This window comes from Pseudomonas shirazensis, from assembly GCF_050496565.1.
GTDB classification, from domain to species: domain Bacteria; phylum Pseudomonadota; class Gammaproteobacteria; order Pseudomonadales; family Pseudomonadaceae; genus Aquipseudomonas; species Aquipseudomonas shirazensis_A.
In genome coordinates this window covers 168,263-224,240 of the sequence record NZ_JBNWAE010000007.1, presented here as the reverse complement: position 1 = coordinate 224,240, position 55,978 = coordinate 168,263, and the positions used below count along the sequence as shown (strand labels likewise).

At 61.9% G+C, this 55,978-nt stretch carries 51 protein-coding genes, 4 tRNA genes and 1 pseudogene (2 of these 56 cut by a window edge); 22 read left to right on the top strand and 34 right to left on the bottom strand.

Annotation, left to right across the window (positions count from 1 at the left end; all coding sequences use genetic code 11):
• The 4 genes from acnD to ACQZ2L_RS12840 form a co-directional block, all read right to left on the bottom strand.
• Window positions 1-185, bottom strand: partial view of a Fe/S-dependent 2-methylisocitrate dehydratase AcnD gene (gene acnD / locus ACQZ2L_RS12855; RefSeq protein ID WP_430326351.1) — the start only. Its footprint begins 2,404 nt before the window's first position; 185 of the gene's 2,589 nt are visible here — the first part of the coding sequence; its start codon is at window positions 183-185; its stop codon lies off the left edge, out of view.
• A gap of 158 nt (window positions 186-343) precedes the next feature.
• Window positions 344-1,471, bottom strand: a complete 1,128-nt coding sequence (gene prpC / locus ACQZ2L_RS12850; RefSeq protein WP_430326349.1) for a bifunctional 2-methylcitrate synthase/citrate synthase — start codon at window positions 1,469-1,471, stop codon at window positions 344-346.
• A gap of 62 nt (window positions 1,472-1,533) precedes the next feature.
• Complete coding sequence (gene prpB, locus ACQZ2L_RS12845) at window positions 1,534-2,424, bottom strand: methylisocitrate lyase (RefSeq protein WP_181087580.1); 891 nt, start codon at window positions 2,422-2,424, stop codon at window positions 1,534-1,536.
• Complete coding sequence (locus ACQZ2L_RS12840; RefSeq protein WP_430326347.1) at window positions 2,421-3,137, bottom strand: GntR family transcriptional regulator; 717 nt, start codon at window positions 3,135-3,137, stop codon at window positions 2,421-2,423. Before ACQZ2L_RS12840 ends, prpB begins: the two co-directional genes overlap by 4 nt.
• Before the next feature lie 306 nt (window positions 3,138-3,443).
• Here ACQZ2L_RS12840 and ACQZ2L_RS12835 point away from each other — a divergent pair, with 306 nt between their 5' ends.
• From ACQZ2L_RS12835 to ACQZ2L_RS12815, 5 genes are all read left to right on the top strand, one after another.
• A complete protein-coding gene (locus tag ACQZ2L_RS12835) occupies window positions 3,444-3,980 on the top strand; it encodes an ATP-dependent zinc protease family protein (RefSeq protein ID WP_103437951.1) in 537 nt (178 codons plus the stop codon).
• A 5-nt stretch (window positions 3,981-3,985) separates the two neighbouring features.
• Complete coding sequence (locus ACQZ2L_RS12830; protein ID WP_430326345.1) at window positions 3,986-5,521, top strand: inactive transglutaminase family protein; 1,536 nt, start codon at window positions 3,986-3,988, stop codon at window positions 5,519-5,521.
• Complete coding sequence (locus ACQZ2L_RS12825) at window positions 5,521-6,504, top strand: alpha-L-glutamate ligase-like protein (protein WP_430326343.1); 984 nt, start codon at window positions 5,521-5,523, stop codon at window positions 6,502-6,504. Before ACQZ2L_RS12830 ends, ACQZ2L_RS12825 begins: the two co-directional genes overlap by 1 nt.
• A gap of 132 nt (window positions 6,505-6,636) precedes the next feature.
• On the top strand, window positions 6,637-7,980 hold the full coding sequence (gene pabB, locus ACQZ2L_RS12820) for an aminodeoxychorismate synthase component I (protein WP_430326463.1): 1,344 nt from the start codon (window positions 6,637-6,639) through the stop codon (window positions 7,978-7,980).
• A 100-nt stretch (window positions 7,981-8,080) separates the two neighbouring features.
• On the top strand, window positions 8,081-8,815 hold the full coding sequence (locus tag ACQZ2L_RS12815; protein WP_430326341.1) for a phosphoadenylyl-sulfate reductase: 735 nt from the start codon (window positions 8,081-8,083) through the stop codon (window positions 8,813-8,815).
• A 105-nt stretch (window positions 8,816-8,920) separates the two neighbouring features.
• Here ACQZ2L_RS12815 and cysB read toward each other — a convergent pair whose 3' ends face one another.
• Together cysB and ACQZ2L_RS12805 are read right to left on the bottom strand one after the other, a co-directional pair.
• Window positions 8,921-9,895 (bottom strand): HTH-type transcriptional regulator CysB, encoded by a 975-nt coding sequence (gene cysB, locus ACQZ2L_RS12810; RefSeq protein ID WP_101321031.1) that lies wholly within the window; start codon window positions 9,893-9,895, stop codon window positions 8,921-8,923.
• Window positions 9,896-10,022: 127 nt separating this feature from the next.
• Window positions 10,023-10,520: a universal stress protein gene (locus ACQZ2L_RS12805; protein ID WP_103437954.1), complete on the bottom strand. Its 498-nt coding sequence runs from the start codon at window positions 10,518-10,520 to the stop codon at window positions 10,023-10,025.
• 374 nt (window positions 10,521-10,894) lie between these two features.
• On the opposite strand from ACQZ2L_RS12805, the gene ACQZ2L_RS12800 reads away from it, so the two are divergent.
• Window positions 10,895-11,971, top strand: coding sequence for a 3-deoxy-7-phosphoheptulonate synthase (locus tag ACQZ2L_RS12800; protein ID WP_150569846.1), 1,077 nt, complete (start codon window positions 10,895-10,897; stop codon window positions 11,969-11,971).
• A gap of 57 nt (window positions 11,972-12,028) precedes the next feature.
• Here ACQZ2L_RS12800 and ACQZ2L_RS12795 read toward each other — a convergent pair whose 3' ends face one another.
• Window positions 12,029-12,310, bottom strand: coding sequence for a GNAT family N-acetyltransferase (locus ACQZ2L_RS12795; protein WP_101321037.1), 282 nt, complete (start codon window positions 12,308-12,310; stop codon window positions 12,029-12,031).
• 508 nt (window positions 12,311-12,818) lie between these two features.
• On the opposite strand from ACQZ2L_RS12795, the gene oprI reads away from it, so the two are divergent.
• On the top strand, window positions 12,819-13,070 hold the full coding sequence (oprI, locus tag ACQZ2L_RS12790) for an outer membrane lipoprotei OprI (protein WP_003259780.1): 252 nt from the start codon (window positions 12,819-12,821) through the stop codon (window positions 13,068-13,070).
• 137 nt (window positions 13,071-13,207) lie between these two features.
• Here the strand turns inward: oprI and ACQZ2L_RS12785 are convergent, their stop codons facing one another.
• The 3 genes from ACQZ2L_RS12785 to ACQZ2L_RS12775 form a co-directional block, all read right to left on the bottom strand.
• The gene (locus tag ACQZ2L_RS12785) at window positions 13,208-14,185 is read right to left on the bottom strand and encodes a L,D-transpeptidase family protein (RefSeq protein ID WP_101321039.1); all 978 of its coding nucleotides are present in this window, start codon (window positions 14,183-14,185) and stop codon (window positions 13,208-13,210) included.
• Window positions 14,186-14,310: 125 nt separating this feature from the next.
• Window positions 14,311-14,592 carry a hypothetical protein gene (locus tag ACQZ2L_RS12780; RefSeq protein WP_101321041.1) on the bottom strand — a complete coding sequence of 94 codons (282 nt, stop codon included), beginning with the start codon at window positions 14,590-14,592 and terminating at the stop codon, window positions 14,311-14,313.
• Window positions 14,593-14,650: 58 nt separating this feature from the next.
• Window positions 14,651-15,256, bottom strand: a complete 606-nt coding sequence (locus ACQZ2L_RS12775) for an arylesterase (RefSeq protein ID WP_430326337.1) — start codon at window positions 15,254-15,256, stop codon at window positions 14,651-14,653.
• A 10-nt stretch (window positions 15,257-15,266) separates the two neighbouring features.
• Between ACQZ2L_RS12775 and ACQZ2L_RS12770 the strand changes: the two genes are divergently transcribed.
• From ACQZ2L_RS12770 to greB, 3 genes are all read left to right on the top strand, one after another.
• Window positions 15,267-15,950 carry an ABC transporter ATP-binding protein gene (locus ACQZ2L_RS12770; RefSeq protein ID WP_103437957.1) on the top strand — a complete coding sequence of 228 codons (684 nt, stop codon included), beginning with the start codon at window positions 15,267-15,269 and terminating at the stop codon, window positions 15,948-15,950.
• Entirely contained in the window at window positions 15,950-18,457 is a 2,508-nt protein-coding gene (locus tag ACQZ2L_RS12765) for an ABC transporter permease (protein WP_430326335.1), read from the top strand. Before ACQZ2L_RS12770 ends, ACQZ2L_RS12765 begins: the two co-directional genes overlap by 1 nt.
• Before the next feature lie 107 nt (window positions 18,458-18,564).
• Window positions 18,565-19,041 (top strand): transcription elongation factor GreB, encoded by a 477-nt coding sequence (greB, locus tag ACQZ2L_RS12760; RefSeq protein ID WP_101321050.1) that lies wholly within the window; start codon window positions 18,565-18,567, stop codon window positions 19,039-19,041.
• 132 nt (window positions 19,042-19,173) lie between these two features.
• Here greB and ACQZ2L_RS12755 read toward each other — a convergent pair whose 3' ends face one another.
• Both ACQZ2L_RS12755 and ACQZ2L_RS12750 read right to left on the bottom strand, forming a co-directional pair.
• Window positions 19,174-19,482 carry a hypothetical protein gene (locus tag ACQZ2L_RS12755; protein WP_101321052.1) on the bottom strand — a complete coding sequence of 103 codons (309 nt, stop codon included), beginning with the start codon at window positions 19,480-19,482 and terminating at the stop codon, window positions 19,174-19,176.
• A 206-nt stretch (window positions 19,483-19,688) separates the two neighbouring features.
• Complete coding sequence (locus ACQZ2L_RS12750) at window positions 19,689-21,098, bottom strand: transglycosylase SLT domain-containing protein (protein ID WP_430326332.1); 1,410 nt, start codon at window positions 21,096-21,098, stop codon at window positions 19,689-19,691.
• Window positions 21,099-21,246: 148 nt separating this feature from the next.
• Between ACQZ2L_RS12750 and ACQZ2L_RS12745 the strand changes: the two genes are divergently transcribed.
• From ACQZ2L_RS12745 to ACQZ2L_RS12735, 3 genes and pseudogenes are all read left to right on the top strand, one after another.
• On the top strand, window positions 21,247-22,056 hold the full coding sequence (locus ACQZ2L_RS12745; RefSeq protein ID WP_430326330.1) for a TatD family hydrolase: 810 nt from the start codon (window positions 21,247-21,249) through the stop codon (window positions 22,054-22,056).
• 108 nt (window positions 22,057-22,164) lie between these two features.
• Complete coding sequence (locus ACQZ2L_RS12740) at window positions 22,165-23,643, top strand: methyl-accepting chemotaxis protein (protein ID WP_430326329.1); 1,479 nt, start codon at window positions 22,165-22,167, stop codon at window positions 23,641-23,643.
• Between the two features lie 75 nt (window positions 23,644-23,718).
• Window positions 23,719-23,940: pseudogene (locus ACQZ2L_RS12735) on the top strand (terminase); the annotation flags it as partial.
• 2 nt (window positions 23,941-23,942) lie between these two features.
• On the opposite strand, the gene ACQZ2L_RS12730 reads toward ACQZ2L_RS12735, so the two are convergent.
• The 3 genes from ACQZ2L_RS12730 to ACQZ2L_RS12720 form a co-directional block, all read right to left on the bottom strand.
• The gene (locus ACQZ2L_RS12730) at window positions 23,943-24,740 is read right to left on the bottom strand and encodes an acyl-CoA thioesterase (protein WP_430326328.1); all 798 of its coding nucleotides are present in this window, start codon (window positions 24,738-24,740) and stop codon (window positions 23,943-23,945) included.
• 111 nt (window positions 24,741-24,851) lie between these two features.
• A complete protein-coding gene (locus ACQZ2L_RS12725; protein WP_430326326.1) occupies window positions 24,852-25,619 on the bottom strand; it encodes a CHAD domain-containing protein in 768 nt (255 codons plus the stop codon).
• 14 nt (window positions 25,620-25,633) lie between these two features.
• Window positions 25,634-25,912 (bottom strand): hypothetical protein, encoded by a 279-nt coding sequence (locus ACQZ2L_RS12720; protein WP_101321064.1) that lies wholly within the window; start codon window positions 25,910-25,912, stop codon window positions 25,634-25,636.
• A 154-nt stretch (window positions 25,913-26,066) separates the two neighbouring features.
• Between ACQZ2L_RS12720 and ACQZ2L_RS12715 the strand changes: the two genes are divergently transcribed.
• On the top strand, window positions 26,067-27,107 hold the full coding sequence (locus ACQZ2L_RS12715) for a patatin-like phospholipase family protein (RefSeq protein WP_430326325.1): 1,041 nt from the start codon (window positions 26,067-26,069) through the stop codon (window positions 27,105-27,107).
• Between the two features lie 73 nt (window positions 27,108-27,180).
• Here the strand turns inward: ACQZ2L_RS12715 and ACQZ2L_RS12710 are convergent, their stop codons facing one another.
• The 11 genes from ACQZ2L_RS12710 to ACQZ2L_RS12660 form a co-directional block, all read right to left on the bottom strand.
• On the bottom strand, window positions 27,181-29,052 hold the full coding sequence (locus tag ACQZ2L_RS12710; protein ID WP_430326324.1) for a SurA N-terminal domain-containing protein: 1,872 nt from the start codon (window positions 29,050-29,052) through the stop codon (window positions 27,181-27,183).
• Window positions 29,053-29,232: 180 nt separating this feature from the next.
• Window positions 29,233-29,505, bottom strand: a complete 273-nt coding sequence (locus ACQZ2L_RS12705) for an HU family DNA-binding protein (protein WP_101321070.1) — start codon at window positions 29,503-29,505, stop codon at window positions 29,233-29,235.
• A gap of 170 nt (window positions 29,506-29,675) precedes the next feature.
• Window positions 29,676-32,072: an endopeptidase La gene (gene lon, locus ACQZ2L_RS12700; RefSeq protein ID WP_101321072.1), complete on the bottom strand. Its 2,397-nt coding sequence runs from the start codon at window positions 32,070-32,072 to the stop codon at window positions 29,676-29,678.
• Window positions 32,073-32,225: 153 nt separating this feature from the next.
• Complete coding sequence (clpX, locus tag ACQZ2L_RS12695) at window positions 32,226-33,509, bottom strand: ATP-dependent Clp protease ATP-binding subunit ClpX (protein ID WP_101321075.1); 1,284 nt, start codon at window positions 33,507-33,509, stop codon at window positions 32,226-32,228.
• A gap of 108 nt (window positions 33,510-33,617) precedes the next feature.
• The gene (gene clpP / locus ACQZ2L_RS12690) at window positions 33,618-34,259 is read right to left on the bottom strand and encodes an ATP-dependent Clp endopeptidase proteolytic subunit ClpP (RefSeq protein WP_101321077.1); all 642 of its coding nucleotides are present in this window, start codon (window positions 34,257-34,259) and stop codon (window positions 33,618-33,620) included.
• A 91-nt stretch (window positions 34,260-34,350) separates the two neighbouring features.
• Window positions 34,351-35,664, bottom strand: a complete 1,314-nt coding sequence (tig, locus tag ACQZ2L_RS12685; protein ID WP_430326323.1) for a trigger factor — start codon at window positions 35,662-35,664, stop codon at window positions 34,351-34,353.
• Window positions 35,665-35,898: 234 nt separating this feature from the next.
• Window positions 35,899-36,204: a DUF6388 family protein gene (locus ACQZ2L_RS12680; RefSeq protein ID WP_430326322.1), complete on the bottom strand. Its 306-nt coding sequence runs from the start codon at window positions 36,202-36,204 to the stop codon at window positions 35,899-35,901.
• Window positions 36,205-36,365: 161 nt separating this feature from the next.
• Window positions 36,366-36,441: transfer RNA gene (locus ACQZ2L_RS12675), tRNA-His, on the bottom strand.
• 33 nt (window positions 36,442-36,474) lie between these two features.
• Window positions 36,475-36,559, bottom strand: a tRNA-Leu gene (locus tag ACQZ2L_RS12670).
• A 57-nt stretch (window positions 36,560-36,616) separates the two neighbouring features.
• Window positions 36,617-36,692: transfer RNA gene (locus ACQZ2L_RS12665), tRNA-His, on the bottom strand.
• A 50-nt stretch (window positions 36,693-36,742) separates the two neighbouring features.
• A tRNA-Arg gene (locus tag ACQZ2L_RS12660) sits at window positions 36,743-36,819 on the bottom strand.
• 269 nt (window positions 36,820-37,088) lie between these two features.
• Between ACQZ2L_RS12660 and folD the strand changes: the two genes are divergently transcribed.
• Window positions 37,089-37,943 (top strand): bifunctional methylenetetrahydrofolate dehydrogenase/methenyltetrahydrofolate cyclohydrolase FolD, encoded by an 855-nt coding sequence (folD, locus tag ACQZ2L_RS12655; RefSeq protein ID WP_101321083.1) that lies wholly within the window; start codon window positions 37,089-37,091, stop codon window positions 37,941-37,943.
• A gap of 141 nt (window positions 37,944-38,084) precedes the next feature.
• On the opposite strand, the gene ACQZ2L_RS12650 is transcribed toward folD, so the two are convergent.
• The gene (locus ACQZ2L_RS12650) at window positions 38,085-39,785 is read right to left on the bottom strand and encodes a putative bifunctional diguanylate cyclase/phosphodiesterase (protein ID WP_430326321.1); all 1,701 of its coding nucleotides are present in this window, start codon (window positions 39,783-39,785) and stop codon (window positions 38,085-38,087) included.
• A gap of 403 nt (window positions 39,786-40,188) precedes the next feature.
• Here ACQZ2L_RS12650 and ACQZ2L_RS12645 point away from each other — a divergent pair, with 403 nt between their 5' ends.
• The 6 genes from ACQZ2L_RS12645 to ACQZ2L_RS12620 all read left to right on the top strand — a co-directional run bounded on the left by ACQZ2L_RS12645 (window position 40,189) and on the right by ACQZ2L_RS12620 (window position 47,046).
• Window positions 40,189-41,499, top strand: a complete 1,311-nt coding sequence (locus ACQZ2L_RS12645; protein ID WP_430326320.1) for a C4-dicarboxylate transporter DctA — start codon at window positions 40,189-40,191, stop codon at window positions 41,497-41,499.
• 69 nt (window positions 41,500-41,568) lie between these two features.
• Window positions 41,569-42,273 carry a FadR/GntR family transcriptional regulator gene (locus ACQZ2L_RS12640; protein WP_430326319.1) on the top strand — a complete coding sequence of 235 codons (705 nt, stop codon included), beginning with the start codon at window positions 41,569-41,571 and terminating at the stop codon, window positions 42,271-42,273.
• Between the two features lie 16 nt (window positions 42,274-42,289).
• Window positions 42,290-42,985, top strand: coding sequence for a GntR family transcriptional regulator (locus ACQZ2L_RS12635; protein ID WP_430326318.1), 696 nt, complete (start codon window positions 42,290-42,292; stop codon window positions 42,983-42,985).
• Window positions 42,986-43,060: 75 nt separating this feature from the next.
• Window positions 43,061-44,050 (top strand): hypothetical protein, encoded by a 990-nt coding sequence (locus ACQZ2L_RS12630; RefSeq protein ID WP_430326317.1) that lies wholly within the window; start codon window positions 43,061-43,063, stop codon window positions 44,048-44,050.
• Between the two features lie 155 nt (window positions 44,051-44,205).
• Window positions 44,206-46,092 (top strand): methyl-accepting chemotaxis protein McpA, encoded by a 1,887-nt coding sequence (mcpA, locus tag ACQZ2L_RS12625; RefSeq protein ID WP_430326316.1) that lies wholly within the window; start codon window positions 44,206-44,208, stop codon window positions 46,090-46,092.
• A 168-nt stretch (window positions 46,093-46,260) separates the two neighbouring features.
• Entirely contained in the window at window positions 46,261-47,046 is a 786-nt protein-coding gene (locus tag ACQZ2L_RS12620) for a sulfite exporter TauE/SafE family protein (protein WP_101321097.1), read from the top strand.
• Window positions 47,047-47,079: 33 nt separating this feature from the next.
• Here ACQZ2L_RS12620 and ACQZ2L_RS12615 read toward each other — a convergent pair whose 3' ends face one another.
• Complete coding sequence (locus tag ACQZ2L_RS12615) at window positions 47,080-48,126, bottom strand: DUF1176 domain-containing protein (RefSeq protein WP_430326315.1); 1,047 nt, start codon at window positions 48,124-48,126, stop codon at window positions 47,080-47,082.
• A gap of 100 nt (window positions 48,127-48,226) precedes the next feature.
• Window positions 48,227-48,766 carry a histidine phosphatase family protein gene (locus ACQZ2L_RS12610; protein WP_430326314.1) on the bottom strand — a complete coding sequence of 180 codons (540 nt, stop codon included), beginning with the start codon at window positions 48,764-48,766 and terminating at the stop codon, window positions 48,227-48,229.
• Window positions 48,767-48,855: 89 nt separating this feature from the next.
• Here ACQZ2L_RS12610 and ACQZ2L_RS12605 point away from each other — a divergent pair, with 89 nt between their 5' ends.
• Complete coding sequence (locus ACQZ2L_RS12605) at window positions 48,856-49,440, top strand: biliverdin-producing heme oxygenase (protein WP_430326461.1); 585 nt, start codon at window positions 48,856-48,858, stop codon at window positions 49,438-49,440.
• Here the strand turns inward: ACQZ2L_RS12605 and ACQZ2L_RS12600 are convergent, their stop codons facing one another.
• The 5 genes from ACQZ2L_RS12600 to ACQZ2L_RS12580 form a co-directional block, all read right to left on the bottom strand.
• Window positions 49,441-49,773 carry a DUF3325 domain-containing protein gene (locus tag ACQZ2L_RS12600; RefSeq protein ID WP_430326313.1) on the bottom strand — a complete coding sequence of 111 codons (333 nt, stop codon included), beginning with the start codon at window positions 49,771-49,773 and terminating at the stop codon, window positions 49,441-49,443.
• Complete coding sequence (locus tag ACQZ2L_RS12595) at window positions 49,770-51,305, bottom strand: PepSY-associated TM helix domain-containing protein (RefSeq protein ID WP_430326312.1); 1,536 nt, start codon at window positions 51,303-51,305, stop codon at window positions 49,770-49,772. Before ACQZ2L_RS12595 ends, ACQZ2L_RS12600 begins: the two co-directional genes overlap by 4 nt.
• Window positions 51,302-51,589: an iron transporter gene (locus ACQZ2L_RS12590; RefSeq protein WP_430326311.1), complete on the bottom strand. Its 288-nt coding sequence runs from the start codon at window positions 51,587-51,589 to the stop codon at window positions 51,302-51,304. Before ACQZ2L_RS12590 ends, ACQZ2L_RS12595 begins: the two co-directional genes overlap by 4 nt.
• 20 nt (window positions 51,590-51,609) lie before the next feature.
• Window positions 51,610-53,850, bottom strand: coding sequence for a TonB-dependent siderophore receptor (locus ACQZ2L_RS12585; protein ID WP_430326310.1), 2,241 nt, complete (start codon window positions 53,848-53,850; stop codon window positions 51,610-51,612).
• 323 nt (window positions 53,851-54,173) lie between these two features.
• Window positions 54,174-55,978 carry the 3' portion of a methyl-accepting chemotaxis protein gene (locus tag ACQZ2L_RS12580; RefSeq protein ID WP_430326309.1) on the bottom strand. Its footprint extends 136 nt past the window's final position, so 1,805 of the gene's 1,941 nt are visible here — the last part of the coding sequence; the start codon falls outside the window, past its right edge — the gene reads right to left on this strand; its stop codon occupies window positions 54,174-54,176.

Below are 55,978 nucleotides of genomic sequence, written 5' to 3'. Positions count from 1 at the left end.
ATCAACTGCTCCAGGGAGGCGTTGAGGGTGGCCGGGTCACAGCGGCGCACCAGGTTCTCGGCGAGTACGCGGGAGGTGTACGGCAGGCCTGCGTAGGCGCTGGGCTTGATCGCCTCGACCGCTGCGCGGGCATCGAAATAGTCCAGGCCGGAGCCTGGCAGGGCCTTGCGGAAGGTGCTGTTCATATAGTTATCAGGCTCACGGTATTGGTTTGGTACGGCTGGGGGCTGCTTTGCAGCCCTTTCGCGACACAAGGCCGCTCCTACAAAAAGCATCGCAGTCCCCTGTAGGAGCGGCCTTGTGTCGCGATAGGGGCGCGAAGCGCCCCCAAACACCCGCAGCCTCAACGCTGCTCTATCGGCACATACTCACGCTGCTCAACCCCGACATACTCCGCACTCGGGCGAATGATCCGGTTGTTGGCACGCTGCTCGAACACATGCGCCGCCCAGCCAGTCAGCCGCGAGCAGACGAAAATCGGCGTGAACAGCTCGGTCGGAATGCCCATGAAGTGATACGCCGAGGCATGGTAGAAGTCGGCGTTGGGGAACAGCTTCTTCTGCTCCCACATGGTCTTGTCGATCGCTTCGGAAACCGGATACAGCACGGTGTCGCCGGCTTCATCAGCGAGCTGCTTGGCCCAGCCCTTGATCACTTCGTTGCGCGGGTCGGACTCTTTGTAGATCGCGTGACCAAAGCCCATGATCTTGTCCTTGCGCTCGAGCATCTGCAGCAGCTCGGCGGTGGCTTCCTGCGGGCTCTGGAAGCGCTCGATCAAGGCCATCGCCGCTTCGTTGGCGCCACCATGCAGCGGGCCACGCAGCGAGCCGATCGCGGCGGTGACGCAGGAGTACAGGTCAGACAAGGTCGAAGCGCAGACCCGAGCGGTAAAGGTCGAGGCGTTGAACTCATGCTCGGCGTACAGAATGAGCGAGACGTTCATCACCTTGACATGCAGCTCGCTCGGCTTCTTGCCGTGCAGCAGTTGCAGGAAGTGCCCGCCGAGGGTGTCTTCATCGCTGTTGCAGTCGATGCGCACGCCATGGTGGCTGAAGCGATACCAGTAACACATGATCGCCGGGAACAGCGCCAGCAGGCGGTCAGTCTTGTCGCGCTGGGTGTCGAAGGTCAGCTCCGGCTCAAGCGTGCCGAGCATCGAGCAGCCAGTGCGCATGACGTCCATCGGGTGGGTATCGCGGGGGATGCGCTCCAGCACCTCCTTGAGCGCCTGTGGCAGATCACGCAGGCCCTTGAGCTTGCGTTTGTAGTCGCTGACCTCGGCCTGGCTGGGCAGCTCGCCGTACAGCAACAGGTAAGCAACCTCTTCAAATTCGGCATGCTTTGCCAGGTCACGCACGTCGTAACCACGGTAGGTCAGGCCGGCACCGGCCTGGCCAACGGTCGACAGCGCGGTCTGGCCGGCCACCTGGCCACGCAGGCCTGCGCCACTGAGTACTTTTGCTTCGGCCATGGGGCTTCTCCTTTATTGAACTTGTTATGGAATTGCTGGCTAATCCGGGTGGCTGCTAAGTCTCAGCCTTTTTTCTGGGCAAACAGCGCATCGAGGCTCTGCTCGAAGGCGTGGTAGCCAATGGCATCGTAGAGCTCCATGCGAGTCTGCATGGTGTCGATGACGTTTTGCTGAGTGCCATCGCGGCGCAGTGCGGTGTAGACATTTTCCGCTGCCTTGTTCATGGCGCGGAACGCCGACAGCGGATACAACACCAGCGACACGTCGACGGCTGCCAGTTGTTCGGTGGTGTACAGCGGAGTCGCGCCGAACTCGGTGATGTTGGCCAGGATCGGTGCCCGCACGCGCTCGGCAAAGGTCTTGTACATCGCCAGTTCCGTGATCGCCTCGGGGAAGATCATGTCGGCACCCGCTTCGACACAGGCGGCGGCGCGGTCCAGTGCCGCGTTGAGGCCTTCAACTGCCAGCGCGTCGGTGCGCGCCATGATCACGAAGCTGTCGTCCAGGCGCGCATCGACGGCGGCCTTGATCCGGTCGACCATCTCCTGCTGGGTGACGATTTCCTTGTTCGGCCGGTGGCCGCAACGCTTGGCCCCGACCTGATCTTCGATATGAATGGCCGCGGCGCCAAACTTGTTCATCGAGCGCACGGTGCGCGCCACGTTGAATGCCGAAGCGCCAAAGCCGGTGTCGACATCCACCAGCAACGGCAGGTCGCAGACGTCGGTGATCCGGCGCACGTCGGTGAGTACATCATCCAGGCCGGTAATGCCCAGGTCTGGCAGGCCGAGCGAGCCGGCGGCGACGCCGCCACCGGAGAGGTAGATGGCCTTGAACCCGGCGCGTTTGGCCAGCAACGCGTGGTTGGCGTTGATCGCGCCGACCACCTGCAAAGGATGTTCAGCGGCAACCGCGTCGCGGAAACGTTGGCCTGGCGTGCTCTTCACAGTCATGACTCACCTCGTGGGCTGTTGTTGTCTGCGCCTTCATAGTGGCGCGCGATATTGCGTTTGGAGGCGCCGATATGGCGGCGCATCAGCAGTTCGGCCAGCTCGCCGTCGCGGTCGGCAATCGCATCGAGGATGCGGTGATGCTCGGCGAAGGCCTGGTGCGGGCGGTTGGGCGTGGCGGAAAACTGGATGCGGTACATGCGCACCAGCTGGTACAGCTCGCCGCAGAGCATCTGCACCAGGGTCTGGTTGCCGCTGCCCTGAATGATGCGGTAGTGAAAGTCGTAGTCGCCTTCCTGCTGGTAGTAGCCCACCCCAGCCTGGAACGCGGCATCGCGCTCGTGGGTGTCGAGCACCCGACGCAGCTCGTCGAGCTCGGCCGCACTCATGCGCTCGGCGGCCAGCCGACAGGCCATGCCCTCGAGCGATTCGCGGATCTCGTACAGTTCGATCAGTTCGGCGTGGCTCAGCGATACCACGCGAGCGCCGACATGCGGCACCCGCACCAGCAAGCGCTGGCCTTCGAGGCGGTGGATGGCTTCGCGCAATGGGCCCCGGCTGATGCCGTAGGTGCGCGCCAGCTCTGGCTCGGAGATCTTGCTGCCTGGGGCGATTTCGCCTTTGACGATGGCCGCCTGGATCCGCCGGAAGACGTTTTCCGAAAGCGTCTCGCTTTCTTCCACAATGGTCGGCGGGGCTTGGCTGAGGTCCAGCATATTGTCGACACCTTGAACGTCAATAGCCATAAAACTAGCTAAACCAACCCCATTAGTCAAAGCAAAAATGCACATTGTCGACAATCGTCTAACGGCGAACTTAAAGCGCGCCAGCACTGTCAGATTGCGACGCGCTGGCGTCAAGACGTCGCCGTGATAGAATGCCGCGCTTCCCTTAGGGGGCATCAACAGTCCGCCTGTCGTCGTATGTCATTTGTGTAGTCATTTGTATAAGTGTCGACAGATCAAAAGGATGCTTGGCCAGTCGCCTTGCCCTGAACCCAGCACAGCATCGCGCCAGGATTTATGAGACTTACACCCGTTTTATTGTTGTTCTGCCTTGCCCTGCTGCCGACCTTCGGCCACGCAGCCGAGAAGACCGTGTACGGCCTGAACGAGTACGCCCACTTGAATGACCTCGACCTCGAGGTTGCGGCCAAGCTCGACACCGGCGCCAAGACAGCCTCGCTGAGTGCCCGTGACATCAAGCGCTTCAAGCGCAACGGCGAAAGCTGGGTGCGCTTCTACCTGGCCATCGATACCGCTCATTCGCACCCGATCGAACGGCCGCTGGCCCGGGTCAGCAAGATCAAGCGGCGTGCCGGTGATTACAATGCCGACGAAGGCAAGGCCTACACCGCCCGCCCAGTCATCGAATTGAACATTTGCATGGGCCGAGCCCTGCGCACCATCGAAGTCAACCTCACCGATCGCAGCACGTTCCAGTTCCCGCTGCTGATCGGCTCCGAGGCCTTGAAAGACTTCGACGCGCTGGTCGACCCCAGCCTCAAATACGCGGCCGGCAAACCTGCCTGTGCCACCGACGCTCCCAAAGCAGAGTAATCCCGATGCGCTCTCTCACCCTTCACCTCAAAGTCCTCATCACCGTGCTGGTGTTGCTGGGCGTGGCGGTCACGGCCTATCAGATCTTCTTCCTCGGCATTCCGATGACCGAAGACGAAACCGACGACTTGTGGAACATCGACGCCAAGGTCGAGTTCGTCGCCAGTGCCAAGGATCCAGTCAAGGTGCAGATGTTCGTGCCGCCGCTGAGCCGCGATTACGTCAGCCTCAACGAGAGCTTCATCTCCAACAACTATGGCGTCAGCGTCAACCGCGCCGATGGCAACCGCAAGGTGACCTGGTCGGCGCGCCGCGCCAATGGCAATCAGACCCTGTACTACCGTCTGGTGCTGACCAAGCGCTACAGCAACGAAAAGATCGCCATCAAAGGCCCGACCTTCCGTGACAGCAAGGCTGTCGAGGGGCCTGAGAAGATTGCTGCCGAAGCGCTGATGGCGCCCATTCGCCAGCACTCGGCCGACGTCGAGACATTCGTTGGCGAGACCATCAAGCGGGTCAACAACCTCAACGACGACAACGTCAAGCTGCTGTTGGCCGGCGACACCTCGGCCATGAACAAGGCCAAGGTCATCGACCTGCTGCTGTCCATCGCCCACGTGCCGATGGAAAAGGTCCACACCATTCGCCTGGTTGCCGACACCCCGCAATCGCCTGAACTGTGGCTGCGCAGCTTCAACGGCAACGATTGGCTGTACTTCAACCCGGACACCGGCGAGCAAGGCCTGCCCAGCGATCGCCTGCTGTGGTGGACCGGCGACGACAACCTGATCACCGTCGATGGCGGCAAAAAAGCCAACGTCACCTTCAGCATGAACAACAGCGAGATGAACGCCATCCGCCTGGCCAAGCTGACCGACGAGAACACCGACGCCGACTTCCTCGAATACTCGCTGTACAGCCTGCCGCTGCAAACCCAGCAGACCTTCATGATCATGGTCATGATCCCGATTGGCGTGCTGGTGATCCTGGTGCTGCGCAACCTGATCGGCCTGCAGACTCTGGGTACGTTTACCCCGGTACTGATCGCCCTGGCCTTCCGCGAGACTCAACTGGGCTTCGGCATCATTCTGTTTACCGTGATTACCGCGCTGGGCCTGTCGCTGCGCTCCTACCTTGAGCACCTCAAGTTGCAGATGCTGCCGCGACTCTCGGTGGTGTTGACCTTTGTCGTGGTATTGATCGCGGCCATCAGCCTGTTCAGCCACAAGCTGGGCCTTGAGCGCGGGCTGTCGGTAGCGCTGTTCCCGATGGTGATTTTGACCATGACCATCGAACGTCTGTCGATCACCTGGGAAGAACGTGGCGGTGGCCATGCCATGAAAGTTGCCATCGGCACCCTGTTCGCAGCCTCCCTGGCGCACCTGCTGATGATGGTGCCGGAGCTGGTGTACTTCGTCTTCACCTTCCCTGCAGTGCTGTTGATTCTGGTGGGCTTCATGCTGGCGATGGGTCGCTACCGCGGCTACCGCCTGACCGAGCTGGTGCGCTTCAAGGCATTCCTGAAGAAGGCTGACGCCTGATGTTCGGACTGATCAAGACATGGAAAGCCCTGGAGGCCCGGGGCATCATGGGTATCAACCGGCGCAATGCGGACTACGTCCTCAAGTACAACAAGCGCCACCTGTACCCAATCGTCGACGACAAGATCATCACCAAGGAACGCGCCATCGCCGCCGGCATCCATGTGCCGGAAATGTATGGCGTGATCGAGACCGAGAAGCAGATCGACAAGCTGCACGAGATCATCGGCGGGCGTAGCGACTTCGTCATCAAGCCGGCCCAGGGCGCCGGCGGTGACGGCATCCTGGTCATCGCCGACCGCTTCGAGGATCGCTACCGCACGGTGTCGGGCAAGATCATGAGCCACGAGGAAATCGAACACCAGGTGTCGAGTATCCTCACTGGCCTGTATTCGCTTGGCGGCCACCGCGACCGGGCGCTGATCGAGTACCGGGTAACGCCGGACCAGATCTTCAAGAGCATCAGCTATGAAGGTGTGCCGGACATCCGCATCATCGTCCTGATGGGCTACCCGGTGATGGCCATGCTGCGCCTGCCTACCCGCCAGTCGGGCGGCAAGGCCAACCTGCACCAGGGCGCCATCGGTGTGGGTGTTGACCTCGCCACTGGCGTTACCTTGCGCGGCACCTGGCTGAACAACATCATCAGCAAACACCCGGATACCACCAACTCGGTAGACGGCGTGCAGCTGCCCAACTGGGACGGTTTCATGAAGCTCGCCGCAGGCTGTTACGAGCTGTGCGGGCTGGGTTACATCGGCGTCGACATGGTACTGGACCAGGACAAGGGACCGTTGATTCTCGAGCTCAACGCCCGCCCGGGCCTGAACATCCAGATCGCCAACGACTGCGGCCTGACCCAGCGCACCCATGCCATCGAAGCGCATATCGAAGCGCTGGCCAAAGACGGCATCAGCGAAGATGCCGAGCAGCGTGTGCGGGTTGCGCAAAACCTGTTTGGCCACGTCCCTTCGCACAACTGAGCAGTGCCTGCCCAGTGGGCTGCGAGCAGCTCCACTGCGCTACCCCGGCTGCGGATGTCGCAGCCGGGACTAGGCCGCTCGGCATGAGCAGCCTACAATCGCCTCCTCGTTTTTTCAGTGCTGTTCATTCGCATGCCGACCTGTACGCTTTATCCCCTGCCCTATCAAGCCGACCCGGCCGTGTGGTTCGCAAGCCTGCGCCAGGCCCCAGGCGCGATTCTGCTGGACAGCGCCCGCCCCGGCGCTGAACGTGGCCGCTTCGACCTGCTCAGTGCCTGGCCAGTCGAGCACCTGCAAACCCAAGGCGATGAGGATGGCCGGGCGTATCTGCAACGGCTGCGCGCCAGCCTCAGCCGGCTGGGCCGCGCCGAGCTGCCGGACGGCGTCGAGCTGCCCTTCGCCGGCGGCTTGATCGGCTATCTCAGCTATGATTTTGGCCGGCGCCTCGAGCAGCTACCGTGCCAGGCCCGCGACGACCTCGGCCTGGCTGACGCGCGACTGGGTTTGTACGCCTGGGCCTTGGTCAGCGATCACCTGCTGGGCACCAGCCAGCTGGTGTTTCATCCAAGCCTTGCAGCAGGCGAGCAGCAGCGGCTGATCGCGCTGTTCAGCACTGCGGCCGAGGATGCGCCCGGCACATTCAGCCTGCTCGCGCCGATGCGCGGCGATCTGCAGCCCGATGACTATCGCCAGGCCTTCGACCGTGTGCAGCAGTACATCAAGGCCGGCGACTGCTACCAGATCAACCTGACCCAGCGCTTTCGCGCACCCTGCCAGGGTGACCCGTGGGCGGCCTATCAGGCGCTGCGCAAGGCTTGCCCTACGCCGTTCTCCGGCTACCAGCAGTTGGCAGATGGCAGCGCCCTGCTGAGCTTCTCGCCGGAACGCTTTGTGCGAGCAAGCCAGGGCGAAGTGGAAACCCGCCCGATCAAGGGCACCCGGCCGCGCTCCAGCGAACCGACGGAAGACGCACGCAACGCCGCCGAGCTGCTTGCCAGCAGCAAGGACCGCTCAGAGAACCTGATGATCGTCGACTTGCTGCGCAATGATCTGGGGCGCACCTGCGAGACCGGCACGGTCAAGGTACCCGAGCTGTTCAGCCTGGAGAGCTACCCCAACGTGCACCATCTGGTCAGCAGCATCACTGGCCGCCTGGCCGCCGGCAAGGACTCGCTCGACCTGCTCGGCGATAGCTTCCCCGGCGGCTCGATCACTGGCGCACCGAAGATCCGCGCCATGCAGATCATCGACGAGCTGGAACCCACCCGGCGTGCGCTGTACTGCGGCTCGCTGCTGTACATCGATGTGCGCGGCGAAATGGACAGCTCGATCGCCATTCGCAGCGTGCTGATCAAGGATGGCCAGGCCTGCTGCTGGGGCGGCGGCGCGGTGGTGGCGGACTCGCACTGGGAGGCGGAATACGAAGAGTCGATCGCCAAGGTGCGGGTATTGCTGCAGACCCTGCAAGGGCTCTGAGCAGCGGCGCGGGCCATCACAAGCGGCCTGCCCTGCCAATTTTTGTTACCATTTGCCGACTACGAGCGCACAGCGCCATAAACCCGATGGAAACCGCCTGATGAGCCAAGCCTTCGACGTTGCCACCCTGGCTGCAAGCTATGCCAGCAAGTCCCCCCAGGACATTCTTAAACTCGCCTTCGAGCACTTTGGCGATGACCTGTGGATCTCTTTCAGCGGCGCCGAAGACGTGGTGCTGGTGGACATGGCCTGGAAGCTCAACAAGCAGGTCAAGGTGTTCAGCCTGGATACCGGCCGGCTGCACCCGGAGACCTACCGCTTTATCGATCAGGTCCGCGAGCAGTACAACCTGCCAATCGAAATCCTCAGCCCCGACCGCGCCAAGCTCGAACCACTGGTCAAAGAGAAAGGCCTGTTCAGTTTCTACAAGGACGGCCATGGCGAGTGCTGCGGGATTCGCAAGATCGAACCGCTGCGGCGCAAGCTGGGCACAGTCAGCGCCTGGGCCACAGGCCAGCGTCGCGACCAGAGCCCTGGCACCCGCAGCCAGGTTGCGGCACTGGAAATCGATGCTGCGTTTTCAACGCCCGAGCACACCCTGTACAAGTTCAATCCGTTGGCGCAGATGAGCAGTGAAGAAGTGTGGGGTTATATCCGCATGCTGGAACTACCGTACAACAGCCTGCATGAACGTGGCTTCATCAGCATTGGTTGCGAGCCGTGCACCCGGCCGGTGTTGCCTAACCAGCATGAGCGCGAAGGCCGCTGGTGGTGGGAAGAGGCAACGCAGAAGGAGTGTGGGTTGCACGCGGGGAATATTATTTCCAAGGCGTAGTGCGCGGCGCCTGGAGTGAGGCCGCTTTGCGGCCTTTTCGCGACACAAGGCCGCTCCTACGGGGATTGCGCGGTTCCTGTAGGAGCGGCTTCCGTCACCAACCAATCAATGCACCGGCAGTTCAACCCCGTTGAACAGCTCTTCAAGCTCTTGCTTGTTATGGCACTGAATCGCCTTGGCCATCACTTCACGGGTCAGGTGCGGGGCGAACTTCTCGATGAAGTCGCACATGAAGCCACGCAGGAAGGTCCCGCGACGGAAACCGATCTTGGTCACGCTGGCTTCGAACAGCTCACTGGCATCCAGTGCCACCAGGTCGCTGTCGAGCTTGGCGTCGACCGCCATGCCAGCCACGATGCCAACGCCCAGGCCCAGGCGCACGTAAGTCTTGATCACGTCGGCATCGGCTGCGGTGAACACCACTTTCGGGGTCAGGCCGCGATGGTTGAACGCTTCATCCAACTTGGAGCGGCCAGTAAAACCAAACACGTAGGTCACGATCGGGTATTCGGCAACCGCTTCCAGGGTCAGTTTCGGTAGCTTGGCCAGCGGGTGTCCCTGCGGCACCACCACACAGCGGTTCCACTTGTAGCACGGCATCATGATCAGATCACCGAACAGCTCCAGCGCCTCGGTGGCGATGGCGAAATCGACGGTACCGTCAGCTGCCATTTCAGCGATCTGCATCGGCGAGCCCTGGTGCATGTGCAGGGACACATCCGGGTATTGCTTGATGAAGCTGCTGATCACTGGCGGCAGCGCGTAACGCGCCTGGGTGTGGGTCGTGGCGATCGACAAGGTGCCCTTCTTCTCGTTGGAGAATTCCTGAGCGATCTGTTTGATGCTTTCAACCTTGCGCAGGATCTCGCCAGCGGTGTTGATGATGCGCTCGCCGGCTGGAGTAACGCGGGTCAGGTGCTTGCCGCTGCGTGCAAAAACTTCGACGCCCAACTCATCCTCGAGCAGCCGGATCTGCTTGCTGATCCCCGGCTGCGAGGTATACAGGCTCTGCGCTGTTGCGGAGACGTTGAGGTCGTGGTGCGCCACTTCCCAGATGTAGCGCAGTTGTTGAAGCTTCATAGGTTTCCCTCGGTTCTGCGGTAAGTCACCAGCAGCAGGCAGCGACGATATATAACTATATTAGTGGCTAATGTAATAAATCTAGAACTATTTTGTTACATGAGTGGGAAATGTCCTACGCCGCATTTCACAATTTCCTACGCCCCAGATGCTGCGCCAGCGGCACCATATAGACCGGCACCGACGACAACTGCAGCAGCCGCACCGCTGTGCGCCCGATGGGCACATCGACCCCTGCCCCGTGGGTATGGCTGCCGAAGATCAGCAGGTCAACGCTCAAGCGCTGGGCCTGTTCGAGAATGACCTGCGCAGGGTCGCCCTGGCGCACCCTGACCGCTTGAATCACCGCCAGGTCGGCGTCCTCGCCGAGCTCCTCACGAAAACTGGCCAGCACCTTCTGCTCGATGTTGGCCATGACCGTGTTGACGCCCTGGCTGTGCAACTGATCCAGGGTTTGCTCATCCAGATAACTCTGCAGCAGCGATTCGGCGAACTGGCCCATCGGCTCGACTGCATGAATGACATAAAGCTGCGCATTGAAGGTTCGCGCCAGCGCCAGGGCATGCTGCATGACAAACGGTGCATAAACCCCAAGGTCGGTGGCATACAGCATGGAACGAATCATTCGGCCTCCTGCCCTGCCGCCAAGGCAGAGCAATTTCAGCTTAGCAGCGCCGCGCCCGGACGCTGTGCCGTCCAGCTACGCCGCTGTACTGTAGGAGCGGCCTTGTGTCGCGAAAGGCCAGCGGAGCTGGCCCGGCAATGGCGGCGGCGGAGCTGTAATTGGGGGCCGCTGCGCGACCCTTTCGCGACACAAGGCCGCTCCTACGGACGGCGGTGCGTCAGCTGGTTGCGTTTCCACCCTTTATTAGCTCGCCTCAGCCCATTGTCGCGCCCCCTGTAACGCGCTAAGGTTCGGCCTCCCCGCTGCGAACAATCTGCTGCTGGGCCGCACGGGGATTGTTGGCGGCCGGCACCCGTGACCTGACGAGTAACACGATGGCTGATTTACCGATCGATGACCTAAACGTTGCCTCCAACGAGACCTTGATCACCCCTGATCAGCTCAAGAAGGAAATCCCTCTCAGCGCCAAGGCCCTGCAGACCGTTACTGCCGGCCGCGAAGTGGTGCGCAATATTCTCGACGGCAAGGACCACCGCCTGTTCGTGGTGATCGGCCCTTGCTCGATTCACGACATCAAAGCCGCCCACGAATACGCCGAACGCCTCAAGGTGCTCGCTGCTGAAGTCTCCGACACCTTGTATCTGGTGATGCGCGTGTACTTCGAGAAGCCGCGTACCACTGTCGGCTGGAAAGGCCTGATCAACGACCCGTACCTGGATGACTCGTTCAAGATCCAGGACGGTCTGCACATTGGCCGCAAGCTGCTGCTGGACCTCGCGGAAATGGGCCTGCCAACGGCTACCGAAGCGCTCGACCCGATCTCGCCGCAGTACCTGCAGGACTTGATCAGCTGGTCGGCGATCGGCGCGCGCACCACCGAATCCCAGACCCACCGCGAGATGGCCTCGGGCCTGTCGTCAGCAGTCGGCTTCAAGAACGGCACCGACGGCGGCCTGACCGTGGCCATCAATGCCCTGCAGTCGGTCTCCAAGCCGCACCGCTTCCTCGGCATCAACCAGGAAGGCGGCGTCTCCATCGTCACCACCAAAGGCAACGCCTATGGTCACGTGGTGCTGCGTGGTGGCAATGGCAAGCCCAACTACGACTCGGTCAGCGTTGCGCTGTGCGAGCAGGATCTGGCCAAGGCCAAGATCAAGGCCAATATCATGGTCGACTGCAGCCACGCCAACTCCAACAAGGACCCGGCGCTGCAGCCACTGGTCATGGAAAACGTTGCCAACCAAATCCTGGAAGGCAACCAGTCGATCATCGGCCTGATGGTCGAGAGCCACCTGAACTGGGGCTGCCAGTCAATTCCCAAAGACCTGGCCGACCTGCAGTACGGTGTTTCGGTGACCGACTCGTGCATTGACTGGAGCGCGACCGAGAAGGCCGTGCGCAGCATGCACAGCAAGCTCAAGGATGTGCTGCCGCAGCGTAAACGCGGCTGACGCCAGACAGCAAAACGCCGGACATTGCCCGGCGTTTTTGTGTCTGCAGTCAGCGACTCAGGCCTTGCTCGAGTGGCGCTGCTGACGCTCCATGTAGCGCTCGACATACGAGCAGGACGGGATGACCGTATAGCCCATCTGCTCGGCGTACTGCAGTGCCTGCTGAGTCAGCGCCGCTGCAATACCGCGACCGCGCAGCGCATTGGGTACGAAGGTACGGTAGATATCCAGCGTCTGCTTACCTAGGTCCATATAGGTGAGGTAGGCACGATGACCGTCCACATTGGTCTCGAACTGATGACCGGCCTGGTCATGGTGGATGGTCAGCGCTTCGCTCATCACTACTCCTCGCAGGTCTCGTCGGCAGACCCATACCTTACCCGATTGATGTATCCGGCGGAGAAACTCTACGCCCCCTCATGCCCCCTTCGACCACAGGGTTCCCTGCACGTTCGGCATTTTTGGCACCTTCAAATAGTAGGCGCCCGTGGCGGGATTGCTCAAGTTTTCAGCGCGCTTTAGTCAGCGATCAGCAAACAGCGGTACACGCCGTTGGCTCACTCACAAGAGCATCCGGATGATGTTCTGGTATGACGCTGAAAGACCGCTGAAGTCACCTTTAGTTCAACAAAAAAGTTGTGGTGCTACAAGTGCTTGCGCGCGCTGGCGGCCATGTTGGGGAAAACCCTTAAGCGCAGCGCCAAGCCCCTATAAAGCGGCATTTTTTTCTCAGTTCTTGCGCTCCGTCAGTTTACTTACTACAAGTAATGGGTACTATGTACGCCGGCCAGTTTCTCTTTTTTGAGAGATGGCTCTTTTGACTAGAAGATCCTTGAAGGGGAACACGATGAACAACGTTCTGAAATTCTCTGCTCTCGCCCTGGCCGCTGTTCTGGCTACCGGTTGCAGCAGCGTATCCAAAGAAACCGAAGCTCGCCTGACTGCTACCGAAGACGCAGCCGCTCGCGCTCAAGCCCGTGCCGATGAAGCCTACCGTAAGGCTGACGACGCTCTGGCTGCTGCTCAGAAGGCTCAGCAAACTGCTGACGAAGCCAATGAGCGCGCTCTGCGTATGCTGGACAAAGCCAGCCGCAAGTAATAATCCTCACGGATTGTTGTGAAGCCGACCCACTCGTGGGTCGGCTTTTTTTATTGCCCAGTTTTTTGGGGAAAACCAAAAGTCTCAGGCAACAAAAAGGCCTGCACACGGCAGGCCTTCGGGCAACGCACTGCGAGTTACTGCAGCTCTTCGGGAATGCTCGACACCATCGGTGCACCAGCCTGCCCTGCCACCGGCACGGCAATTTCCACCGGCATGCCATCTTCGGCGGCAACAACATCGCGAACCATGTCCCAGTTCATGCGCAGGTTGTTGGCCAGGTCTTCACGCTTGAGCAGGGCATTGATCACTGCGGTGTGCTTGTCGACCACCGACGGATCACCATGATCATCCAGCGGCGTGTGAGCCTCCAGATACACCTTGCCGGCACTTACTCCAAACTTGTACGGCTCGTTGATGATGCGCACCGGGGTACCCACCGGAACCATCTTCGACAGCTCCAGTACATTGTTGTTGAACATGCGGAAGCAACCGTGGCTGGTGCGCATGCCAATGCCGAACTTCTTGTTGGAACCGTGGATCAGGTAACCCGGTACACCGAGGGTGAACTTGAACGGCCCAAGCGGGTTGTCCGGCCCGGCCGGCACCACCGTTGGCAGAATGTCGCCATCGGCGGCATGCTCGGCGCGGATCGAGGCCGGCGGCGTCCAGGTCGGATTTGGCGTCTTGGCGGTGATCTTGGTGTTGGCAATCGGCGACCCCCAGCCTTCGCGACCGATACCCAGTGGGTAGGTGTGCACCACGTTCTGCCCTTTCGGGTAGTAGTACAGGCGATACTCGGCCAGGTTGATCACCACCCCTTCACGGGGCCCAGGTGGCAGCACATAACGCGTAGGCAGGATGATCTCGGTGCCGGCACCCGGCAGCCAAGGGTCGACACCCGGGTTGGCCGCGATCATCTCGAGGTAGCCGAGGTCGTTGGCGGTGCCGATGTCGGCGAAGGTGTCTTCGTACTTGGCTTTGATGGTCTGCACTTGGCCAACGACGTCCTCACCGGGCGGAGGCAGTGGCAGTTCCAGCGCGCAGGCGGGGCCCGCTACCAGCAGGGCAGCCAGGGACAGGCGACGGGTGACGGCGGGAATGCGCGGCAACATCCGGAGAATCCTTCGAAGGTAGATCAAGACGGTCGATTGTACACCCGCCCCGGCGCAAGCGGGAGACGGGCAGTGGCTGCATACATTTCAGATGATGAAAGGCGGCTACGGTTCCACGCGGCCGTTCACAGCTGCGGCCAGACGGGACGAGTGCCGCGCCGCTGGGCATCGAGGATGGCCCGGCACAACGTACACAGGCGGTTATCGCGCTGGATCGAGCGCGGCACCACCGACCAGCGCGGCTGAGCCGGCAGTAGACCACCACACAGGGTGCGGTCTACCGGCGCGCCCAACTCAAGTTGGCGAGCTACCAGGTGCACGCGGACTTCCTGACACGCGAACAGGTCCAGCTGATCATCAGGCTCGATCAGTTGATAGGCATACAGGGACCAGGCAGGACGCGGCATCGGGGGGTCTCAAAACGGGGGGCGCAACATTATCCGAAAGCGGCCCCCGTTTAAAGCCTCACAGCAAGGGTTTTATTACCGGCCAGGCATTTTCCAGCAGACGCTCCTGCGCGACCTGCGCCGGATGAATGCCATCGGCCTGCATCAACTCGGGCACCCCGCCCACCCCCTCAAGGAAGAACGGCACCAACGGCACCTTTTTATCAGCGCCCAATTCTTCAAACACCTTGGCAAAAGCCGTGGTGTAGCGCAGGCCATAGTTGGGCGGCAAGCGCATGCCCAACAGCACCACCTTGGCCCCGCTGGCCTGGGAGCGTTCGATCATCGACGCAAGATTTTGTTTCAATTGCGCGGGAGGCTGCCCACGCAGGCCATCGTTGCCGCCCAACTCGATGATCACCAGCTCTGGCTTGTGCGCTGCAAGCAGCGCCGGCAGCCGCGCCTGGCCACCTGCGCTGGTATCGCCACTGATCGATGCATTAACCACTTTGGCATCGTTACCCTGGGCCTCGAGCCGCTGCTGCAACAGGGAAACCCAACCCTGGCGGGTATCCAGGCCAAAACCGGCACTGATACTATCGCCGACAACCAGCAGTGTCCCCGCCGTCGCGCTCTGAGCCAGGCAACACAAGGCCAGACCCGCACTCAACCACCACGCTCGCATTGGATTCTCCATGGATCAAAGCATTCTCGTTGCGCAGAACCTTAGCAAAGTGGTCCCCAGCACGGAAGGCGACCTGACCATCCTGCACGCGCTGGACCTGGATCTGGCCAAAGGCGACAGCCTGGCCATCGTCGGTGCGTCCGGTTCGGGCAAATCCACCCTGCTCGGCTTACTCGCCGGCCTCGACCGGCCCAGCGCAGGCAATGTAATCCTGGCCGGGCAGGATCTCGGCCCGCTGGATGAAGACCAGCGCGCGCGGGTGCGGGCCGAGCACGTTGGCTTTGTGTTCCAGTCGTTCCAGTTGCTCGACAGCCTCAACGCACTGGAGAACGTCATGCTGCCGCTGGAACTTGATGGCCGCCGTGATGCCCGTGAGGTGGCACGCAGCCTGCTCGAGCGGGTCGGCCTGGGCCAGCGCCTTACCCACACTCCGCGCCAGCTCTCCGGCGGCGAACAACAGCGGGTGGCGATAGCGCGCGCGTTCGCCGCGCAGCCGGCGGTGCTGTTCGCCGACGAGCCAACCGGCAACCTCGACAGCCACACTGGCGAACGCATCAGCGACCTGTTGTTCGAACTGAACAAGGAGCGCGGCACCACCCTGGTGCTGGTCACCCATGACGAGCGCCTGGCCAAACGTTGCCGCCGTCTGATCCGCCTGGACGCCGGGCGTCTGGTCGCGCCCCTGGAGCCGTGATGAGACGACTGTCGATGCTGCGCCTGTACAGCCTGGCCCTGCGCCAGCTGCTGCGCGATGTTCGCGCCAGTGAAGTGCGCGTGCTGTTCTTCGCCCTGCTGGTGGCGGTGGCGGCAAGCACCGCGATCGGTTACTTCGGCGCCCGCCTCAATGGCGCTATGCAACTGCGCGCCAGCGAATTCCTCGGCGCCGACCTGGTCTTGCAAGGCAGCTCGGCAGCAGCCGACCCGCAGATCAGCGCCGGCATAGGGCTGGGCTTGCGCCACGCCCGGGTGGTGGAATTCACCAGTGTGGTCGGCACCGATGCCGGTATCCAGCTGTCCAGCATCAAAGCCGCCGATGCAGCTTACCCACTGCGCGGCGAGCTGCGCAGCGCCGCCGCGCCGTTTGCCGAAGAACGCCCAGGCGGTAGCCCGGCGCCTGGCGAGGCGTGGGTCGAACCGCGCCTGCTGGTAGCCTTGGGCCTGGCCATGGGTGACAGCATCGACGTCGGCATGAAGAGCTTGCGCATCAGCCGGGTACTGACCTACGAGCCCGACCGCGCCAACAACTTCTACAGCCTGACGCCGCGGGTGCTGATCAACTTCGACGACCTGCAGGCCACTGGCGTGATCCAGCCTGGCAGCAGGGTCACCTACCGCGACCTGTGGCGCGGCGAGGCCGAGACGTTGGGCCGCTATCGCCAGGCTGTGGAGCCAACCCTGGCGGCCAACCAGAGCCTGCGCGACACTCGCGATGGCAATCAGCAGATCGGCGGCGCGCTGGGCAAGGCCGAGCGTTATCTGAACATGGCCAGCCTGGTCGCAGTATTGCTCGCCGGCGTGGCGGTGGCGCTGTCGGCCAGCCGCTATGCCGCACGCCGCCTCGACGCCAGCGCCCTGCTGCGCTGCCTGGGCCTGTCCAGGCGCCAGGCCTTGGGCCTGTACTGCGTGCAACTGGCAGCGCTGGGCCTGGTCGCGGCATTGGCCGGGGCGGTCATTGGCTGGCTGGCACAGCTGGGTTTGTTCCGCCTGCTGGATGGGCTGATGCCGAGCACCATTCCGCCGGGAGGCCTCACCCCAGCATTGGCCGGTATCGCCACCGGGCTGGTGGCACTGGCCGGCTTCGCCTTGCCGCCATTGGCCGCACTGGGCCGGGTGCCACCGTTGCGAGTATTGCGCCGTGACCTGCTGCCCGTGCCAGCCAGCAGTTGGCTGGTGTATGGCACAGCGCTGTCCGCCCTTGGCCTGATCATGTGGCGGCTGAGCCTGGACCTGTTGCTGACCTTTGCCCTGCTCGGTGGCGGCCTGATTGCCGCCCTGCTCCTCGGCGGCCTGCTCTTGCTCGGCCTGCGCAGTCTGCGCCGCTTGCTCGGCGGTGCGCCGCTGACCTGGCGACTGGGCCTTGGCCAGTTGCTGCGCCACCCGCTGGCCGCTGCCGGCCAGGCGCTGGCGTTCGGCCTGATCTTGCTGGCGATGGGCCTGGTCGCGCTGCTGCGGGCCGAGTTGCTGGACAACTGGCAAGCGCAGCTGCCCAAGGATGCGCCGAATCATTTCGCCCTGAATATCCTGCCAGATGACCGCGAGCCGTTCGCCCAGCGTCTGCGTGAAGCAAACGCCGTCTCCGCGCCGTTGTACCCGGTCATCCCCGGCCGGCTGACCCATATCAACGATGAGCCGGTGCGCCAACTGGTAAGCAAGGAGTCCACCGGCGAACGTGCGGTGCAGCGCGACCTGAGCCTGACCTGGGCGGCCGATTTGCCGCAGGGTAATGCGCTGGTCAGCGGTGAGTGGTGGCAGGCACCGCCAGCGGCTGACGGCATCCCGGGGGTATCGGTGGAAACCGAGCTGGCGGCCAGCCTGCACCTCAAGCTGGGCGACCTGCTCAACTTCGACATCGCCGGCCAGCACCGCCAGGCCCGCGTCAGCAGTTTGCGCAGCGTGCACTGGGACAGCTTCCAGCCGAACTTCTACATGATCTTCCAGCCGGGCACCCTGCAAGGCCTGCCTACCACCTACCTGACCAGCTTCTATCTGGCCCCAGGCCATGATCAGGAAGTGGTGGCGCTATCACGTGCGTTCCCGGCAGCCACCATCCTCCAGGTAGACGCCCTGCTCGAACAGCTGCGCAGCATCCTCGCCCAGGTCACCCTGGCGGTCGAATACGTGCTGCTGTTCGTGCTCGCAGCAGGCCTGGCAGTGCTGTTCGCCGGGTTGCAGGCCACCCTTGACGAGCGCATCCGCCAAGGCGCATTGCTGCGTGCACTGGGTGCCGGTAGGCCATTGCTGGTGCGAGCGCGGCGGATCGAGTTTGGCCTGCTCGGCGCCGCCAGCGGTGTGCTTGCGGCAGTGGGCTGCGAGTTGATCAGCTGGGCGCTGTATCGCTACGCCTTCGACCTGCAGTGGAGCCCGCACCCGTGGCTGCTGTTGCTGCCGTTGATTGGCGCCCTGCTGGTAGGCGGTGCTGGGGTGTTTGGTACTCGCCGGGCGCTGAATGCAAGCCCGCTGACAGTGCTGCGCGAGGGCTGACGAGGCGCGCTCGACACCCGGTGTGACCGAGGCCAGCCTTGCGTGCTAGCCTCGGCACCGTGACTTTAGGGCGCACGCCCAACCCATAAGCGCCTCTGGAGCCCGCATTGCCAACCAACATCATCACCCGTGCAGGCCACACTGCGCTGAAAGCAGAGCTGGATCATCTGTGGCAAACCTATCGCCCGGAAATCACGCAGAAGGTCGCCTGGGCGGCATCACTTGGCGATCGCAGTGAAAACGCCGATTACCAGTACAACAAGAAGCTGCTGCGCGAAATCGACCGCAGAATCCGCTACCTGCGCAAGCGTCTGGAGGATATCCGCGTTGTCGACTACGCCCCCGAACAAGAGGGCAAGGTGTTCTTCGGCGCCTGGGTTGAAATTGATAACGAGGCTGGCGAGGTCAAGCGCTTCCGCGTGGTTGGCTACGACGAAATCTATGGGCGTAACGACTACATTTCCATCGACTCACCGATGGCGCGGGCGCTGTTGAAGAAGTCGGAGGGTGATGAAGTGATCGTGCAGACGCCGACCGGGGAAGCTGTGTGGTTTATTGCCAGTATCGAATATGAGGTGGGGTGAGGATTTGGGGCTGCTCTGCAGCCCAATCGCGACACAAGGCCGCTCCTACAGGGACCGCGTTTGACATGCCTGGCGCGGTCTCTGTAGGAGCGGCCTTGTGTCGCGATTGGGCCGCGAAGCGGCCCCACGATCTCAACGCCGGGTAATCAACCCCTGCCGAGCAATCCGCGTCAGGTGACCAATCACCTCCCCCGCCTCTTCCGCCGTAGGCGACTGAATCACCGCCAGATCAAAACGATCACTCCCGTACTGCTTGAGCAAGGCACAGGTTTCAGCGAACTGGATCAGAAACGCGCGAGCCTGGCCCTTGCGCCGCGAAAAGCCGTCAAGGTGGCGCAACAAGGTAGGTTGATGCTGACCGCTGAGAAGAATGCGCGGGGTGCGCGATACCTGGCCGGCAGGCAGAGGGGTCAGACAGACACTGGTACGTGGACAACTCATGGAGTAATTCTCCGCCTCGCAAATCCCGCTGGGCTGCGGTGGGAGGCGTCACCGAACCAGCGTTTTAGCGGTATTTCAGAGTGCCCTGACATGGGGCTGCCTCCTGCGCCCCGCAAGTAGCTGTTTAAATCGGCGCAAGGGTTATGCTAGAGCTACACGCGACAACTTACAAGCTGTACGTGTAGCCCTTGTGACAGCCAGATTGCTCAACGCCTGGCGACGCGCTCGAGGCTGGCGCGCTCGCGATTGAAGGCGAGGAAATACTTGTTGACGCTGTTGACGAAGTTGACCGGGCCCATGCCGACCTGCTCCATGGCGATGCGCTCGGTCTGGAAGAACCACTGATTGCCGTTGAGTCCGCGCCTGCGCGCTTCGGCACGCATCGCCTGGACCCGCTCCGGGCCGAGGTTGTAAGCCGCCAGCACAAACGCCATACGTTCGCGCTCGTTGAGCTGGGGGCTGGCGAAAAACTTGCGGCGGATCAACGCCAGGTACCGCGCGCTGGCCTGGACATTACCATCCACGTTCGCCGTGTTGCTCACCCCTACCCGCTGCGCCGCCGACGGCGTGATCTGCATCAGCCCGTGGGCGCCGCCGACGCCGCGCGCGGCGGGGTTGAGGGTCGACTCCTTGAATGCCAGCGCGGCCAGATTCAGCCAGTCGATCTGCTGCGCCTCGCCGTGCTTCTGTAACACTCCACGCACCGCCTGCAAGCGCTGGCGCTCCTGGCGGGCCAGCGGATTGTGCACGCGGTACTGGCGCCGGTAGATACGCTCGAATGCGGCGTCCTGGTTTTCCGGTGCGCGATAGCCGGCCAGAAAGCGGTCGACAGTTGCCAGCAACTGATCAGCATCTTTACCGACGTACCAGCGCACAGCCTGCGGTTGGCCGATCTGTACCTTGCTATCTACCCGCAGCCTCGGCATCACCCGGGCCCAGCGCAGCGCAATCGGCCGCTCCACCACAGTCAGGTGGTAAATGCCGGCCTGGACCATCTCCAGCACATCCTCGACCGCCAGCGTCGGGTCTACCCACTCGACCTTGATCGGTGCGCGCTTGCGCAATGCCAGCTGCTGATTGATGACCTGGATCGCAGGGCCCGCGCCACTGGCGGTGGTCAAGGCAATGGTGCGCCCAGACAACTGCTCGACCCGACTGAAACTGCGCTCGCCCTTGCGTCCAACCAGCAGCAGCGGCACCTTGTCGAGCACTGGCGCACTCACCCCGACGCCGCTGACCTGAGCCGGATCGAGCAGCTCGCCCGGCGCTGCCAGGTCACCCTCCCCGCGCTGCAAGGCGCCGAGCAGTTGTTCCTTGGCCCGCGGGATCAATTTGACTTGAATCAGATCACCCTGGCGTTCGCGGCCATTGAGAAAATGCTCCAGCGCGCGCAGCCGGTGGTACTCGATACCAACCGGCTCACCCTTGATTTCGCCGGAGCTGTTGCGGCTCTGGTTGACCAGAACCCGCAGCACCTTGCTGCTGCGCACCTGCGCCAGGTCGCGCGGCTGCTTGCTGGTTGCGCTGGCCTGCGCCGGCCCGGACACTGCCGCATGAACGGCGGCGGCCGTGAGCAGGCTGAACATCAGCGAAACAATCAGCAGGAATCGCTGCATTGGCGAACATGTCCATGGTGTGGGAAGAGGCCTCTGCGGCGGCGCCGGCAGAGACTGAAAGACCTTGGCAATCCGTTGAAGTTCTTGGATTTTTCGCGATGTTCGGGGGATTTGCTATGCTGGCCGCCCCGCAGCACGAGGTAGCACCATGCAACTGATCGATATCGGCGTCAACCTGACCAACAGCAGCTTCCACGGCAAAGAGGCTGACATCGTCGAGCGCGCGCTGCAGGCAGGCGTTGTGCAAATGGTCGTGACCGGTACCAGCCTGGAGGGCAGCGAACAGGCGCTGGAGTTGTGCCAGCAACTGGATGAACCGGGGCAGCGACTGTTCTCCACCGCTGGCGTGCACCCTCACGATGCCAAGAGCTGGGGTGTCGACAGCGAGCGGCAACTGCGCCAGCTGCTCGCTCAGCCTCGGGTAAAGGCCGTCGGCGAATGCGGCCTGGACTTCAATCGCGATTTCTCGCCACGGCCTGAGCAAGAGAAAGCCCTGCACGCACATCTGGCCCTGGCAGTAGAAACCCAGTTGCCGGTGTTTTTGCATGAGCGCGATGCCAGCGAGCGCCTGCTGGCAATTCTCAAGGACTACCGTGACCAGTTGCCGGCCGCCGTGGTGCATTGCTTCACCGGCGAGCGCGCGGCGCTATTCGCCTATCTGGATCTGGACCTGCATATCGGCATCACTGGCTGGATCTGTGACGAGCGCCGTGGCACGCACCTGCATCCCTTGGTCAGCAGCATCCCCTTGGGCCGCCTGATGCTTGAAAGCGATGCACCGTACCTGCTGCCGCGCAGCTTGCGGCCGAAACCGAAAAGCGGCCGCAACGAACCTGCGTTCTTGCCCGAGGTGCTGCGTGAGGTCGCCTTGCACCGCGGTGAAAGCCTGGAATACACGGCAAGGCACACCACCGAGTGCGCGCGCCAGTTCTTCGCTCTGCCGTCGGCAGAGGCATAAGCCGACCGGGATTCGTTGACACACATCAAGACCCACTCTGAAGCAATCGGAAACAATGATGGCACCTTGCCAATACTGTTTCCGCTCAACTCAGAGAAGACCTATACGATGGGTGCCTGGCTTAGCAATATTTCCTTGAAGTACAAATTCTGGGCCGTCAACGCAGTGGCCTTTGTCACCACCCTGCTGCTGGTGCTGTACGCCGTGCAGCTCGAGCAGCAGGCCCGGGCCGAAGGTGCGCGAGCAGCCGCCCAGGCGCAGGCTCGTCTGCTTGCGGCCTGGCCGGCCGGGCAAGCGCTGCCTGAACTGGCCAACTTGATCAGCTGGCAAGCCGGGCAAACGCCAGGTTTCGCCGGCCAACCACTGCCCGCACTGAACAACGCCCAAGGCTGGGTCGAGCTGGCCAGCCACTCGCTGCTGGGTGACAACCCGCTGCGCGGTGCACAGGTCGTGAGCCATGGCCAACAGCAATTGGCGCTGCTGGCGCACTCGCCAAGCCTGCGCCAGGTGTTTATTGATCGCTTCGCCAATTATGCCGTGTGCGTGATGGTACTGATGCTGGCGATGCTCGGCGCATCGCAGCTGCTGATCCGCTTTCTGCTCAGCCAGCTCAATACGCTCAAAGACGTCATGCTCCACGTCGAGAAGACCGGCGACCTGTCGGCGCGTGTGCCGCTGGCCTGCGGCGATGAGGTCGGGCAAATGGCGGGCGCGTTCAACGCCATGCAGTCGACCTATCACCGGGTAGTCAGCACCGTAGCGCGCACTGCTGCACAACTCGACTCCGGCGCCGCGCGCCTGGCAGCGAGCATGAGCGATGTCCGCCACGGCATGCTTGGCCAGCAAAGCGAGACCGATCAGGCCGCTACCGCCATCAACGAAATGACCGCCACTGTGCACCACATCGCCCAACATGCCGGCGCCACCCGTGACTTGTCGCAAACTGCGGACAACCTTGCCGGCAGCGGGCAGGCAGTCGTCGGTCGCGTACAGGATTCAATTTCCGGGCTGTCCAGCGGCGTGCAGCAGACCGCCGAAATGATCCGCCAGCTGGCGGAAGACAGCCAGAAGATCAACGGCGTAGTTGGGGTGATTCACAGTATTGCCGAGCAAACCAATCTGCTTGCCCTGAACGCCGCAATCGAAGCGGCGCGGGCTGGCGACTTGGGCCGTGGTTTTGCAGTGGTCGCTGACGAGGTGCGCAACCTGGCCAAACGCGTGCAGAGCTCCACCGACGAGATCACCGACATGGTCTGCGCCCTGCAGTCCGGCACCCGCGATGCGGTGGAGTTCATGCAAGAGAGTTCCTACAAGGCTGATGACTGCGTCAAGCAGGCCCGCGAGGCTGGTGAGTCCCTGGCGGAGATCACCAGTGCAGTCGCGCAGATGCGCGAGAGCAACACACAGATAGCCGTGGCTGCCGAACAGCAAAGCCAGGTGGCCGAGGAAATGAACCGCGCCGTGGTGAGCATCCGCGATGTCACCGAGCAGACCGTGCAGCAGACAGTCGGCTCGGCGACCACCAGCAGCGAGCTGGCGACCCTCGCCGGTGAGCTGAACAAGGCGATCGGTCAGCTCAAGCTATAGTCACCATAGCCAGCCTCGATTGGCCGCAATGACCTTGCAGCACTAAGCTTTGGACATGACTGTGAGGAAATGCCCATGAGCAAGCGCCTGTTCAACCTTCACCCCAGCCAATGGCGTGGCGACCACCACGCCCACCGCCAACCGGCCGAGCTGGCCATGCTGCTGCTAGCCGTAGCGTTGGTCGTCCTTGGAGCATTGCTGGTCCTGTCCGGCGTGTTTGCTATGGACCTGAGCCAGATTGCGGTAGGCGTGATCGCCTTGATCGCGGGTCTGGGCCTGCAACGCCACGGCTATCGTCGCTAGGCAAATACGGTAACGGTCTGGCGGCTGAGGGCAAGCAGCTCGCCGCCAGCTGTCCACAACGCTGCCGAGGCATGGCCGTAGCCATCCTTGGCGTATTCCGTGTCCACACAATACCGGCACCAGTCATGGGTGCTCAGCTGCGGCCGGGGCTGAATGAATTCGATGGTCCAGGTCAGGGTGCTGCCCGCCGCAGGTTGTTTCAGGTGCGGCAGCAGGCTCGGCGGCCAGGCGTCGACCAAGGCCAGCAGATGCGCTTCGCTCGCGGCCTGCTCAGGCACATCCCGCAAACGCACCCAGCCGCCCATTTGCCGAGAAGTGTTGCCACTGAAGGGCAGCCCGCCGAGCGCCCAGCGCAAGGCCACATTGCGCATGAACTCTGGCGTCACACCTTTGATATAAGGCAGTTCCGGCGCTGATTCGGCGAGCGCCTTCATCTCGACCGGGGGCTGCGCAGGGACATCTATCAGCGAGGAGCGGCCCGCGCCAAAGCTGCCTTGCACGATCGTCACTACCTGACCTTGCTGCACTGCACGCCCAAGCAGGGTGCTGACGGCTTTACCCTCGCGCAGCACCTCTACCTCGAAGCTGATCGGGACATCTGCCGCGGCCGGGGCAACGAAGGTGATCGCCAGCGAGCGCACCGGGCGCTCGTCGACGAGTTGCAGGCGCATGCGCTCATAGACCATGGCAGCCATGAGCCCGCCGAAGACGGCGCGCCCCTGCGCCCAGGTAGCAGGCACAGTGACGGCTTCTGGTGATTGTTGTACCGCGGCCAGCAATTGGGTGAAGGTCATGGCGATCTCGCAGGCTTGGCTATCGAATCGGGGCAGCCAGGCGCCCCAGCTGCAGCCGATCTTAACCAGCTCCGCTCGCCGATGCAGGCTTCATATCGGTCAATCCAGCGCCTAGCGGCTCGACACTGCCTTGTGCAGGCGCTTCAATGTCAGGTCACCCTGCCGCTCAGCGGCCTCGAGCTCTGCCTGCCAGGCCGCCTGGCAGGGCCGTAGAGCTGCGTCGAGCGGTACCTGCGCCAACCACTGCAGACGGTCGTGCCAATCGCCCAGATCGCCTTGTGCGCGCTTGAGCAGGCGCTGCAGCTTATCGCCGGCATGATCAAGCTGTGGATAGGCCTCATCGCCATAGCGCACGCGCTTGATCAGCAGGCGCAAACGGTGCCGATCGTGGGCTGGGTCGACTAACCCCTGCTGCAGTTTGTGCCACTGTTTGCCGAGGCGTTTGTCCACGCGTTTTTGCAGGCCTTTGACCAGACCTTCGCGATCCGCTGCCCGCAGAAACGCCGGAAACGCGTCGATGATCGCCAGCATGCGCGTCAGCTCGGGACTCGCGGCCACCGTGGCAAAAGTCTGCGCCCTGCCCCGCAGACGCCGCTCGGCAGCGTCCTGCTGGCCACGCTCGAGCAGCTCGGCAGCGAGCACCTCACGGTCACGCAGCGGAGTAGTCAGGATGCCCAAAGCACGCGCGGCATTCTCCAATTGCTCGACCGCAGGCAAGCCCCGCAGCGGCCGCAGCAGGCTGCGCAGGCGCCGCGTGGTGGTGCGCAGGTCGTGCAGGGCCTCACTGTCGACATCAGCTGCCAGCCGCTCGCGGCAGGCGAGCAAGCGCACCTGCAGGGTCAGCACCTGGGCAACCACGTGATCAAGCATGGCAGACATACAACGCTCCTTGTTCAACGCCCGGCGCGGGACTCACGAATGTAGAAGCGGGCCTTCTCGGATTTTTTCGCACAGCCTTCAAAGCCTTCGAACTGCTGCTGGGTCTTGGCCCCGGTCAGCAGCGACAACGCCTTGGAATAACTGACGGTGCCCGCAAAACCTTCGGCCTTGGCCAGGTCGAGTTCCTTCCAGGCGGCGTCCAGCTGGGTTGCGCAGCTGTCACGATAGGCCGTCTTGCCGGCGCAGCCAGCGAGCGCCACAACCATCAATGGCAGGCAGATCCATGCTTTCATCAGTAATACCTCAAAGTGCACAAGGGAGTGGCCGTTCGACGCCTGGTCAGGCGAAAAGTGCCCTCATCAGCGTAGTCCAGCAAGCCTTGGATTGAAGCCGAGGGCGCAATGGGTGCATTGTTCGGGGATGGTTGCACAGCCGCGAGGGAATGACATGAGTAAACGCGTTGCATTGGTGCTGGGTTCGGGCGGTGCACGAGGCTATGCGCACATCGGGGTGATCGAAGAAATCGAGCGCCGCGGCTACGAGATATCCTGCATTGCCGGCTGCTCGATGGGCGCGGTGGTTGGCGGTATCTATGCGGCCGGCAAGCTCGATGACTATCGCCGCTGGATCGAGAGCCTGGATTACCTGGATGTACTGCGGCTGGTCGATGTGAGCTTTCGCCTGGGTGCGATTCGCGGTGACAAGGTGTTTGGCCAGATCCGCAAGATTGTCGGTGAAATCAACATCGAACAGCTGCGCATCCCCTATACGGCGGTGGCCACCGATCTCACCAATCAGCAGGAAATCTGGTTTCAGGAAGGCTGCCTGCACCAGGCCATGCGCGCCTCAGCGGCAATCCCAAGCCTGTTCACTCCCGTCGTGCAGGGAAACCGCATGCTGGTCGACGGCGGCATTCTCAATCCGCTGCCGATCGTGCCGGTGGTTTCCAGCCACTGCGATCTGATCATCGCGGTCAACCTCAACGCCACCAACCAGAATCAGTACCAGCTGCCGGTGATCGAGCGCCCCGCCGCGTTCAAGAAGCGCTTCGACGCGCTGATGAGCTCGGTGGGCTCGCGCCTGCCGTTCCGCCGCAAGCCGGCAGAGCAGCTCAGCCGCATCGACCAGGCAGTGCTCGCCGAGAACCTGATCGCAAGCAATCCGTGGCTGGGTGAAGCGGCCAACCCCGAAGGCCAGCAACCCGCTGCGGCGCCCGAGAGTGGCGGCGCACCGCGCTCAGCAGCGGGCTCGTTCATCATCGACAACGTCGGCCCGGCGTCCCTGCTCGACCTGATCAACCAAAGCTTCGAGGTCATGCAGACGTCGCTGGCGCAGTACAAGATCGCCGGCTACCCGCCGGATGTACTGATCAACGTGCCCAAGCGGGTGTGCCAGTTCTTCGAGTTTTACAAGGCACCGGAGCTGATCGCCCTGGGCCGGGAAATCGCCCGCGACACGCTGGACGTCTACGAGGGCAAGCGGCGCTGATTACCGCGCATTTGCAGGCTGCAGAAACCAGACAGGCCGCATAAGCGGCCTGTCTGGTTTTGGGCAGATCAACTCAGTAACGAGTGATCTCGGCAGTCGCTGCCAACTGCTTGCGGTAAGCCGCGAAGTCCTGCTGACCGGCACGCGAAGCGAGGTAGCGGCGAATCTGCTGCTTCTCTTCGTCGGTGGCCGCAGCGCCTTCATTGACGCCGCGCAGCTGGACGACCACCAGGCTGCCATCGGCGAGCACGGCACTGGCGTATTCAGGCTTGTCCTTGCCGGCAGGCTTGGCCAGGCGGAACACTGCCTGCAGCTCGACTGGATCGATACCTTCCTGGCCGCGGCTGACCGCTTCCTGGACTTTCCAGCTCTGACCGTCATGACCAGCACCGGCGGCGATCGAACCGTCACGCAGACCGGCAATCAGTTTGTCAGCCTTGGCTTTGAGTTCGGCAGTCGCCTTCTCTTTGGCCAGGTGCTCGCTGATCCGTTGCGCGACTGCTTCCAGCGGCAGCTGCTCGGGCTTGCGGTGTTCTTTGACACGCAGCACCAGCACGGTCTCTGGATCCAGCTCGATGGCGCTGCTGTTGGCGCCTTCGTCGATCACTTCCTCGCTGAACGCGGCCTGGACAACCTGGCGGTTAGCGGTAATGCCGTCGCCACCTTCACGCCCGAACGGCGCCGAAGTCTGCACTTTCAAACCCAGGTCCTGAGCCGGCTGGGCCAGGTCGGAGGCTTCGAAGGCGGAGTCTTCCAGTTGTTTGGTCACTTCAACGAAGCGCTGCTCGACCTGCTGGGTTTTCAGCTCGCGGGTCAGCTTGTCTTTCAGGCTGGCGAAGGTCGGCACTTGCGGCGCCTCGACACCCAGCAGCTTGATCAGGTGATAACCGAACTCGCTGCGAACCGGCTGCGACACCTGGTCCTTGTTCAGCTTGTACAGAGCATCTTCAAACTCGGCGTCGTAAGCACCAGGGCCGGCGAAGCCAAGATCACCACCGCTGGCAGCGGAACCGGCGTCCTGCGAAAACTCCTTGGCCAGGGCGGCGAAGTCTTCACCTTTGGCCAGGCGCTGCTGGATCTCTTCGATCTTGGCCTTGGCCTGGGCGTCGCTGACCTTGTCGTTGACATCGATGAGGATGTGCGCGGCATGGCGTTGCTCGGCCAGGTTGGCGATCTCTTTCTCGTACAGCGCTTGCAGCTCGGCCGGGTCGACCTTGACCTGGTCGAAGAACGCCGACTTCTTCAGCTCGATGTAGTCGATGACGACCTGATCCGGCGTCATGAACTCCTTGGCGTGCTGGTCGTAATGCGCCTTGACCTCTTCATCACTGACCTTGACCGCAGCCGGGTTGGCCTTGAAGGTCAGCGAGGCGAAGTCGCGGGTCTGTTTTTCCAGACGCGCAAACGCCTCGACCTGTTTGTCGGTGACAAAGCTGCTGCCGGCAAGCCCGGTACGCAGCTGGCCGATGAGCATTTCTTCGGCGAGCATCTCGCGGAACTGCAGGCGCCCGTAGCCCATCTGGCGGATGACCTGGTCGAAGCGGTTTGCATCGAACTTGCCATCAACCTGGAACTCAGGCGTCTGCAGGATCACTTGATCCAGCGCGGCCTCGGAGAACGCAAATTTCGCGTCCTTGGCACCTTCCAACAGCAATTTGCGATCGATCAGGCCTTTGAGCGCTGCTTCGCGCAGCATTTTTTCGTCCAGCAAAGCAGGATCGAAGTCCTTGCCCAGCTGTTGCATCAGCTGGCGGCGCTGCATATCGACAGCCTGGCTCAGCTCGTTCTGGCTGATGGTTTCACCGTTTACCTTGGCGGCGTCCTGGCTATGGCTGGCGGCCTGAAAAATCGCCTCGAAGCCGGTCAATGCCATCAGCACGACGATAAGGCCGATGATGGTCTTGGCAATCCAACCCTGTGAATTGTCCCTGATATTCTGCAGCATGCGTCCCCCAGAAACGGTTGTACCACTGCGTCGTCAACCGCGGAGCGTGGGTAGAGTCCTGATAGAAGAAAGGCGCATCCGAAGATGCGCCTTCTCGAAGCGAGCGTGACGGCGGGAACGTTTGCGTCCCGCCGTCACGCGATTGGCCACGGTAGCGCCGCGGCCGGCTGAACAGACGACTTAGTTGACAGCGTCTTTCAGGCCTTTGCCAGGCTTGAAGCCAGGAACCTTGGCGGCAGCGATCTTGATCGCAGCACCGGTTTGCGGGTTACGGCCAGTGCGCTCGGCACGGTCTTTGACCGTGAAAGTACCGAAACCTACCAGAACCACGTCGTCGCCTTTTTGCAGAGCGCCCTGTACGGAGTCGATCACTGCATCCAGAGCCTTACCGGCGGTGGCTTTCGAAATATCAGCAGATGTGGCGATAGCGTCAATCAGTTCCGACTTGTTCACTCTAAGTCCCCTTATATCTCTAATTTAAGTATGTTTCTAAGTATGTAATTAATGCGTGTAAAAATTAGTGCGTGCAAAACGAGCGCTGGGTGGCCTGTTGACACGAGCGTGCCGCTTTATAGCAAGGGCCCGAAAAAACTGTCAAGGAAAGCCCCCCAGCGTGAGACGTATTAGTGCGTGCTGATTCTTTCCTTGGCATCGCTGTCGCGCTTGTCATCCTTCGCGACGATCTCCGGAGCCACATCTGGCAAGGGCTCGGGGGCGTATTGCAGCGCAATTTGGAGGACTTCGTCAATCCATTTGACCGGTTTGATCTGAAGATCCTGCTTGATGTTGTCCGGAATCTCTTTCAGATCACGAACGTTCTCTTCGGGAATGATCACCGTCTTGATCCCACCGCGGTGCGCCGCAAGGAGTTTTTCCTTGAGCCCGCCGATGGCCAGAACCTGACCACGCAAGGTGATCTCGCCGGTCATGGCCACGTCGGCGCGGACCGGAATCTGGGTCAGTGCCGACACCAGTGCGGTGCACATGCCAACGCCTGCGCTCGGGCCATCTTTCGGCGTCGCGCCTTCAGGCATGTGGATGTGAACGTCGCGCTTCTCGTGGAAGTCGGCGGCGATCCCCAGGCTACGGGCACGGCTGCGAACCACAGTCTGCGCCGCCGTGATCGACTCGACCATGACGTCACCGAGCGAACCGGTCTTGATCAACTGGCCCTTGCCAGGGATCACTACCGCCTCGATGGTGAGCAATTCACCGCCCACCTGGGTCCAGGCCAGGCCGGTCACTTGACCGATCTGATCCTGCTGCTCAGCCAGGCCGTAACGGAACTTGCGTACGCCCAGGTGATGCTCGAGCTGCTCGCTGGTGACCTTGACCTTCACCGATTTCTGCCCGCTGTGTTCCTTGACCACCTTGCGGCAGATCTTCGCAATCTGACGCTCGAGGCCACGCACACCTGCTTCGCGGGTATAGAAGCGGATGATGTCGCGGATTGCCGAGACATCGATGTCCAGCTCGTCCTTCTTCAGGCCGTTGGCCTTGACCTGCTTGGGCACCAGATACTTGACCGCGATGTTGATCTTCTCGTCTTCGGTGTAACCGGGCAGACGGATGACTTCCATCCGGTCGAGCAGCGCCGGCGGGATGTTCATCGAGTTCGAGGTGCACAGGAACATTACGTCGGACAGGTCGTAATCGACCTCCAGGTAATGGTCGTTGAAGTTGTGGTTCTGCTCGGGGTCGAGCACTTCCAGCAACGCCGAGGCCGGATCGCCGCGCATGTCACTGCCCATCTTGTCGATCTCGTCGAGCAGGAACAGCGGGTTGCGTACGCCAACCTTGGTCATTTTCTGGATCAGGCGGCCCGGCATGGAGCCGATATAGGTACGCCGGTGGCCACGAATCTCGGCCTCGTCACGCACGCCACCGAGGGCCATACGGACAAATTTGCGGTTGGTTGCGGTGGCGATCGACTCAGCCAGCGAGGTCTTGCCGACGCCAGGCGGGCCAACCAGACACAGCACTGGGCCACGGATCTTTTTCACCCGCTTCTGTACAGCGAGGTACTCAAGAATGCGCTCCTTGACCTCGTCCAGGCCATAGTGGTCGGCGTCGAGAATTTCTTCAGCCTTGGCCAGGTCCAGGCGGACCTTGCTCTGTGCTTTCCATGGCACCTGCACCAGCCAGTCGAGGTAGGTGCGCACCACGGTCGCTTCAGCCGACATCGGCGACATCTGCTTGAGTTTGTTCAGCTCAGCCTGAGCCTTGGTCAGGGCATCTTTGGGCAGGCCGGCGGCATCGATGCGCTTTTTCAGCTCTTCGACTTCGTTGTGGCCTTCATCGCCATCACCGAGCTCTTTCTGAATGGCCTTCATCTGCTCATTCAGGTAGTACTCGCGCTGGCTGCGCTCCATCTGCTTCTTGACCCGGCCGCGGATGCGTTTTTCCACCTGCAGCAGGTCGATCTCGCCATCCAGCAGGGCCAGCACGTGCTCGACGCGCGCCTGCAGGTCGACAATCTCGAGGATCTCTTGCTTCTGCTCGATCTTCAGCGCCATGTGCGCGGCCATGGTATCGACCAGGCGACCTGGCTCTTCGATGCTGTTGAGCGAGGACAGTACTTCAGCCGGGACTTTCTTGCCCAACTGCACGTACTGCTCGAACTGCGACAGCAAGCTGCGCACGAACACTTCCGACTCACGCTCTGGGGCGTCGGTTTCGTCGATCAGGCTGACGTCGGCACGGACATGCCCATCAACCTCGTTGAAACGCTCGACAGCGCCGCGCTGCTCGCCCTCGACCAGCACCTTGACGGTGCCATCGGGTAGTTTCAGCAGCTGCAGGACAGTGGCGATGGTGCCGACGCGGTACAGGGCGTCTTCACCTGGATCGTCATCGGCAGGGTTTTTCTGGGCCAGCAGCAGGATCTGCTTTTCGCCCGTCATCGCGGCTTCGAGAGCTTCGATGGATTTTTCGCGCCCCACAAACAGCGGGATAACCATGTGCGGGTAAACGACGACATCGCGCAATGGCAAAAGAGGCAAGTCGAGGGTTGTCTTCATGATTTCGCCTCTACAGCGGCCTTATGGCCGAATCCGGTGGAAATAGTGCTTGGACCTAATGTGGGGGTAGGTCCTTCAAATTACAAGCACTTAAGCGGGAAAAGCAGAAAGGGGCCCGAAGGCCCCTTTCATTTTTCACAACGGCTGCCTGAATCAGGCGTCCGGTGCGGCTTTGGCCTGCGGCTCGTTGTTCTCGTAGATGAGCAACGGCTGCGAGGTACCTTCGATGACGCTCTCGTCGATCACCACCTTGCTGACTTCCTTCTGCGAAGGAATCTCGTACATGGTGTCGAGCAACACGCCTTCGAGAATAGAACGCAGGCCACGGGCGCCGGTTTTGCGCTCCAGGGCCTTGCGCGCGACGGCCTTGAGGGCGTCGCTGCGGAACTCGAGGTCCACGCTTTCCATCTCGAACAGCTTGGCGTATTGCTTGGTAAGGGCGTTCTTCGGCTCGGTCAGAATCTGCATCAGCGCAGCTTCATCCAGCTCATCGAGGGTCGCCAGCACCGGCAGACGGCCAACGAACTCAGGGATCAGACCGAACTTGACCAGATCGTCAGGCTCGACTTCACGCAGGGATTCACCAACCTTCTTGCCTTCTTCCTTGCTGCGCACTTCTGCACCAAAACCAATGCCACCTTTGGTGGAACGGCCCTGGATGACCTTCTCGAGGCCAGAGAATGCGCCACCGCAGATGAACAGGATATTGCGGGTATCAACCTGCAGGAATTCCTGTTGCGGATGCTTGCGACCACCTTGCGGCGGCACGGAAGCCACGGTGCCTTCAATCAACTTCAACAGCGCTTGCTGCACGCCTTCACCCGAAACGTCACGGGTGATCGACGGGTTGTCCGACTTGCGCGAAATCTTGTCGATTTCGTCGATGTAGACAATGCCCATCTGGGCCTTCTCCACGTCGTAGTCGCACTTCTGCAGCAGCTTCTGAATGATGTTCTCGACGTCCTCACCCACATAACCGGCTTCGGTCAGGGTGGTGGCGTCGGCGATGGTAAACGGTACGTTCAGCAGGCGTGCCAGGGTTTCGGCGAGCAGCGTCTTGCCCGAGCCAGTAGGCCCGATCAGGAGAATGTTGCTCTTGCCGAGTTCGACTTCGTCGCCCTTCTTGTCACGCTGATTCAGGCGCTTGTAGTGGTTGTACACCGCTACCGCGAGCACCTTCTTCGCACGCTCCTGACCAATCACGTACTGGTCAAGGATGCCGCTGATTTCTTTCGGCGAAGGCAATTTGTGCGCATTGCTTTCGGCCTGGGCTTCCTGCACCTCCTCTCGGATGATGTCGTTGCACAGGTCGACGCACTCGTCGCAGATAAATACCGAGGGCCCAGCAATCAATTTGCGCACTTCGTGCTGGCTTTTGCCGCAGAAGGAGCAATAAAGCAATTTGCCGCTGTCCTCGCCGTTACGGGTGTCAGTCATTCGATCGATCCAATCCGGTAGGCTTGCAACACAAGATGAAGGCAATTGCGGGCTTTTTCAAGTCCGCAGGCAGGCGCTTTTGACGCCCGCCTGCTCTGGCCCTGAGGATCAGGACGCCAGTTGCCGCTTGTCGTATACCGAGTCGACCAGGCCGTACTCGGCCGCGCGCTGCGCGCTCATGAAGTTGTCACGCTCAGTATCACGCTGGATTGTCTCCAGATCCTGGCCGGTGTGGTAGGCCAGCAGCTCGTTGAGACGGGCCTTGATGCTGAGGATTTCCTGGGCGTGGATCTGGATGTCGGTGGCCTGACCCTGGAAGCCGCCAAGCGGCTGGTGGATCATGACGCGCGAGTTCGGCAGGCAGTGACGCTTGCCCTTGGCACCCGCGGTCAACAGGAAGGCGCCCATGCTGCAGGCCTGGCCGATGCAGATGGTGGAGACATCCGGCTTGATGAACTGCATGGTGTCGTAGATCGACATGCCCGCAGTCACCGAACCGCCCGGTGAGTTGATGTAGAGATGGATATCCTTGTCCGGGTTTTCCGCTTCGAGGAACAACATCTGCGCCACTACCAGGTTGGCCATGTAGTCTTCTACAGGACCTACCAGGAAGATCACCCGCTCCTTCAAGAGGCGCGAGTAGATGTCATAGGCGCGTTCGCCGCGGGCGGACTGCTCGACTACCATCGGGACCAGACCGCCTGCGGCCTGGATGTCAGAGCTCTGCTGAATATAAGAATTGCGGGACATGTCCTGCACTCACTCCCAAATAGTCATGGCTTGAATACGCACAAGCCAGCGCGAAGGCTGGCTTGTGGTGGTTTCCTACGAGAGCTGCAGATTACTCAGCTTCGGCAGGAGCCTGTGCTGGTTTTACTGCTTCTTCGTACGAGACCGATTTGTCGGTCACAGTCGCTTTCTGCAGGACAGTATCTACAACTTGCTCTTCCAGCACAACCGAACGCACTTCGTTCAGTTGCTGGTCGTTTTTGTAGTACCAGCTGATGACCTGCTCTGGCTCCTGGTAAGCGGAAGCCATTTCTTCGATCATCTCGCGAACCTTGCCTTCGTCAGGCTTGAGATCGAACTGCTTGACCACTTCAGCCACGATCAGACCCAGCACGACGCGGCGCTTGGCTTGCTCTTCGAACAGCTCGACCGGCAGTTGCTCAGGCTTGATGTTGCCACCGAACTGCTGAACAGCTTGCACGCGCAGACGGTTGACTTCGTTTTCCAGCAGCGCTTTTGGCACTTCGATCGGGTTGGCAGCCAGCAGGCCGTCCATGACCTGGTTTTTCACCTTGGTCTTGATCGCCTGGCGCAGTTCACGCTCCATGTTCTTGCGAACTTCGGTGCGGAAGCCTTCCAGAGTGGATTCCTTGATGCCGAACTGGGCGAAGAACTCTTCGTTCAGTTCTGGCAGCTGAGGTGCCGAAACACTGTTCACGGTGATGGTGAACTCAGCAGCTTTGCCAGCCAGGTCGAGGTTCTGGTAGTCCTCTGGGAAGGTCACGTTGACAACGCGCTCTTCGCCAGCTTTGGCGCCTACCAGGCCATCTTCGAAGCCTGGGATCATGCGGCCGGAGCCCAGCACCAGCTGGGTGCCCTTGGCCGAACCACCGGCGAACTCTTCACCGTCAACCTTGCCGACGAAGTCGATGTTGACCTGATCGTCGATCTGCGCAGCGCGCTCGACGGTTTCAAAGCGGGTGTTCTGCTTGCGCAGGACTTCCAGCATGTTGTCCAGGTCAGCGTCAGCCACTTCAGCGCTCAGGCGCTCGACGTTGATCGAGTCGAAGCCGGCAACGGTGAACTCTGGGAACACTTCGAAGATGGCAACGAATTCCAGATCCTTGCCTTTTTCGAACGACTTTGGCTCAACGGCCGGGGCGCCAGCCGGGTTCAGCTTCTGCTCAACCACAGCTTCGTAGAAGGACGACTGAACCAGGTCACCGAAGGCTTCCTGACGGGCAGCTTCTTCGTAACGCTGGCGGATCACGCTCATTGGCACCTTGCCAGGGCGGAAGCCCGCAACCTTGGCGCGACGGGCAGTCTGCTGCAGACGCTTGTTGACTTCGGTCTCGACGCGCTCGGCCGGGACGGCGATGGTCATGCGGCGCTCGAGAGCGGAAGTGTTTTCAACCGAAACTTGCATGGATATTCCTCGTTGCACAGACGTTAGCCGGCGAAAGCCCGACTCCAGAATCAAGGGCAAGCATTCTAGTGACTCACGCACCAGAAGTCACCCCACTCAAGACGACGGGAAACCTCGCCGATCGATTTCATGGAAAACCCTGCGCAAAATGCGCCAGGCCTCATCTATAAAGGGCTGCACGCAGGCAGTCGCAGCCCCTGACTGAAAAACCTTGTCAAACAAACACGACGGCAATCAGCCGTGCTCTGGGTCGATCTCGTTGAACGCGCAGTACTCATCCCACTCCATGCCCAACGCCTCGGCCACCTCGCGGTGCACCTCAAGACGCATGGCATGCAACTCTTCGGGGCTCTGCGCCACCAGTTGCAGGGTCAGCTCCCAGGGCTCGATACCCTGCTCCTGCGCTGCATCATCAAAGGCCCACTGGATCTGCTGAGCCTGCTCGTGCGGGCTCAATTCGCGGATCTCGTCGAGCATCTGCGGATTGGCCTCGGCAAAGCGTTGCAGTGCCAGCGCCTGGCGAGCTTCTTTGGCTATCATCGGGTATTTCCTCTGGCGGCACGTAACCGCAATTCAACCAGCTGAAATCTATCAGCTTTTATCTGGATTTCACCAGCACACCGTGCGCACCTGGCAGAGCAAAACTGCGACAAACAAAAAAGGCGCCCGATCATTCGATCAAGGCGCCTTTAATATAAATATGGGGTGGACGATGGGAATCGAACCCACGACAACCGGAATCACAATCCGGCGCTCTACCAACTGAGCTACGCCCACCATAGTGCAGTACTGCGTTGAAACCTTGAAGCATGGTGCGGATGAAGAGACTCGAACTCTTACAGCTTGCGCCGCTGGAACCTAAATCCAGTGTGTCTACCAATTCCACCACATCCGCATGCAACACTTAAATCAAAGGCGCCAGATTGTTCAATCAAGGCGCCTTCAAAAAATATGGGGTGGACGATGGGAATCGAACCCACGACAACCGGAATCACAATCCGGCGCTCTACCAACTGAGCTACGCCCACCATATAGCGGCATTACGTTACTGCATCACTTGCGTGCCTAAGCTGCCTAATGGCGCACCCGGCAGGACTCGAACCTGCGACCATCCGCTTAGAAGGCGGATGCTCTATCCAGCTGAGCTACGGGCACATAAGCAATCTGCCTAACCTCACAGGGGCTGGCAGCAACGCTGCGAACCACCCATTCTGCCCGACTTCGCCAACCAGTGATAGGCTGTGCCCGACAAGTGCGCCGAATGTTATAGACGAGCTGTAAAAGCGTCAACACCTTTCTCTAAAAAATCGAAATTATTGAAGGAGTTAGAGGATTTGCCCGACCACCCGCCTTTGCCCTCGGGCCGTGTCGTGCGAGAATGCGCCATTCTATCTGTTTCTTTCTCGATGGTTAATCACGCGTCTATGACTGCACACCTTATCGATGGCAAGGCGATCGCCGCCAACCTGCGCCAGCAGATCGCTCAACAGGTCGTGGAGCGCCGCCAGCAAGGCCTGCGCACGCCAGGCCTGGCAGTGATCCTGGTCGGCACCGATCCCGCCTCCCAAGTCTATGTATCGCACAAGCGCAAGGACTGCGAAGAGGTCGGCTTTATTTCCCAGGCGTTCGACCTGCCCAGCGAAACTTCCCAGCAAGCGCTGACCGACCTGATCGACCAGCTCAATGAGGACGCCGCAGTCGACGGCATTCTCCTGCAGCTGCCGTTGCCGGCGCACCTCGACGCCTCGCTGCTGCTCGAGCGGATCCGCCCGGACAAGGACGTCGACGGCTTCCATCCGTATAACGTCGGCCGTCTCGCCCAGCGCATCCCGCTGCTGCGCCCATGCACCCCGAAAGGCATCATGGCCCTGCTGGAAAGCACCGGCCAGGACCTGTACGGGATGGACGCTGTAGTTGTCGGCGCTTCGAACATCGTTGGCCGGCCGATGGCCATGGAGCTGCTGCTGGCTGGCTGCACCGTGACCGTTACTCACCGCTTCACCAAGGACCTCGCCGAACACGTCGGCCGCGCCGATCTGGTCGTGGTTGCGGCGGGTAAGCCGGGCCTGGTCAAGGGTGAATGGATCAAACCGGGCGCGATCGTCATCGACGTCGGCATCAACCGCCAGGAAGACGGCAAGCTGGTCGGCGACGTGGTCTACGAGACCGCCCTGCCCCGTGCTGGCTGGATTACACCGGTGCCAGGCGGCGTCGGCCCGATGACTCGCGCCTGCCTGCTGGAAAACACCTTGTATGCGGCGCAAGAGCTGCATAAGTAAGGAAAGCGCTAACAAGACTGGGTTTGGGGCCGCGCTGCGGCCCTTCGCGGGTGAACACGCTCCCACAAGTACTGCGCAGAGCCTGTGGGAGCGGGTTCACCCGCGAAGGGCCGCAGCGCGGCCCCAAATTGGCTCAACTGATCAGTTCCCGAGCACCCCACCCCGCCACTGCTCTGGCTGCACGTAGCCGTGCGCCCACACCAGCACATCCGCCGCTGGCATCGGCCGCGCAATCGCGTACCCCTGAGCCAAATCACAGCCCAGCGCCATCAATACCAGGCCATGCTCGTGAGTCTCCAGCCCCTCGGCGATGACCTCGCGACCAAAGGCCCGAGCCAGCCCGATCACCGCCCGGGTCAGAGCCAGGTCATCCTGATCATGCAAAATGTCCCGCACGAACGACTTGTCGATCTTGATCGTCTGCGCCTGCAATCGCTTCAGGTAGCTGAGCGAGGAATAGCCGGTGCCGAAGTCATCCAGCGAGAACCGCACCCCTAGGCCCTGACATGCCGCCAGGCATTGGCTGACGTGCTGAATATTCTCGATGGCGACTGACTCGACGATCTCCAGGTCCAGCAGTGCCGGATCGACTGCGGCATGCCGCCCCAGCAATTGCTCCAGACGCTCGGCAAAATCAGCGCGCTGCAAGTGACGCGCGGCGATGTTGACACTGACCGACCATTGATGACCTTGCCCATGCCAGCTCTGCAATTGCCCCAAAGCCTGCTCGATCACCCATTCGCCCAGCTCGACGATCAGGTCGGTCTGCTCTACCAGTGGCAAGAAATCGCCAGGCATCACCATGCCCTTGAGCGGGTGCCGCCAGCGCAGCAGCCCTTCAAAGCCCAGTACTTCACCGCTGCGCATATTCACCTTGGGCTGGTAATGCAGGCACAGCTCACTGTCATGCAAGGCCTGGCGAACCCGCGCCACGGTCTGGTGGGTTGCCTTGAGTTCAAGCTCCTGTGATACGTCGAACAGGTGGTAACGGTTGCGCCCGCGCTGCTTGGCGACATACATGGCCTGATCGGCGTGGCGCACCAGGGTGTCGGCATCCTCGTCATCCTGCGGAAACAGGGTGACACCGATACTCGCACTGACGATCACGGCCTGCTCGCGCAAGGGGTACGGTGCCGCCAGGGCATCAAGGATGCGCTGCAGGCCTGCATGCAGCTGATCACTGTCCTTTATATGGCGCAGGATCAGCACAAACTCATCGCCTGACAGCCGCGCCACCGAGTCGCCTGCGCGCAAGATCTTTTGCAGACGGCTCGCCACTTCAACCAGCAACCGATCACCCGCGGCGTGCCCGTAGCCATCGTTGACGGCCTTGAAACCATCCAGATCAAGCATGCACACAGCCAGCGGAATGCGTTCTCTGCGGGAAAACGCCAAGGCCTGATTGAGCAGATCGGACAGGTAGGCGCGGTTGGGCAGCCCGGTCAGCACATCGTGACCGACCCGCCACTGCAGGGTGTGCAGCAATTGGCGCTTTTCAGTCACGTCGAAGCGGATCGAAACGTACTTGCGAACCTTGCCCGAAGCCGGGTCAACCAGCGGCACCATGGTGCTGTCGACCCAGTACAACGAACCGTCCTTGGCACGGTTGCAGATCTCGCCTTTCCAGACTTGCCCGGCCACCAGTGCGCGCCACATCTCGAGAAAGAACTCAGGCTCGTGCAGGCCCGAGTTAAGGATGCGGTGGTTGGCGCCGAGCAGCTCCTCCCGACTGTAGCCCGAGATGCTGCAAAACTGCTGGTTGACGTAGGTGATACGCCCGCTCAGGTCGGTTTCGGAAAAAATCGCGGCCGCGTCCACGGCCGCGCGGTAGTTATCGTCCATATGCCATCCTGGCCCAGCGCTTGAACCGCTCCATCGATACAGATTAGACGGCCGCTCAAGCAAAAGCGGCGGATTCTACGTGTCCATGGCGAGAATGGAAATGAGGCCAACGCATAAGCCAATTGCTCGGCGCCATGCGGGTTCCAGCGATATTTGGCGCATCCGGCACATCAAGTTCGATCCGGCTCGAGCGATCGCACGGCTTATTTCCGCGCGCCAGAGCGGTCGCACATGACAGCGCTCAACTGGTCAGACCGGTCAGGCCAAATTCACTTGCAATGTAGGAACTTTCGCGGTTTTATGATCGGGCACTGAACAAACCGGTAAGACCACAATAATTAAGTCCTGCGCTCTTTGGCCCGCTGCTCCATCGAAGCAAGGACACCGATCTGAGACTCCTCCCATGCTTAAGTGGTGCTCGCGTTCGATTTTCCTTCAGGTGGTGCTAGGGCTGGCCCTTGGTATCGTTTGCGGCCTCAGCTTCCCTGAGGTCTCCCTCCAGTTGAAACCCCTCGGCGACGGCTTTATCAAGCTGATCAAAATGCTCATCGGCCTGATCGTGTTCTGCGTGGTGGTCAGTGGCATTTCCGGTGCCGGCGACCTGAAAAAGGTCGGGCGCATCGGGCTCAAGTCGGTAATTTACTTCGAGGTACTGACCACGATTGCCCTGGTCATCGGCCTGGTGTTCGCCTTCAGTACCGGCATCGGTAGTGGTGCCAACATCCATCTGGATCAGCTGTCGGTTGCCGACGCCAATGGCCTCGCCGACCGCGGCCAGCAGGTGCACAGCACCGCCACCTTCCTCATGGGCCTGATCCCGACCTCGGTCATTGGCGCCTTCGCGGACAACAACATCCTGCAGGTGCTGCTGTTCTCGGTACTGTTCGGCAGTGCCCTGAACCTGGTCGGTGAAGCCGCGTCCGGCATTTCGCGCCTGATCAACGAACTCAGCCATGTGATCTTCCGCATCATGGGCATGATCGTGCGCCTGGCGCCGATTGGCGTGTTCGGCGCCATCGCTTTCACCACCAGCAAATATGGCCTGGAGTCGCTGCACCACCTGGGCGGCCTGGTCGCGCTGTTCTACCTGACCTGCGCCGGCTTCGTCCTGATCGTGCTCGGTACGGTGATGCGCCTGTCGGGCCTGCGCCTGCTGCCGTTGATCAAGTACCTGCGTGAAGAACTGACCATCGTCATGGGCACCGCTTCGTCCGATGCTGTGCTGCCGCAGATCATGCGCAAGCTCGAGCACCTCGGTATCGGCAGCTCGACGGTGGGCCTGGTGATCCCTACCGGGTATTCGTTCAACCTGGACGGTTTCTCGATCTACCTGACGCTGGCCATCGTGTTCATCGCCAATGCCACCGGCACGCCGCTGGCCATGACTGACCTGATGACCATCTTGCTGGTCTCGCTGGTCACCTCCAAAGGCGCCCACGGCATCCCAGGCTCCGCGCTGGTTATCCTCGCCGCCACGCTGACCGCAGTGCCGGCGATCCCGGTGGTAGGCCTGGTGCTGGTGCTGGCAGTGGACTGGTTCATGGGCATCGGTCGCGCTCTGACCAACCTGATCGGCAACTGCGTCGCCACCGTGGCCATCGCCCGCTGGGAAAAAGACATCGACCTGGAGCGCGCCAACAACGTGCTCAGCGGCAAACCGGGCTTTGCCCACCAGCCGCGCAAACAACCCATCGCCCATCAACAGGAATTCTGATTGATACAGGCCGGCAGCGATGCCGGCCTGCCTCAGGAGCGTTATGCAACTTTTATCAGGAAACGACCCATGATCAGTTCCTCGACCGTGGTCACATCAGTAGTGGAAAAACTGCGTCAGGCGCTGGCCCGCGGCCAGTGGCGCAGCGGCGAGATGCTGCCCGGTCAGCGCGAGCTGGCCGAGCAGATGGGCATCAGCCGGCCGAGCTTGCGCGAAGCGGTAACCGTGCTCGAAACCCTCGGCCTGGTGCGTTCGCTGCCGGGCAAAGGGGTGCTGGTCCTGGACGCCGAAGCCGCCGCGCAGGAGCCGGTCGGCGACGCCGTAGGCGCTGCCAGCCTGGCCGACGTGCTCGAACTGCGTTACACCCTTGAGCCGTTTATCGTCGGCCTGGTTGCGCAGTCGGCCAACAGCCAGGACATCGGCCAACTGCGCCTGACCCTGATGGACATGCGCGAGGCGCTAGACGCCAGCGACAGCGAAGCCGGCGTCAACGCCTACATCGCTTTCCACCAGGAACTGTTTGCCCTGACCACCAACCCTATTTTCCAGAGCGTGGTGCAACAGACCGGCAATGCCCTCAAGCAGAGCGCCGACATGCTGCGCAATTCGCCTGAGCACCTGGCTGCGCGCCTGCGTGAGAACGAAGCCGTGGTGCGTGCCATCCGTGACAAGAACAGCGCCCAGGCCAGTGCCCAGATGCGTCGGCACATCCTTCAGGAAGGCCAGCGCATGGGTATCGAACTGAATATCCCGGACGAACACCCCGGCCCATGATTCCAGGAGAGCGACCATGACCGCTTGCGCCCAAGCCGCCCAGCCCCTGCCTGCCCTGCTCGGCGCCGGCGAGACTCGCCTCTCTGCCGAGCAGATCTACCCACGCTTGTTCGACGCCATCCTCGAACAGCGCCTGCCACCTGGCAGTGCACTACCGGAACAAGCCTTGGGCGACGCCTTTGGCGTCAGCCGCACGGTGATCCGGCGGGTGCTTGGGCGCTTGTCCGACCAGCAAGTGGTGGTGCAGCGGCCAAGCCACACCGCGCACCTGGCCGCACCCGACCCGCAACAGGCGCGGCAAGTGCTCAGTGCCCGCCGCCTCGCAGAAACCACCCTGATTACCCTGGCGACCCAACGCGCCCGCCCCAATCAGATCCGGCAACTACGGCAACTGGTCGAGCGCGAGCGCCAGCACCATGAACAAGGCGAGCGCTGCACGGCAATCCGCCTCGGCGGCGAGTTCCACCTGAAGCTTGCGCAGATGGCCGCCAACGCACCCTTGGCCCGTTTTCTCAATGGCCTGGTGCCGATGACCTCGCTGATCATCGCCCGCTATGAGTCACCCTGCTGCGACCACTGCGCCTGGGAAGAACACGCCGCAATCATCGATGCCGTCGAAAGTGGCGACAGCAGCGCGGCGCTGACGTTGATGCACGAGCATCTGGACCGGCTCGAAGCCAAGCTCGATCTCGGCCCGGACCACAGCCTCTAGCAAAAACTGCCGCGGGGCCGCTGCCTACCTATAATCAGCTGATCCCCTCAGCCTCTTCACAAGGAGGCGGCCGGCATGAATGCGCGTGGTGGCTTGCTCTTGCTCTGCCTGGTGCTGGCGGTAGGCGGCTGTGCCGGCAAGCGCCCCACTGCGCCGCCCCCAGTCGCTCTGAGTGTCGGCGCCTGGCAGCAGGTCGATCGCGAACTGATCAACGCCTCGCTGGCTGCCACCGGCTCGGCCAACGACTATGCGCGGCGCTCGATGCGGGTGTGGAAGGACGAGGTGCAGAAACGCACCGAAAGCGACTTCATCCCGTGGTTCACCGGCTACTGGACGCAGCAGTGGCTGACCCTCAAGGTCGCCTGGTACAAGATGAACAGCGGCAACGGTGCCGAGCCACCCGAGAAGCGCCTGGCGTTGTATCTGCAGGAGCAGTATCACCAGCGCGTACTCGAGCCGGTAGCGCGGGAGATCAACCCCGAAGCCATCCGTGACCGCGCCAGCGAGTTGTACCTGCAACTGTTTGCCCAGCAAATGACGGCCATCATCCATCGCTACAACGCCCCGCCCGATCAGCTCAGCCAGCGCCTGACGCGGGTCAAGGCCATCGCACTGGGGCCACCCGCAGCGCGGGATGCCAGCCTCTATCAACTGCTCAGAGCCAAACCCCTGGCACAGCAACCAGCCTGGCTTGCGCTGCGCCAGCACCTCAATCAACAGGCAGCCAAACTCGCCAGCCAGACCCAGCTCGGCCTGTCGTCTGTGGCCACTCGCGCCAGTGAAAAACTCAGCGCCACCCTCGCCCCACGCGGTATTGCCAGTGCGGTCGCAGCGGCCGTGGGCAAGGCCGCCGGGGCGTTGATTTCGGTAGCCGCTACCGGCATCGCGATGATCAGCCATGATCACGAGCAGCCGCAGATGGTCGAGCAGCTGCGGGTGATCCTCAACGTTGCCTTCAACCAGGAGTGGCGCGAGCTGATGGACAACCGCCAGAGTGGGGCGATGTCCGGGGTGTATTACCTGTCGGGGCAGATCGAGGATGGCCTGCAACTCAGGTCGCAATAGCAGCAAATAGCCACTACTGCCACCCGTCGACCTGCACTAAATAAAGCCGCACAACCCTTTCAGTTTTGGCAGAGATGAGCCGATACGAATTAGGTAAGCCGTCATCGCGTCACAAGCGCCCGGCGTCCTCTCAACATGGCTCAAGGTCTCGAAACATGAACCTGAAGTTCCGCCACAAGATTCTCCTCAGTGCCTGCGGTGTCGTGGTGCTGGCATTCGCCCTGTTCACCCTTTACAACGACTACCTGCAACGCAGTACGATTCGCCAGAATCTGGAATCGTCGGTGCAGCAGGCCGGCGCATTGACTGCCAGCAGCGTGCAAAACTGGATGAGTGGACGCATCCTGGTGCTGGAAAACCTCGCTGAAGACATTGCCGAGCAAGGTGCTGGCAATAACCTGGCCGGACTCATCGGCCAGCCTTCGTACACCCGCAACTTCCTCTTCACCTACCTGGGCCAGACCAATGGCGTATTCACTCAGCGCCCTGACGAGAAGATGCCCGACACCTACGACCCGCGTCAGCGTCCCTGGTACAGCGCCGCTGTCAGCGCCGGCCAGACCCTGCTGACGCCGCCTTACCAGAGCGCGGTCGGCGGCCTGGTGGTGACTATTGCCACACCGGTCAAAGCCAAGGCCGACGGCCAACTGCTCGGTGTGATCGGCGGCGACCTGTCGCTCGACACCCTGGTCGAGATCATCAACTCGGTCGACTTCGGCGGCATCGGCCATGCGTTTCTGGCCGACCGCGACGGCCAGGTGATCGTCAGCCCGGACAAAACCCAGGTGATGAAAAACCTCAAGGACATCTACCCAACTGCCAACCTGCGCGTCGAGCCAGGCATGCAGGACGTGGTGCTTGATGGCCAGGAGCGGCTGATCTCGTTCGCCCCGATCAACGGCCTACCGTCGGCCAAGTGGTACATCGGCCTGTCCATCGACAAGGACAAAGCCTATGCCGCACTGAGCCAGTTCCGTACTTCGGCGATCATTGCCATGCTGGTTGCCGTGGCGGCCATCGCCGGTCTGCTCGGTTTGCTGATCCCGGTCTTGATGCGCCCGCTGACCACCATGGGCCGCGCCATGCGCGACATTGCCGAGGGTGAAGGCGACCTGACCCGCCGCCTCACCGTGCAGAACCAGGACGAGTTCGGCGAACTGGCGACCTCGTTCAACCGCTTCGTCGAGCGTATCCATGCCTCGATCAGCGAGGTGTCCTCGGCCACCCGTCTGGTTCATGACCTCTCGGAAAAAGTCGTCAGCGCCTCCAACGCCTCGATCAGCGGCTCGGAAGAGCAAAGCATGCGCACCAACAGCGTCGCGGCGGCTATCAACCAGCTCGGTGCCGCGACTCAGGAAATCGCCCGCAACGCCGCCGACGCCTCGCAACATGCCAGCGGCGCCAGCGACCAGGCCCATGACGGCCGCCAGGTGGTCGACGATGCCATCACGGCGATGACCGCTCTGTCGCTGAAGATCAGCGAGTCGTGCGAGCAGATCGAGATCCTCAACACCAGCACCGATGACATCGGCAAGATCCTTGATGTGATCAAGGGGATTTCCCAGCAGACCAACCTGCTCGCGCTCAACGCGGCCATTGAAGCTGCCCGAGCCGGTGAAGCCGGCCGTGGCTTTGCCGTGGTTGCCGACGAGGTGCGCAACCTTGCCCACCGTACGCAGGAATCGGCAGAAGAAATCCACCGCATGATCACCAGCCTGCAGGTCGGCTCGCGTGAGGCGGTGCACACCATGAACGCCAGCCAGGTGTCGAGTGAGCAAACCGTGCAGGTCGCCAACAAGGCCGGTGAGCGGCTGGCCAGCGTGACTCAGCGGATCGGTGAAATCGACGGCATGAACCAGTCGGTTGCCACCGCCACCGAAGAACAGACCGCCGTGGTCGAGAGCCTCAATCTGGACATCACCCAGATCAACACCCTCAACCAGCAAGGCGTGCAGAACCTCAATGAGACCCTGCAGCACTGCGACGCGCTGAGCCAGCAGGCTGGGCGTCTGAAGCAACTGGTCGGCAGTTTCCGTATCTGATCCAGCCCAGCGTATAAAAGCCCCGCGCCAGTTACGGCGCGGGGCTCGCCCGCAATACCCTCCCGCAGCCGGTTATAACCTAATAACCAACAAATCTATTTGGCTATATCAAGTACCTATATGCTTGCGCTCATCCGATCACGGGCAAGTTGGGCAGTCGAGTAACGTATGGATGTAGGTTCTTTCGGTTTCACCATTGCAGGGCTAATCGTAGGTTTCATCGTTGGCATGACTGGCGTTGGTGGGGGGTCGTTGATGACGCCTATCCTGCTCTGGTTTGGCGTCAACCCTGCCACTGCCGTGGGCACCGACCTGCTCTATGCTGCTATCACCAAGGCCAGTGGCGTCTGGGTGCACGGGCGCAACAAGAACATCGACTGGAAGATCACCGGCTGGCTAAGCCTGGGCAGTGTGCCTGCGGCGGCGCTAACCCTGTGGTTCCTCAGCACGCTGCATGCCGACACTTCGGCGCTGAATGCGGTGATCAAGCAAGGCCTGGCCGTGGTGCTGATCCTGACCGCGCTGGCGCTGCTGTTCAAATCGCGCCTGCAGGCCTTTGCCAGCCGCCATGCCGGTGACCACTATCACCTCAGCGATCGCACCCTCAACGGCCTGACCGTGTTCACCGGGGTAATCCTCGGTGTGATGGTGACCCTGACCTCGATCGGCGCCGGTGCCCTGGGTACGGTAGCGTTGTTCCTGCTGTACCCGTTCCTGGTTACCCGCCGCCTGGTCGGCACCGAGATCGCCCACGCCGTGCCGCTGACGCTGGTTGCGGGCCTTGGCCATGCCGGCATGGGCAACATGGACTGGTCGCTGCTCGGTTATCTGTTGCTGGGCTCGCTGCCGGGCATCTATCTGGGCAGCCACCTCAGCGGGCGCATCTCCGACAACGTCCTGCGCCCATGCCTGGCGGCGATGCTGCTGCTGATCGGTTACAAGCTGGCGTTCTGACCTACTCCCGGGGCTGCAGCGCAGCCCCTGCCATTACTTGCCGGCGCGCCACAGCACCGGCCAATATTCCGAAGAAATCTGCGCACAGCGGTCCATCTTGGCCAGGCTGAGCAAGCGCATGCGTTCACCGTCGTAGCGCCAGATCTCGTTGACACCGCAGTCGCCAATCCCGCGGCCCTTGTCGAAGCCATACAGCTCGCCGCTGTTCGAATCGAACGCAACGTAGCCGGTCAAGCGGCTGTCGACCACCTCACTTGCCAGCGCCTCGAACGGTAGCTCGCTGATCACGTAGGGGGCGGCGCGGCCAACCCGGTACAGCGTGTACGAGCAGTTGTAGGCGCCGCATTCCGAACTGATCAGGGCTAGCGCGTACTGGCTGTCGAGTGGCTGCAGTTCGAGGCTGCGCACACCCTCTTCATCAAATACATCGCCATCGGCCTTGGCTTTGGCCATGACCGCGCTGCGCATCTGCGTGGCCTGCTCAGGGTCCAGCGCCGGCGCTGCGGAGAACGGCGGCAGCTTGGCCATGGTGGGTGCTGGCGGCACGCTTGCGTCTGCAGCAGTGCCGGGGCGCACCAACGCGCTGGCGTGACCAATACGACCTTGCACCGAGTCGATCAGCAGTAGCGCCGCACTGATGCCCTGCAGCGACGCCTGCAACTCGCCGTCACTGCCGGTCGCCGTTAGCCGCTCGCCATTGCGCAGCTGACGCACCAGTGCGGCGCCGGCTTCACCCTCCACCTGCAGAACGGTCTGATACTCGTCGCGCTGCTTGTGCCAGCCGGCAGTCAACGGCTGACCGTCGAGCAGCGGTGGCGAGTCCCAGGCCGCGCCGCCGACCACGCGCAGGCTCAATGCACCGTCCAGACCGGCCTCACGGTGCACCACCAGCCACAGCGAATTGGCATCTTCCTGCGCGGCGGCCACGGCGGTACAGGCGCGGGTGTTGTCGCAGCCAACGATCCAGTCCTTGATCTGCCGGTAGACCGGTACCGGCTCCGGGCCGGCCGCTGCGGCCAGACTCGGCAGCAACGCGAGACCGAGCAGGGCTGCCCGGCATGGGAGGGTTACATGCATCATGCTGATTCCTGTACTGTCCTTGAGGTGCCTTGAACGGGCCTGACGATCATTGCAGATGCGCCGCCAAGTGCAACCGGACGTTGCCAGGATTTGCGTCAAGTCACAGCAAGCGCACACGCCACTGCCCGCTGAAGCTCAGCTGCAGTTTTGCCAGAGGCAGGACATCAATGCGCTGCAGAGCAGCCAACGGGCAGTCGAGCAGTTGCCCGAGCACGGCCCTGATCACCAGAGGATGCGTCACTGCCAAGGTCGAGCCTGAGCTATTGCATGCCGCCAACCAGGCGACCACCCGCTCGCTCAGCTGAGCCAGGGATTCGCCGCCGTGGGGGGCGCTGTAGGGATCACTCAGCCATTGTGACAGCGCATCGGGCTGCTCGCGCTGCAACTGCTTCAGCGTCAATCCCTGCCAGCGACCCAGATCAACGTCGGCCAAGGCCGGCTCGATCAGCACCTGATCGCCCAGCACACCGGCGGTGTCGAGGGTACGGCGCTCGGGCGCTGACAAGACCTGCGTGTAATCAGCCATCAGTTCAGCGGCAGACGGCAGCGCCAGCAGCGCATCATCAGGGCAAGCCATACGGCCGAGCCGCTGGGCATCGGTCAGTCCATGGCAGATCAAGGTCAAGCGAACAGCTTTCACCGGTGTCCTCCAACGCAGGCTTCAGGCGCGCTGATACTACGCTGCCACCGCTACCTTGCGGTAGGATGCTGTCTTGTTGCCATACCCTTCTGCCCGAGCCGCCAATGCCCCACACCCCCAGCCCGCTTCTGCTCGCACTGCGCGCAGGCACCCAAGCCTGTCACCAGCGCCTGGAAGCCCGCTTGCCTTTTTTCCGTGATGACTTCGACCTGCCTGCCTATCGCCGGCTGATGCAGGCTTACTATGGTTTCCATGCCCCGCTACAAGCGCTGCTGGCAGACCATCAAGACAGCGAACGGGCCAAGACCGCAGTGCTCGAACATGACCTTCTGGCGCTAGGCCTGAGCCCGGCAGAGGTTACTGCCCTGCCCCGTTGCCGGGCGCTGCCGGCAACTGACAACGAAGCCAGCGCGCTCGGCGTGATGTACGTGATTGAAGGCTCGACCCTGGGCGGCCAGGTGCTCAAGCGGGCGATGGCCGAGCGCCTGGGGATCGACGGCGACCACGGCGCGCGCTTTCTCGACGTGTACGGGCCGCTGACCGGCGCGCACTGGCGCAGTTTCCTGCAGCGCCTCGAGCAGCCTGGCGCCAGTCACCCGCAGACGGTGGCCGCCGCCATCGCTACGTTTGAATGCTTCGAGCACTGGCTGCAGGACTGCGGCGTGCTGGCCTGATCAACCCAGCAGGTGCAGCACGCCCCAGGCCGGTATTGCCGCTACCAGCGCTAGGGCGAATCTAGGCCAGTACGGCAGCAGCATCACCAGCAGTACCGCCGCCAGCGAGATCACCCCAAACCAGGCCACCGCGCCCATCGCCCAGCCCCAGGCCTGAGCGCACAGCAGCAAGCTCAACAGCAGCCCGAGCCAGCCCAGCGCGCGCAGAATCAGGCGCAGCGCTGGCGACGGTGACCGTTGCCACACCTGTTTGTAATGACGCTCCAGCCCCTGACACAAGCCGAGCATGCCGGCATAGGCAAACAGCAGGCTGCCAGTCACCAGACTGATCATGCCTTGGCCTCCACTGTGCGCACCGCGCGCGGCTTGACCACCACCGGCTTGGGGCAGGCCACACGCCAAGCCGCCAGGGCCAGGCCAATGCCCAACACCAGGCCTGTGACCTCGACACCCAGGCGCAGGTGATCGACCCCTCCGGCAAAGATACCCAGCACACCCAGGCCGCCACAAAGCAATGCGCACAACGCCAATTGCTCGACCCAGGCCTGTCTGGCCGGGCGCACGCCGGCATGCAGCAACGCCAGCAACCATACCCCGAAGAACCCTCGCACCTCCCAGGCTTCACGTTGCGCCAACTCCACCGGCAACAAACGGCTGGCCCAGAGCAAGCCGACACAGGCCAACATCAGGCCGCTGATAAAGCCGACGTTGCACACTTCAGCCACACGATACCAACGCCGCGCCGCCGCATCGGCACGGCTGTCGGCAGCGGCATATTTGCGCCCGCGCTTGACGCAGAACAGCACCAGCCCGCTGGCGATCATTGCGCAGCTGATCAAGCCGCAGATGAAGTACAGCCAGCGCATCGGGTAGCCACCAAACTGCGCAAAATGCAGCCCGGCCATGACCCGCTGAGTCAGCGGCGCCGGGCGCAGATCGGGGACGTCGCTGAGCAGCTTGCCGCTGACACCGTCGAACACCATTGCATTACCTTTGGTCAGCGCGATGCGGTTGCCCAGCAACGGCCGCACTTCGATCAGCGCCGCAGCGGTGTTCGGGTTGCGAATGCCAATGCTGCCAATCGGGCCCAGACTGGCTTCGGCCTGGGCCAGCAGCGGCGCCAGTTCGACCAGCTCCGCAGGCGTCTTGGCCAGCCGTCGCGGTTGTTCCACACGGGCATTGCCCTGGGCCTGGAAGTACGCCCGGCTGTCGCCCTCGAACACGGCGTCCACGCCTGCGGGGATATAGATCATCATGAAAATCACCAGGCCGGTGTAGGTGATCATCAAGTGAAACGGCAGCAGCAACACCGCGCTGGCGTTGTGAAAGTCCAACCACGAGCGCTGGCCTTTGTCGGGGCGGAAGGTAAAGAACTCCTTGAAGATCTTCTTGTGAATGACGATGCCGGTGATCAACCCCGCAAGCATCACCAGCGCCAGCGCGCCGACCACGAAGATGCCCCAGTTGCGCGGCAGGTCGAGGGTGAAGTGGAAGCGGAAGAAGAAGTTGCCGCCGACGCTGTCGCGTACGGCAATCGGCTCACCGCTGTTGGGGTCGAGCGGCACCACCACGCCGTGGCGGCGATCGCCGGTGGAGACGCTCAAGCCCGGCGAGCGTTCGGTCGGCAGGCTGATCCCCCAGTTGCCGGCGTTGGCTTCGTGCCGTTGCAGGTAGTTGATGGCGCGCTTGGCGGCATCGGCCTGAGACACCGTGCTTGCCGGGATTTCTGGCTGCATCCAGTGGTTGAGCTCTTTGTCGAACACCGCCAGGGTGCCGGTGACAAAGATCGCAAACAACAGCCAGCCAAAGATCAGCCCGGCCCAGGTGTGCAGCCAGGCCATCGATTGAGTGAAGGTGTTTTTCATGCCAGCCACCGCAGTGCCTGCGGCCAGAAGCCGACCAACGCCAACGGCACCGCCAGCGCCAGTGGTGCCCAGGCCCGCAGCGCGTCACGGCTGGCGAAGGCCCAGAGAATCGCCAGGGTATAGAAGACGAACGCCGGCAGCGTGGCGACGATCACCGCGTCCGCCGGCGCCAGCGGCAGGATCCGCGCCAGGCAGGCGGTACTGGCGTAACTGAAGGCGTAGCCACCCAACAGGGCTGCGCCGCTGCGCGAGAGGATGCGCAGCCAGGTTGGGGTTTCGCTCATCAGCAGGTCCTTGTGATCGATCAGAACGAAATGTTCAACGAGGCAAACACGGCGCGGCCAGGCTGGTTATAGGTGTTGGCGCCGGAACTCGCGGCGTTGCCGCCGCGCAGGATCTGCTTGTCGAAGACGTTGTTCACACCCACGCGCACATCGTAGTTCTGGTTGAATTTGTAGCCGGTGCTGATATCCACCAGGCCGTAGGCTTCCACATCCTGCTGTGCTTCCAGGTCGTAGTCCTGCTGGGTGCGGTAGTTGTAGCTGGGCGACTTCTGCTTGCCGAAGTAGGTGCCGGCGAGCTGGAACGACAGCTTGTCGGTGGCGCGCCAGTCGAGGGTGGTGTTGACCGTGTACTCGGGGATCACCGACAGCGGCTCGCCGGTTTCGCGGTTGTCGTTGTCCAGCATCCAGGTCAGGTTGGTGTTCCAGTCGAGCGTCGGGCTCAGCTCGATGAAGAAGTTGCCCTCGATGCCTTCGACCCGCGCTTCGCCGGCGTTTTCCCACTGGGTCACGCGACGACCACTGTTGATCGCATAGATCACGTCGGTGCCACCGATGATCTTGTTCTGATAGTCGTTGCGGAAGTACGTCGCGCTGGTGCGCCAGGTGCCGCGGTCGTACTGCAGGCCGATTTCCTTGTTGACGCTGATTTCCGGCTTGAGGTCGCTGTTGCCCTGCAGGTAGCAGCCACCGGAGTTGGTCTGGCCGACGCTGCAACCGTTGCCGCGGCTGTACAACAGGTAGTTGGAGTTGTACTGGTACAGGTTCGGCGTCTTGTAGGCGCGGGCAATGCCGCCCTTGACGGTCAGCGCTTCGGTCAGCTTGTGAGACAGGTTCAGGCTTGGGCTGAGGTTGTCACCGAAGGCTTCGTGGTGATCCAGGCGCAGCCCGGGGGTGACGGTGGTGTCGCCGATGATGACGTTGTCTTCGACGAACAGCGCGTAGCTCTTGGCGGTCATTTTCGAGTTGCTGCGATCAAAGCCACTGATCGCATCACCGCCGTTGCCGCTTGGGTCGAAGCTCTGCGGGCGGAACGAGCCTTGGTCGTTGAGGCTCTCGTACAGGTATTCGCCGCCCAGGGTCAGCACGTGTTCGGTGCTGCCCATGGCGAATGGCAGGTTGACCTCACTGGTCAGGCGCGTGTTGCGCAGCCGCGACATGGCTGCGCCACTGTCGTTGATCGCGCCTTCCGGGCCACCGGCGAGGCCTTCGTTGAGGCGCCAGTTGCGCACGTACTCGTAGGCCAACACGGTCTTGCTGGTGCCCCAGGTGAAGTCGCCCAGGTGGGTCAGGTCGTAGGTGCTGCGCTGCATGATGTTGGTCTCCTTGCCGTACAGGCTGGAGATCAGATCAACGTTGCCGCCGCCGTTGCTATTCATGGTGTCGCCGGCGTAGATGTTGCCTTGGCGACTGTAACCGCTGCTCATCTCGAGGCGATGCTCGTCGTTGAGTTTCCAGCTCAGCAGACCGTTGATGTCCTTGTTGCGCACGCCTTCGCGACCTCCCACCAGGGCACTGGTTGCCGCATCGGCATTGATGTCGAGGTCATCGGCATCGGTCTTGGCCAGGCCGCCGAACAGGCGAAAGCCAAGGTTTTCGGTGAGGCCACCGCTGAGGTTGAAGTTGGTCCGCCGGCTCATGCCCTCGGCGCTGTCTTCCGGCAGCTGGGTGTAGACGTTGACGTTGCCCTTGAACTCATCGGTCGGGCGTTTGGTGATGATGTTGACCACCCCGCCCATGGCCCCGGAGCCGTAGCGCGCCGCAGCCGGGCCACGCAGGATCTCGATGCGCTCAACTGCCTCGGCCGGTACCCAGTTGGTCTCGCCGCGGGTGTCGCGGTCGCCGTTCCAGCCGTAGCGCACGGCGTTGCGCGCATTGGACGGCTTGCCGTCGATCAGGATCAGGGTGTTTTCCGGGCCCATGCCACGCAGGTCGATCTGGCGATTGTTGCCACGCGCGCCACTGGCGCTGTTGCCGGTCAGGTTTACCCCCGGCTCGCGGCGGATGATGTCGGACAGGTCGTTGGCAGGCGGGCGGCGCTTGATGTCTTCTTCGGTGATGATCGACGAACCCAGTGCCTGACGCGCCTCACGCTCGGCGGTGACCAGGGTGTCCTGGATAACCAGCGCATTGCTGTCGAGCGGGACGTCCAGCACCTCGGCGTTTTGCTGCTCGTCGGCGTGAGCCGGCGCGACCAGCAGTGCCGGTGTGGCCAGGGCAACAAAAGCCAGGGCCAGGCCATTGGGTGAGGTTCTGGATTGCATCGACACATCTCCTGATCATGGGCAAATGCCAACCCCGACCAGGAGACCGAAGAGCCCACACCCTCCGGCCTCTCAAGCAGTACTTGGGGGGCCAATAGGGATGTGGAATATAACGATTCTCAAATGACTTTAAATCTTATTTACGAAATTTACAGATTGGGGGGAACTTGGGTATTTTTGGGGCTGCTTTGCAGCCCTTTCGCGACACGAGGCCGCTCCTACATTAGACCGCGCTAGTCTGGCGGACGCGGTCCCTGTAGGAGCGGCCTTGTGTCGCGAAAGGGCCGCGCAGCGGCCCCAAAATCTAACTGACCACCAAAATGTCAGGACTTGAACCGCCCCACCAACCCATTCAACTCCTGCGACAACTGCGACAACCGCCCGGAGTCAGCCTGCGCTGAACTGGCCAGGCCCTCGACCAACTGCGCTTCGTCATAGATCTGCTGGATATGCCGGTTGATCTCTTCAGCCACGCTGTGCTGCTCCTCCGCCGCCGCAGAAATCTGCAGGTTCTGGTCGCGGATTTCGTTGACCGACAACTGAATCCCTTCAAAGCTGTCGCGCGCACTTTCGATAGATGACACGCTGGCCCGCGACAGGTCCAGGCAGCTGTCCATCTTCTCTGAAACCTCGGCAGTCTTGCTGCCGAGGGTATTGAGCAACAGGTCGATTTCGCCAGTAGAGTCGGCGGTACGCTTGGCCAGCGCACGTACTTCGTCTGCCACCACGGCAAAGCCGCGGCCCTGATCGCCGGCGCGGGCAGCTTCGATCGCGGCGTTCAGCGCCAGCAGGTTGGTCTGCTCGGCGATGGCGCGGATGGTGCCGAGGATCTGGTTGATGCTGCGGCTGCCCTGCTCCAGTTCGACCATCGCCTGGGACGACTCGCTCAGGCGCGTGCCAAGGCGGTTGACGTTCGCGGTGGTCTGCTCGATCTGCTGTTTGCCCTCGGCCACACGGCGGTGGCCGTTTTCGGCAGCATCGGCAGCGCTGCTGCAAGAGCGCGCAACTTCGTTGGCGGTGGCGACCATCTCGTTGAATGCAGTGGACACCAGCTCGACCGCTTCGCGCTGACGCCCGGCGGCTTCGTTCATGTTGCTCGCCACTTCGCTGTTCACCCGCGAAGCATCCTCAAGATTGCTCGAGGCAGCGCCGATGCGCTGGATAAGCTGGCGAATCGCCGCCAGGAACTTGTTGAACCAGCCGGCCAGCTCGGCAGTTTCATCCTTGCCCTGCACCTGCAGATCACGGCGCAGGTCACCCTCGCCTTCGGCGATCGACTGCAAGCCGGTGCTGACCTGGCCGATGGGCTTGACGATCAGCTTGGAGAACGCCGCCGCAATCACCGCAAACACCAGCGCCAGCAAGGTGACGATGATTGCCGTGAGGTAGCTCATGCGCGTGGCCGCAGCCATCACTTCCTGCTTCTCGATCAGGCCGACAAAGCGCCAGCCCAGGCCTGGCGAAGTCCATACGTTGGCCATGTAGTTGACGCCATCAATCTCGACTTCGGTCGAGCCCTGGGCGGTCGCTGCCAGATGCGCATAGGGTTCGCCAAGATCCTTGAGCTGCTTGAAGCTGTGGCTGGCGTCGCGTGGGTCGACCAGCACCGTGCCGTCTTCGACCAGCATCACATAGCCGCTGTCGCCGAGCTTGATGCTCTTGATCAGCTCGGTGAGATTTTTCAGCGAGACGCTGACGACGAACACACCTTTGGGTTTACCAGCGTCATCGAGCAATGCCCGTGCAGTGCCGACCAGCGCTACATCGTCCTTGTCGTAGTAATAGGCAGCGGTGCGCACGGTCTTGTTCGGGCTGGCCATGGCCGCCTTGTACCAAGGCCGCGTGCGCGGGTCGTAGTTGGCAAGTTTGGGATCATCCGGCCATTTCGCGTAGCTGCCGTCTTCCAGGCCGATGGACAGAATCGCCGCGGCCGGGTGAGTGGAACCATAGCGAGCGAACTGATCAATGACTTGCTGGGCAGCCGCTGGCATTGGCTGACTGGCGGCGTCGGTACTGGTGTACTGTTTTAAAGTATTAACCGAAGTGTATACAGGTTCAGCGGACAGTTGATCGACGTTTTGCGTAGTTGCATCAAAGAATTGCCGCATGTTGCCGTCAATCTGGCGGA

Bases quoted from the DNA above. Each gene is read 5' to 3' on its own strand.
- prpC (WP_430326349.1), bottom strand. From the start codon at position 1,471: ATGGCCGAAGCAAAAGTACTCAGTGGCGCAGGCCTGCGTGGCCAGGTG.
- prpB (WP_181087580.1), bottom strand. From the start codon at position 2,424: ATGACTGTGAAGAGCACGCCAGGCCAACGTTTCCGCGACGCGGTTGCC.
- ACQZ2L_RS12840 (WP_430326347.1), bottom strand. From the start codon at position 3,137: ATGCTGGACCTCAGCCAAGCCCCGCCGACCATTGTGGAAGAAAGCGAG.
- ACQZ2L_RS12835 (WP_103437951.1), top strand. From the start codon at position 3,444: ATGAGACTTACACCCGTTTTATTGTTGTTCTGCCTTGCCCTGCTGCCG.
- ACQZ2L_RS12830 (WP_430326345.1), top strand. From the start codon at position 3,986: ATGCGCTCTCTCACCCTTCACCTCAAAGTCCTCATCACCGTGCTGGTG.
- ACQZ2L_RS12825 (WP_430326343.1), top strand. From the start codon at position 5,521: ATGTTCGGACTGATCAAGACATGGAAAGCCCTGGAGGCCCGGGGCATC.
- pabB (WP_430326463.1), top strand. From the start codon at position 6,637: ATGCCGACCTGTACGCTTTATCCCCTGCCCTATCAAGCCGACCCGGCC.
- ACQZ2L_RS12815 (WP_430326341.1), top strand. From the start codon at position 8,081: ATGAGCCAAGCCTTCGACGTTGCCACCCTGGCTGCAAGCTATGCCAGC.
- cysB (WP_101321031.1), bottom strand. From the start codon at position 9,895: ATGAAGCTTCAACAACTGCGCTACATCTGGGAAGTGGCGCACCACGAC.
- ACQZ2L_RS12805 (WP_103437954.1), bottom strand. From the start codon at position 10,520: ATGATTCGTTCCATGCTGTATGCCACCGACCTTGGGGTTTATGCACCG.
- ACQZ2L_RS12800 (WP_150569846.1), top strand. From the start codon at position 10,895: ATGGCTGATTTACCGATCGATGACCTAAACGTTGCCTCCAACGAGACC.
- ACQZ2L_RS12795 (WP_101321037.1), bottom strand. From the start codon at position 12,310: ATGAGCGAAGCGCTGACCATCCACCATGACCAGGCCGGTCATCAGTTC.
- oprI (WP_003259780.1), top strand. From the start codon at position 12,819: ATGAACAACGTTCTGAAATTCTCTGCTCTCGCCCTGGCCGCTGTTCTG.
- ACQZ2L_RS12785 (WP_101321039.1), bottom strand. From the start codon at position 14,185: ATGTTGCCGCGCATTCCCGCCGTCACCCGTCGCCTGTCCCTGGCTGCC.
- ACQZ2L_RS12780 (WP_101321041.1), bottom strand. From the start codon at position 14,592: ATGCCGCGTCCTGCCTGGTCCCTGTATGCCTATCAACTGATCGAGCCT.
- ACQZ2L_RS12775 (WP_430326337.1), bottom strand. From the start codon at position 15,256: ATGCGAGCGTGGTGGTTGAGTGCGGGTCTGGCCTTGTGTTGCCTGGCT.
- ACQZ2L_RS12770 (WP_103437957.1), top strand. From the start codon at position 15,267: ATGGATCAAAGCATTCTCGTTGCGCAGAACCTTAGCAAAGTGGTCCCC.
- ACQZ2L_RS12765 (WP_430326335.1), top strand. From the start codon at position 15,950: ATGAGACGACTGTCGATGCTGCGCCTGTACAGCCTGGCCCTGCGCCAG.
- ACQZ2L_RS12755 (WP_101321052.1), bottom strand. From the start codon at position 19,482: ATGAGTTGTCCACGTACCAGTGTCTGTCTGACCCCTCTGCCTGCCGGC.
- ACQZ2L_RS12750 (WP_430326332.1), bottom strand. From the start codon at position 21,098: ATGCAGCGATTCCTGCTGATTGTTTCGCTGATGTTCAGCCTGCTCACG.
- ACQZ2L_RS12745 (WP_430326330.1), top strand. From the start codon at position 21,247: ATGCAACTGATCGATATCGGCGTCAACCTGACCAACAGCAGCTTCCAC.
- ACQZ2L_RS12740 (WP_430326329.1), top strand. From the start codon at position 22,165: ATGGGTGCCTGGCTTAGCAATATTTCCTTGAAGTACAAATTCTGGGCC.
- ACQZ2L_RS12730 (WP_430326328.1), bottom strand. From the start codon at position 24,740: ATGACCTTCACCCAATTGCTGGCCGCGGTACAACAATCACCAGAAGCC.
- ACQZ2L_RS12725 (WP_430326326.1), bottom strand. From the start codon at position 25,619: ATGTCTGCCATGCTTGATCACGTGGTTGCCCAGGTGCTGACCCTGCAG.
- ACQZ2L_RS12720 (WP_101321064.1), bottom strand. From the start codon at position 25,912: ATGAAAGCATGGATCTGCCTGCCATTGATGGTTGTGGCGCTCGCTGGC.
- ACQZ2L_RS12715 (WP_430326325.1), top strand. From the start codon at position 26,067: ATGAGTAAACGCGTTGCATTGGTGCTGGGTTCGGGCGGTGCACGAGGC.
- ACQZ2L_RS12710 (WP_430326324.1), bottom strand. From the start codon at position 29,052: ATGCTGCAGAATATCAGGGACAATTCACAGGGTTGGATTGCCAAGACC.
- lon (WP_101321072.1), bottom strand. From the start codon at position 32,072: ATGAAGACAACCCTCGACTTGCCTCTTTTGCCATTGCGCGATGTCGTC.
- clpX (WP_101321075.1), bottom strand. From the start codon at position 33,509: ATGACTGACACCCGTAACGGCGAGGACAGCGGCAAATTGCTTTATTGC.
- clpP (WP_101321077.1), bottom strand. From the start codon at position 34,259: ATGTCCCGCAATTCTTATATTCAGCAGAGCTCTGACATCCAGGCCGCA.
- tig (WP_430326323.1), bottom strand. From the start codon at position 35,664: ATGCAAGTTTCGGTTGAAAACACTTCCGCTCTCGAGCGCCGCATGACC.
- ACQZ2L_RS12680 (WP_430326322.1), bottom strand. From the start codon at position 36,204: ATGATAGCCAAAGAAGCTCGCCAGGCGCTGGCACTGCAACGCTTTGCC.
- folD (WP_101321083.1), top strand. From the start codon at position 37,089: ATGACTGCACACCTTATCGATGGCAAGGCGATCGCCGCCAACCTGCGC.
- ACQZ2L_RS12650 (WP_430326321.1), bottom strand. From the start codon at position 39,785: ATGGACGATAACTACCGCGCGGCCGTGGACGCGGCCGCGATTTTTTCC.
- ACQZ2L_RS12645 (WP_430326320.1), top strand. From the start codon at position 40,189: ATGCTTAAGTGGTGCTCGCGTTCGATTTTCCTTCAGGTGGTGCTAGGG.
- ACQZ2L_RS12640 (WP_430326319.1), top strand. From the start codon at position 41,569: ATGATCAGTTCCTCGACCGTGGTCACATCAGTAGTGGAAAAACTGCGT.
- ACQZ2L_RS12635 (WP_430326318.1), top strand. From the start codon at position 42,290: ATGACCGCTTGCGCCCAAGCCGCCCAGCCCCTGCCTGCCCTGCTCGGC.
- ACQZ2L_RS12630 (WP_430326317.1), top strand. From the start codon at position 43,061: ATGAATGCGCGTGGTGGCTTGCTCTTGCTCTGCCTGGTGCTGGCGGTA.
- mcpA (WP_430326316.1), top strand. From the start codon at position 44,206: ATGAACCTGAAGTTCCGCCACAAGATTCTCCTCAGTGCCTGCGGTGTC.
- ACQZ2L_RS12620 (WP_101321097.1), top strand. From the start codon at position 46,261: ATGGATGTAGGTTCTTTCGGTTTCACCATTGCAGGGCTAATCGTAGGT.
- ACQZ2L_RS12615 (WP_430326315.1), bottom strand. From the start codon at position 48,126: ATGATGCATGTAACCCTCCCATGCCGGGCAGCCCTGCTCGGTCTCGCG.
- ACQZ2L_RS12600 (WP_430326313.1), bottom strand. From the start codon at position 49,773: ATGATCAGTCTGGTGACTGGCAGCCTGCTGTTTGCCTATGCCGGCATG.
- ACQZ2L_RS12595 (WP_430326312.1), bottom strand. From the start codon at position 51,305: ATGAAAAACACCTTCACTCAATCGATGGCCTGGCTGCACACCTGGGCC.
- ACQZ2L_RS12590 (WP_430326311.1), bottom strand. From the start codon at position 51,589: ATGAGCGAAACCCCAACCTGGCTGCGCATCCTCTCGCGCAGCGGCGCA.
- ACQZ2L_RS12585 (WP_430326310.1), bottom strand. From the start codon at position 53,850: ATGCAATCCAGAACCTCACCCAATGGCCTGGCCCTGGCTTTTGTTGCC.